Here is a 57,671-nt window from a genome sequence, read left to right as displayed (position 1 = left end):
TCCAGGCGATCGTCAAAAACCTCGACGCGCTTCATTTCGGCGACATTGCCGACGTAGATCATCACCGGCAGGGCGCGGTGAAACTGCGTCACTTCCAGCGCCAGATCGGTGCCGCCGGCCAGCAAGCGGGCTTGCGGGTAGGCATCGTAAAGGTCGGCCAGATCAGCAACGGTCAAGGGCACCAGGCAACGTTTGTCGCCACTGTTCAGCTCGCCGGTGGTGGTGGGCGCAATAGCTTTCAGACGGGCAATAGTCTCGGCTTCGCGGGCGTCGAACTGATCAGCCTGCTTGCCGCAGCAGGCCTGTTCGGCAGCGGCGAGAATCGGCCGATAGCCGGTGCAGCGACAGAGGTTGCCGGCCAGCGCTTCGTGGGCCTTGTGGGAGTCCGGCTGGTCACTGTTCTTTTGCAGGGCGAACAGCGACATGACGAAACCCGGCGTGCAGAAGCCGCATTGCGAACCGTGGCACTCGACCATGGCTTTCTGCACGCTGTGCAGCTGGCCCTGGTGCTTGAGGTCTTCGACGCTGATCAGCTGTTTGCCGTGCAGCGACGAAACGAAGGTCAGGCACGAGTTGAGGCTGCGATAGCGAATGTGCTCGCGGCCGCTGTCGTCGGTCTGCAATTCGCCGACGACCACGGTGCAGGCGCCACAGTCGCCGCTGGCGCAACCTTCTTTAGTGCCGGATTTGCCCAGGTGCTCGCGCAGATAATTGAGCACGGTCAGGTTCGGGTCCAGGGCGTGCTCGCTACGGAGTTCCTGGTTTAGTAAAAACTGGATCACGGAAGGCCTCGCAGACTCATTATTGTTGTTAACCGACTTGAGCTGAATTTAGTCATGTCTGACTTTTCGGTCAATGATTTTCTGACTTAAAGGTCAGGAAATTCAAATTTGCCGATTAACGACACCTCTATTCATTATTGACCCTCTCGGGATAGGTTGCCTTTTGCGTGTTTGTGCCGGGTTTGTTGCGTATTTCGTGCCAAATTCAGCCCCCTGGCCATTACAATCAGCGCCCTGCGCCATTACCCGGCAATGGGTTACACTGCGCCGCTTGTACCGATCGAAGAGTTTGGAAGGAAAACCATGACGTTCAAGGCGCCGGACAGCCTCGCCGAGCAAATAGCTCACCACCTCGCCGAACGTATCATTCGCGGGGATCTCAAGCCCGGAGAGCGCATTCAGGAACAAAAGGTCACGCTGGCCCTCAATGTCAGCCGCGGCTCGGTCCGCGAAGCCTTGCTGATCCTCGAACGCCGCCACCTGATTGCGATCCTGCCGCGGCGCGGTGCCCACGTCACCGAGCTCAGCGCGCACAAGGTGCAGAGCCTGTGCACGCTGATGAGTGAGTTGTACATCCTGCTCGGCAATGCCGTGGCCAATGGCTGGGCGGTTCAGGCCGATATGGCGCCGTTCCTGCAAATCCAGCAGCGCCTGATCGCCAGTTACGAGCGCCAGGACATTCAGACGTTTGTCGAAGACAGCTTCAATGTGATGCGTGCGGCGTACCCCTTCGCGAATAATCCGTACCTGGAAGAAACCGTCGAGAATCTGCAGCCGGCCATGAGCCGCGCGTATTACCTCGCACTGGAGCAACGCAAGGCTGAGATGAGCGAGTTCCTGGAGTTGTTCGAGCGCCTGCTGGCCGCGGTGCTGGCCCGTGATTTGCCGCAGATTCGCGTCGTGCTCTCGGCCTACGCCCAGCGCAGTTGCGATCTGGTGCTGTCTGCGTTGACGGTTGCCTGAGCATGCGGCTCAAGTGCATCAAACTGGCGGGGTTCAAATCCTTCGTCGACCCGACCACGGTGAACTTCCCCAGTAACATGGCGGCGGTGGTCGGGCCCAACGGTTGCGGCAAGTCGAATATCATCGACGCCGTGCGCTGGGTGATGGGCGAGAGCTCGGCAAAGAACCTGCGTGGCGAGTCGATGACCGACGTCATCTTCAATGGCTCCACCAGTCGCAAACCGGTGAGCCAGGCCAGCATTGAACTGGTGTTTGATAACTCCGATGGCACTCTGGTCGGGGAATTCGCGGCGTATGCGGAGATCTCCATTCGTCGCAAAGTGACCCGCGACAGCCAGAACAGTTATTTCCTCAACGGCAGCAAATGCCGGCGTCGTGATATCACCGATATCTTCCTCGGCACCGGCCTCGGCCCGCGCAGCTACTCGATCATCGAACAAGGCATGATCTCCAAGCTGATCGAGGCCAAGCCCGAAGACCTGCGCAACTTCATCGAAGAAGCGGCGGGGATTTCCAAGTACAAGGAGCGTCGGCGCGAGACCGAAAACCGTATCCGCCGCACCCATGAAAACCTCGCCCGCCTGACCGACCTGCGCGAAGAACTGGAGCGCCAGCTCGAGCGTCTGCATCGCCAGGCCCAGGCCGCCGAGAAGTATCAGGAATATAAAGGCGAAGAGCGTCAACTCAAGGCGCAGTTGTCGGCGTTGCGCTGGCAGGCCTTGAACGAGCAGGTGGGGCAGCGCGAGTCAATCATCGGCACCCAGGAAGTCAGCTTCGAAGCCCTGGTCGCCGAGCAGCGCAATGCCGATGCCAGCATCGAGCGGCTGCGTGATGGCCATCATGACCTCTCCGAACGCTTCAATCTGGTGCAAGGGCGCTTCTATTCGGTCGGTGGCGACATTGCCCGGGTCGAGCAGAGCATCCAGCACGGTCAGCAACGTTTGCGCCAGCTGCAAGACGACCTGCGCGAAGCCGAGCGTTCGCGACTGGAAACCGAATCCCATCTGGGCCTCGACCGCACCTTGCTGGCAACCCTCGGCGAAGAGCTGCAGATGCTCGAACCCGAGCAGGAAATCACCAGTGCCGCCGCCGAAGAGGCCGCCGCTGCGCTGGAAGAATCGGAAACCACCATGCATGGCTGGCAGGAGCAGTGGGACTCGTTCAACCTGCGCTCCGCCGAGCCACGGCGCCAGGCCGAGGTTCAGCAATCGCGGATCCAGCAGCTGGAAACCAGCATGGAACGCCTCGCCGATCGGCAACGCCGTTTGGCTGAAGAGCGTGCATTGCTGGCGGCCGATCCGGAAGACGCGGCAATCCTTGAACTTAACGAGCAGTTGGCCGTCAGCGAGATGACGCTGGAGGATCTGCAGGCCAGCGAGGAGGGGCAAGTCGAGCGCCTGGAGCAGTTGCGCCAGGAATTGCAGCACGCGACCCAGGCACAGCAACAGGCTCAAGGCGAATTGCAGCGCCTCAACGGCCGGTTGGCTTCCCTGGAAGCCTTGCAGCAAGCCGCGCTCGACCCGGGCACCGGCACCGCGCAATGGTTGCGTGAGCAGCAGCTGGCGGAACGGCCGCGACTGGCCCAGGGCCTGAAGGTGGACAGCGGCTGGGAACTGGCGGTGGAAACCGTGCTGGGCGCTGACCTGCAAGCGGTGTTGGTCGATGATTTCGCCGGTTTTGATTTGGCCGGTTTCCAGCAGGGCGACCTGCGGCTGTTGAGTCCTGGCAGCGACGGCATTCGCGTGTCGGGCAGCCTGCTCGACAAGGTCGAAGCCGAGATCGACCTGTCGCCCTGGCTGGGTCAGGTCAGGCCGGTGGAAACCCTTGAGCAGGCCTTGGCCTTGCGTGGCCAATTGGCGGTTGGGGGAAGCCTGATCAGCCGCGATGGTTATTGGCTTGGCCGGCACTTTCTACGGGTGCGACGCGCCAGCGAAGCCGAAAGCGGGGTGTTGGCAAGGGGCCAGGAAATCCAGCGTCTGGGCGATGAGCGCGATGAGCGTGAAGCGACCGTGGAAGCACTGGAGACCCAGCTGCAGAACCTGCGGGCACAGCAGCGCCAGCAAGAAAATGGCCGCGAGCATTTGCGCCGCTTGCTGCAGGACGAGGCGCGTCAGCAGGGCGAGTTGAAAGCCCGCTTGTCCGCCGGCAAGGCCAAGGCCGAACAACTGACCTTGCGCCGCACCCGTCTCGACGAAGAGTTGGCCGAGCTCGGCGAGCAGCGTGCCCTTGAACATGAACAGGTTGGCGAGGCACGTCTGCAATTGCAGGATGCGCTCGACAGCATGGCGGTCGATACCGAACAGCGCGAATTGTTGCTGGCCCAGCGTGACAGCTTGCGTGAACGCCTGGATCGGGTGCGCCAGGAAGCCCGCCAGCACAAGGACCACGCCCATCAACTGGCGGTCCGCCTGGGGTCGCTCAAGGCTCAGCATGATTCCACTCGCCAGGCGCTGGAGCGGCTCGAATTACAGTCCGAGCGCCTGACCGAAAAAAGCGAACAGCTCAGCCTCAATCTGGAGGAGGGTGAAGCGCCACTTGAAGAGCTGCGTCTGAAGCTCGAAGAGCTGCTCGACAAACGCATGACGGTCGACGAAGAACTCAGGACGGCGCAGATCGCCCTGGAGGATGCCGACCGCCAATTGCGCGAAGCCGAGAAACGCCGCAGCCAGGCGGAGCAGCAGTCGCAACTGATCCGCGGCCAGCTCGAACAGCAGCGCATGGAGTGGCAGGCATTGACCGTGCGGCGCAAGGCCCTCGAGGATCAGTTGCTCGAGGACGGCTACGACTTGCACGGTGTGCTTGCCACGCTGGATGCCCAGCTCAACGAAAAAGCCGCCGAAGAAGAACTCGAGCGGATTGCCGCGCGGATTCAGCGCCTGGGCGCGATCAACCTCGCGGCCATCGACGAGTACCAGCAACAATCCGAGCGTAAACGTTATCTGGATGCGCAGAATGACGATCTGGTCGAAGCCCTCGACACCCTGGAAAACGTGATTCGCAAGATCGATAAGGAAACCCGCAATCGCTTTAAAGATACCTTTGATCAGATCAATGGTGGTTTACAGGCACTATTTCCAAAAGTTTTCGGTGGTGGCAGCGCTTATTTGGAACTGACGGGCGAAGATCTACTCGATACAGGGGTGACGATCATGGCGCGTCCGCCCGGAAAGAAGAACAGCACCATCCATTTGCTCTCTGGTGGTGAGAAAGCTCTGACCGCGCTGGCCTTGGTATTTGCCATTTTCAAATTGAACCCGGCGCCATTCTGCATGCTCGACGAAGTTGACGCGCCGCTGGATGACGCTAACGTAGGACGCTATGCCCGGTTGGTGAAAGAAATGTCCCAGACAGTGCAGTTCATCTATATCACCCACAACAAGATCGCCATGGAAATGGCTGATCAGTTGATGGGGGTGACGATGCACGAGCCGGGTTGTTCCCGCCTTGTGGCAGTTGATGTCGAGGAGGCGATGGCAATGGTGGATGCTTAAGTCGGTGTGAGCAGGGCGATTTTCTATAAGGTGTAGGAGGTTTTTCTTCCGCGACTTGCTGGCCAATCGACATATTGGCTAAAGCCATTGCGACAGACGGTGTAAAGTTGTCTTGGGTCGTGCTAGTTTAATGTCAATTTTTCGTATGCGTGGGCAAAACGCCTGTCAGAACATAGAGTTGGCGCCACGTTTTAAAGGGGTTTGCAGCTTGCTCAACCCTTTTATCATCAGCATTTTTTATAGAGGCACGGGATTACATGGAAATCGGTCTGCGCGAGTGGCTGATAGTCATCGGCATTATAGTTATTGCCGGTATTCTTTTTGACGGCTGGCGCCGCATGCGCGGGGGCAAGGGCAAACTGAAGTTTCGCCTGGACCGCAGCCTGTCCAATTTGCCCGACGAGGACACCAGCGCCGAACTGCTGGGCCCGCCGCGGGTGCTGGACACCCATAAGGAGCCGCAACTGGACGAGCATGATCTGCCGTCGGTGAGCATGCCTGCCCGGGAGGGTCGTGATTCGGGCTCCAAGCGTGGCAAGCGTAGCGGTGAGCCGAATCAGGGTGACATGAACCTCAATCTGGACCTGGATGGCGGCCCGAGCTTCAGCAGCCGTGACGATGACTACCCGGACGAAACCCGCTCCTCCGGCGCAGCGCAGGAAAAAGAACAGCCGCAAGCGGAAGAAGTCCTGGTGATCAGCGTGATCTGCCGCGACGCCGGTGGCTTCAAAGGCCCGGCACTGTTGCAGAATATTCTGGAAAGCGGTCTGCGTTTTGGCGAGATGGACATTTTCCACCGTCACGAAAGCATGGCTGGCAATGGCGAAATCCTGTTCTCCATGGCCAACGCAGTCAAACCGGGTGTGTTCGATCTGGACGATATCGATCACTTCAGCACCCCGGCGGTGAGCTTCTTCCTTGGCTTGCCAGGCCCGCGTCATCCGAAACAGGCTTTCGACGTGATGGTTGCCGCTGCCCGCAAACTGTCGCAAGAACTCAATGGCGAACTCAAGGACGATCAGCGCAGCGTACTGACCGCCCAGACCATCGAGCACTACCGTCAGCGCATCGTCGAGTTCGAACGCCGCGCCTTGACCCAGAAGCGCTAAGGCCGAAGCAGGGGGCTTTTGGTTTGCTCCCTGGGCCACATATTTACAAGATTGAGCAGCCTCGGCTGCTCTTTTGCTTTATGAGAGAACACCCATGACCGCCGCCAAAAACCGCATTCTAGAGTTGCGCACCGAGCTGGATCAGCACAACTACCGCTACCACGTGCTCGATGAGCCGAGCATTCCCGACGTCGAATACGATCGGCTGTTCAATGAGCTCAAGGCGCTGGAGGCGGAACATCCAGAACTGGTGACCAGCGATTCACCGACTCAACGAGTCGGCAGTGCGGCGCTCTCGGCCTTTACTCAGGTGCGTCATGAAATACCGATGCTCAGCCTGGGCAACGCCTTCGACGAAAGCGCCATGCGCGAGTTCGATCGCCGGGTAAACGAAGGCCTCGACCTGCCGGCCGGCGATTTGTTTGGTGGTGGCGTGGCAGTGGAGTACAGCTGCGAGCCGAAGCTCGACGGCCTGGCGGTCAGCCTGCTGTATCAGGATGGCGTGCTGGTGCGCGGCGCCACTCGTGGTGACGGCACCACGGGCGAAGACATCAGCGTCAACGTGCGAACCGTGCGTAATATCCCGCTCAAGCTGCAGGGCAGCGGCTGGCCGGCGACCCTGGAAGTGCGCGGCGAAGTCTATATGTCCAAGGCCGGTTTCGAGCGGCTCAATGCCACGCAACTGGAAGTCGGTGGCAAGACCTTCGCCAACCCGCGCAACGCCGCTGCCGGTAGCCTGCGCCAGCTGGATTCGAAGATCACCGCCAGCCGTCCGCTGGAGTTCTGCTGCTACGGTCTGGGCCAGGTCTCGGCCGATATTGCCGACACCCATATCGGCAACCTGCAGCAGTTGAAGCAGTGGGGCATGCATGTCAGTCGTGAATTGAAACTGGCCAAGGGCATCGACGAGTGCCTGGACTACTACCGTGACATCGGTGAGCGGCGGAATGCGCTGCCCTATGAAATCGACGGAGTGGTGTTCAAGGTCAACAGCCTGGCCTCGCAGCGCGAACTCGGTTTCCGGGCGCGTGAACCACGCTGGGCGATCGCCCATAAGTTCCCGGCGATGGAAGAGCTCACCGAGCTGCTCGATGTGGAGTTCCAGGTCGGTCGCACCGGTGCAGTGACGCCGGTGGCGCGCTTGAAACCGGTCAAGGTTGCGGGCGTTACCGTCTCCAATGCGACGCTGCACAACATGGACGAGGTGGCTCGCCTGGGGCTGATGATCGGCGACACGGTGATCATCCGTCGTGCCGGGGATGTGATCCCGCAAGTGGTGCAAGTGGTCACCGAGCGTCGTCCGGACAACGCCCGGCCGGTGCAGATTCCCGAGAGCTGCCCGGTCTGCGGTTCGCATGTCGAGCGCACGCAATTGGTGAAGCGCAGCAAGGGTCGCGAGACCGTCAGCGAAGGCGCGGTCTATCGCTGCGTCGGCCGACTGGCCTGCGGCGCACAGCTCAAGCAGGCAATCATCCATTTCGTTTCGCGCCGCGCCATGGACATCGAAGGCCTGGGCGAGAAGAGCGTCGAGCAACTGGTGGATGAAGGTCTGGTGGGCTCGCCAGCGGATCTCTACACCCTGAGCTTCGAACAGATCGTCGACCTCGAAGGCTTTGCCGAGCTCTCCAGCAAAAACTTGCTGAGTGCCATCGCCGACAGCAAAAAGCCAAGCCTGGCGCGGTTTATCTACGCACTGGGGATTCCCGACGTCGGCGAGGAGACCGCCAAGGTGCTGGCGCGCTCACTGGCGTCGCTGGCGCGGGTTCAGCAGGCGTTGCCGGCAGTATTGACCTACTTGCCGGATGTTGGGCTGGAAGTCGCCTACGAGATCCACAGCTTCTTCCAGGATCAGCACAACGCCACGGTTATCGAACAGTTGCTGGCTCGCGGCCTGGAGATTCAGGATCAGGGCGAACTGGGTGCGGAGTTCGCAGCCAGTACGACCCTGGGTGGGCTGATCGACAAGCTGCATATTCCTTCAGTCGGGCCGGGCGGGGCGCAGAAACTGGCCGACAAGTTCGGCTCGTTGGAAGGCGTGATCAGCGCCGACTGGCTGGACCTGCGCCAGGCGCTTGCCGAGAAACAGGCCAAGGCCGTGCGTGAGTTCTTCGATAACCCCGAAAACGCTGAGCGGGCGTTGGCGATCGAGAAGCAGCTGCAAGACTTCGGCATGCATTGGCACAGCGAAAGGAAGGTCGTCGAAGGTCTGCCACTGGCTGGCCAGACCTGGGTACTGACCGGCTCGCTGGAACTGATGAGCCGCGACATCGCCAAGGACAAACTCGAAAGCCTGGGCGCCAAGGTGGCTGGCTCCGTGTCGGCCAAAACCCAATGCGTGGTCGCCGGGCCTGGAGCGGGTTCGAAACTGGCCAAGGCCAATGAGTTGGGGTTGAAGGTGCTGGATGAAGAGGCGTTTGTGGCGTTTTTGGGCAAGCACAACATTTCGGTGTGACGCATTTGTGGCGAGGGGGCTTGCCCCCGCTCGGCTGCGAAGCAGTCGTAAAACCGGTAGATGGGCTCTACCTGACACAATGCGGTTGCCGATTTTAGGACCGCTTCGCGCTCCAGCGGGGGCAAGCCCCCTCGCCACAGGTTCGGCGCTCGCCACATTGGGCTGCGCAGTTCCCTGAAAACCATGGAACCCTTGCCTCCCAATCATGATCTAGTCTTGGCAGGCCCCAGGGAGAGATCGCCATGTACCGCTTCTTTGAACAACTCAGCTCCCGCATCGCCGCGCCCTTCATGGGCGAAAGCTCGAGCAACAGCAAGGTCTGGCACTGTCGCTGTGGGCAGTCGTTGTTCTTTCGCAACAGCCAATGCCTGGCCTGTTCAGCGGCATTGGGTTATCAGCCGCAGCAGAGTCGCCTGTCCTCGCTGCAACCCGGCCCGCAGGTGGATACCTGGAGACTCGACGCCGATCCCGAGACCGGGGCATTTCGCCGCTGCGCCAACCTCGACTCCCCGGCCGCCTGCAACTGGCTGCTGCCGGCCAACGATCATGATGCGCTATGCATAGCCTGTAGTCTGAACCAGACCATTCCCGATCTATCGATTGCCGAGAATCCCGAGCGCTGGTGCAAGGTCGAAACGGCAAAGCGGCGGCTGGTCGCACAGTTGATCAGCCTGGGCCTGCAAGTGATCCCCAAAACCATGGACGAAGAAACCGGTCTGGCCTTCGATTTCATCGGTGTCGACCTCCAAGGCAAGCCGCCCACCACCGGTCATGCCAACGGCCTGGTCACCCTCGATATAAAAGAAGCCGACGACGTCCACCGCGAGCAGGTCCGGGTGCAAATGCACGAGCCGTATCGCACGCTGCTCGGACACTTGCGTCACGAAACAGGGCATTACTACTGGGATCGACTGATTGCCAGCAGCCATTGGCTGGAACCGTTCCGCGGTCTGTTCGGTGACGAGCGTGCCAGCTACACCGAGGCGCTGGAGCGGCATTACCAGCAAGGCGCGCCAGCCGACTGGCAGCAGGGCTACGTCAGCGCCTACGCCACCATGCATCCGTGGGAAGACTGGGCCGAGACCTGGGCTCACTACCTGCACATGATGGACGCGGTCGACACCGCGCTGGGCTTTGGCATGAGCGCGCGGGAAATGGACCTCGACTATCAGCCCTTTGCGCTCGATACCCTCTACGATCCACAGCATCCCGGTGGCGCGGCATTCCTGTCTTTCGTCAACGCCTGGATCGAACTGGCAGGGATGCTCAATGAGCTGTCACGCAGCATGGGCCAGGTCGATTTCTACCCCTTTGTCCTGCCGCCGCCTGTTATCGCCAAATTGCATTTCATTCATCTGGTCATCCAGCAAGAGGGTGGGCGGGCGGACGAGGTGGTGCAAGACCTGTAAAAATCAACAGATCGCAGCCTGCGGCAGCTCCTACGCCGACCGTGATTGGCCGAAAGATCTGCGCGATGCCCGCAATCACCGCGTTCGGCATAGATCTGCCGAATACACCCAATCCCCGTAGGAGCTGCCGCAGGCTGCGATCTTTTGATCTTGATGCTTGGCAATCCCCAGAACCGCCAAAAGATCGCAGGCTGCGGCAGCTCCTGCGGGGGGTTGCGTACACCCCAGAGCCCGTGATCTTCAAGAACATCGCAGGTCCTTGACCTTGTTCATATTTTTTTATCCGAACCGACGGTTGTAAGTTCTCGTCAGATCGGTACAATGGCGCGGCTCGCCACTGGCGAGCGTCGTTATGGTGACCCCTCCGGTCCCCCCGCAACGATCAGCCGTGAACCCGGTCAGGCCTGGAAGGGAGCAGCCGCAGCGGTGACATTGTGTGCCGGGGTGTGGCTGGTGGGGTTACCACCTTAACGACAAGCCTTCGTTCAGCAAGGCTCCTCTGCTCCACGCAGAACCCCTTTTTCCCCCTCTGTTTTCCCATCGGTCTTTTCTGATCGGTGGTTGCTCCTGTCCGACCCTTCTGATTTTTGCCTGCAGCGACTTGTTACGCCGGTGTCAGCGCACACTTGCGCAATGGCCAGCAGTGGAATGAAAAAAGAGGCGCAGTTATCGAAATCGATAAGTTCGCCTCTTTTTTTGTTGCCCGGCTCAAGGCTTGGACAAGGCCAGATCTACAGCTGCAATCAGCTTTCCCAGATCCTTTGGGGTGGCTTTGTGAATGACACCGAACAAATAAGCCCGCTGTTCGTCTTCGTCACCCAGATCGGCAAAAAAGACTTTCAGCTTTACCCCCAGCACATCGGCGAACAGGACCAGGGCTTCCACGCTGGGGGTATAGGTGCCGGTTTCGAAGCGGCTGATGGTTTTGGGGTCAAAACCGGTTTTCTCGCCTAGTTCAGCCTGAGTAAGCCCTGCCACCTTGCGGTAACGCCGGAGGGCTGGACCCAAACTTGAAATTTGCATCGCTCAATTCCCATTTAGAATCAAGAACTTAACGATAAATCTTGGCATTAGACAACGCCATGATTCATCACCTTGCTTTGCAAAATGTGATGTATTTCGTAGAATTGACGGTTAAGACAGGTATTCGGTGATCTGGTTTCAGAATGCGGGCTTTGTAAAGCCAGAGCGCATTGAGCTTCGTGGGTTCCACTGAATAAGCGGCCGGGCAGGGCGTATACGGTCGCGTTGATCGCTGCCGACCCAGCGTCCTGCAGTATTACCTGATGCCCTGTTTATTCTGGCTGATCTTCACCAGACCGAAGGCGAACTACCGCACAAAATGTTGCATGGCAGGCAATCGAGGCGTGTATCGCGATTGTCTTGTGCAGTCAGGGAAGAGTGCGAATCAGCCGGTGAGCTCCCAGGCCTGGAGCCCGGTCTATTAAATGCTGCCAATGGAGTTTTAACGTGAACCGGAGTGTGTCAGTCAGTGTTTATGAGGTTTGTGCAGGCTCGCCGCGGCTGGCGTCTTTTTCCTCTACTCATAGCCTCGCTGTCAGGCTGTGCACCTTGGTCGAGCGGTTAAACCGCTAGCGACAGTGAGCCTGACTCATGGATGAGCGATATCGCAGGGCTGTGGATGCAGCCGCCATTTTTTCCGAGACCGATCTGGCAGGGCGGATCACCCACGTCAATGATCAGTTCTGCCTGATTTCCGGCTACAGCCGCGAAGAGTTGTTGGGAGAGGACCATCGAATGCTCGGTTCGGGGCTGCATCCGCCGGGTTTTTTTACCGCGATGTGGCGGACCATTGCCCTGGGCAAGGTCTGGAAAGGCGAGGTGTGTAACCGCGCCAAGGACGGTACCCTGTATTGGGTCGACAGCACGGTGGTGCCGCTGCTCGACGAGGTGACCGGGCGGGTGCAAAGGTATGTGTCTATCCGCTTCGACGTCAGCGAAAAACGTCGGCTCCTGCATTCGCTGCAATGGCAGGTCGGCCATGATGTGCTGACCGGTCTGCCCAATCGCGCCTTTCTCTCCGAGCTGCTGGACCAGGCGCTGGAGTTTTCGCGGCAGGAGAATATCCCGCTGGCGGTGTGCATGCTCGACCTTGATGGCTTCAAGGCGGTCAATGACGGTTACGGTCATGCCAGCGGCGATTTGTTGTTGATCGACGTGGCGAAACGCCTGCGTACGATCGTTCGTGGCGAGGACGTAGTGGCACGGCTGGCGGGTGACGAGTTCGTGCTGATCTTGCGCTACGTGAGCGATGTTGCCGAATTGAGCGCCGCGTTGCACCGGGTACTGGGGGTGCTCTCCACGCCTTATTCGATACTTGGCACGGACATCAAGGTGTTCGCCAGCATCGGCGCGACACTCTTCCCCGCCGATAACGAAGATGCCGAAACCCTGTTGCGCCACGCCGACCAGGCCATGTACGTGGCCAAGCAAGGTGGGCGAAATCGTTTCCACTTGTTTGACGTCTCGCGTGACAAAGAGGTCAAGGTCACCCATCAGACCGTCGAGCAGGTGCGCCAGGCGCTGGCCAGGCGTGAGCTGTGCCTGCATTTTCAACCCAAGGTCAATATGCGGCAGGGTTGCGTCGTCGGCTTCGAGGCGCTGTTGCGCTGGCGACATCCGCAACACGGAATGATCCCGGCCCAGGACTTTCTGCCCTTGGTGGAGGAGACGGACCTGATCATCGACATTGGCGAATGGGTGATGGATCAAGTCATGGTGCAATTGCATCAATGGCAACAACAGGGCCAGCGCTGGCCGGTCAGTGTCAATATTGCTGCCCGGCACTTTCAGCGCGCGGATTTTGTCGAGCGGCTCAAGACCGTGCTGCAGCGGCATGCCCAGGTGCCTGCGCAGATGCTCGACCTGGAAATAATCGAGCCGGTCGCCATCGAGAATATCCAGCGTGTCAGTACTTGCCTGGAGGAGTGCCGGGCGTTGGGCGTGCGCTTCTCTCTCGGGGATTTTGGCACCGGGTACTCGTCGCTAAGCGACCTCAAGCGGCTGCGCACACAAAGCATCAAGATCGACCAGTCATTTATTCGCGACATCCTTAACGACAAAGATGATCTGGCGTTGACCACGGCCGTGATCGGCCTGGCCCGGGCTTTCGGTCGGGAGGTGATCGCCGAAGGCCTGGAAACCCTGGAACACGGTGAGTTACTGCTGCGCCTGGGTTGTGAAGTGGCCCAGGGCTATTTCATTGCCCGGCCGATGCCGGCCAGCGAAGTGCCAGGCTGGGTCGCGTCGTTCAAGGTACCGCCGCAATGGCAGGTAGCGGAGCACGCGCTTTGACGGTCACTGCTGGCGAGCGCCGGACGCGGCGTCCGGCGGTTGATCAGTGCCGGTGTAGAGCTTGATGATGGCATCGATTTCGCCGGACATTTTCATCTTCAGCAGGGTGCGCAGAATCAGTTGCACCGGCAGTTTCGGGTTGTTGCGCACGTAACAGCCAACGTAGTGCTCCTGCAGGACGGCGACACCGCGTAGCTGGTCGGCAGGTAAAAGCCTCTGATTGAACCAGTCCAGGTTCCATTGATTGGTCACTGCATAGCGATAGCGACCTGCTGTCAGTTTCTGCAAGACCTGCTCCTGGTTGCGGGCATTGTCGCGATGCAGTTGGCCGCTGTCGAACATCGGTTGCAGGGCTGGGTAGATGAAGCCGAGCACCGTCCCGATGTTTTGTGAAGGCAGGCTCGAGGGCACCACCTGCTCGGGCTGGTCTTGCCTGCTGACCAGCAGGTCGCGCTGAAACAGCAATGGAATGCTCCAGAGGTAGTCGCCTGACAGGTTGGGCAGCCAGGATTGCGCGACATAGCAACGCACATCGATCTCGCCACGTTCCATGGCACTTTGCACCCGGCCGCGGGCCAATACGTGGAACTCGGCAGGACGGCCGACCTGGGTCGCCAGGCTAAGCATCATGTCATGCAAAATACCCTGGGTCGGCTGGTTGCGTTCGATTTGCACCATGGGCATGGCCCAGCTATCGGTAACCGCGAAACGCAGGGGGGCTTGCGCGGCAAAACCGTTTGCGCTGACCAGCAGCAACGTGGCCCAGGCTAAACGCATAAACTCTCCTGCAAGACCACGACAAAGGGTCGACAAAATGCCACCCAAAGAGCAGCTTAGCCAGATTAGAAGAGCACACCGGATGCAATTTCGTCCTTGCTCCGCTAGCATTACCCGCTTCCGCTTCCCAGTTGCGACGGTTTTCGATGAGTTATCAGGTTCTTGCACGTAAATGGCGTCCGCGCTCGTTCCGCGAAATGGTCGGCCAGACCCATGTGCTCAAGGCTCTGATCAATGCCTTGGACAGCCAGCGGCTGCACCATGCCTATCTATTTACCGGTACCCGCGGGGTGGGCAAGACCACCATCGCACGGATCATTGCCAAATGCCTGAACTGTGAAACGGGTATCACTTCGACGCCGTGCGGCACCTGCTCGGTGTGCCGGGAAATCGACGAGGGGCGCTTTGTCGACCTGATCGAAATCGACGCCGCGAGCCGGACCAAGGTCGAGGACACTCGCGAGCTGCTGGACAACGTGCAGTACGCGCCGAGCCGTGGGCGCTTCAAGGTCTACCTGATCGACGAAGTGCACATGCTGTCCAGCCATTCGTTCAATGCGCTGCTCAAAACCCTTGAAGAGCCGCCGCCCTACGTCAAGTTCATCCTGGCCACCACCGACCCGCAGAAACTTCCGGCAACAATTCTCTCGCGATGCCTGCAGTTCTCTCTGAAAAACATGACTCCGGAGCGGGTGGTCGAACATTTGACCCATGTACTGGGCGTCGAGAACGTACCGTTCGAAGACGACGCATTGTGGTTGCTGGGCCGTGCTGCCGATGGTTCGATGCGCGATGCCATGAGCCTGACCGATCAGGCGATCGCTTTCGGTGAAGGCAAGGTCATGGCCGCCGATGTGCGGGCGATGCTCGGTACCCTGGATCATGGTCAGGTCTACGACGTCCTGCAGGCGTTGCTCGACGGCGATGCCCGGGCGCTGCTCGAAGCGGTGCGCCATCTGGCCGAGCAAGGGCCGGACTGGAATGGCGTGCTCTCGGAAATCCTCAATGTGCTGCACCGTGTCGCCATCGCCCAGGCCCTGCCTGAAGGCGTCGACAACGGCCAGGGCGACCGTGACCGGGTGCTGGCGCTGGCCCAGGCGTTGCCGGCCGAAGATGTGCAGTTCTATTACCAGATGGGCCTGATCGGCCGCCGCGATCTGCCGCTGGCGCCAGACCCTCGTGGTGGTTTTGAAATGGTCCTGTTACGGATGTTGGCATTCCGTCCGGCGGATAGCACGGAGGCGCCCAGGCAACCGCTAAAGCCAGTGGGGATCAGCCAGGCCACAGTTGATTCCGCACATTCCGTGGCTGCCGCGCCGGTGGTCGCTGCCAGTGTCGCTGCGGTAGTTGCTGCGCCGGTCGCTGCGGTTGTTGCACTGATCCCTGAACCTGTCGCACCGGTGGTGGTGCCGGAACCGGTCATCGCGCCGCCGGTGGTAGAACCTGTGGTGATTGCCGCCGAAATCGTGGATCTGCCGTGGAACGACCCGGTAGAACCGGTCATCGAGCAACAGCCGGCGGTCGAGCCGATGCTCGAGACCGCCGCCGAGCAGCCTGAATTGACCCCGATGCCCGGGGCGACGCCCGACAGCGCGGTGCCGGATGCCCCCGAGTGGGTGGCCGCGCCGGTGCCTGAACCCTCCGTAGCCGAGGTCGATGCGGCCATTCCGGGCATGGACCTGGACGACGAGCCGCCGCTGGATGAAGACTACATCGAGCCGGACATGGATTCGGCCTACAGCTATCTCGATGAACTGGCCAGCGAACACACCGCCGAGCCGGCTCCGGAGCCCGAACCCGCCCCGGCGCTGAAACCGGCTACCGGTCTGGCCCTGGAATGGCTGCAGCTGTTTCCGAAATTGCCGATTTCCGGCATGACCGGCAGCATCGCCGCCAACTGCACGCTGATCGCGGTCGATGGCGATCACTGGTTGCTGCACCTGGACCCGGCGCACAGCGCGCTGTTCAACGCGACCCAGCAGCGGCGCTTGAACGATGCGTTGAACCAATATCACCAGCGCACGTTGACGGTGAGCATCGAGCTGATCAAGCCTGAGCAGGAAACCCCGGCCCAGGCAGCGTCCCGACACCGTAACGAGCGTCAGCGCGAGGCCGAAGAGTCGATCCACAGTGATCCGTTCATCCAGCAAATGATGCAACAGTTCGGTGCGGTGGTCCGTAACGATACTATTGAACCTGTCGAGGCTCTGGTCACTCAGGGCTAATAACTGAAGGCGCCTGGCCTGACGGGCCGGGCGTTGTATTTTATCCAAGTACTTTTGAGGTGATTCCCATGATGAAAGGTGGCATGGCCGGCCTGATGAAGCAGGCACAGCAGATGCAGGAAAAAATGGCCAAGATGCAGGAAGAACTGGCCAACGCCGAAGTGACCGGCAAGTCCGGTGGCGACATGGTGACGGTGGTCATGACAGGTCGTCACGACATCAAGCGCGTCAGCATCGACCCAAGCATCGTTGAAGGCCTCAGCGAAGATGACAAGGAAATGCTCGAGGCTTTGTTCGCCGCCGCCGTCAACGACGCCGTGCGCAAGATCGAAGCCAACAGCCAGGACAAAATGTCTGGCATGACCGCCGGCATGCAATTGCCACCGGGCATGAAGCTGCCGTTCTAAGTCGCTTTGGCGAGTGGGATGTACAACAAAAATGCCAGGCATTGAGCCTGGCATTTTTGTTTTGGGCTGAAATCTACTGTGCCTGTCAGGCCCAATCGCGGGCAGGCCCACACAAGGTTAGCGTCTGAAACGTTACTTGTGTTCGACAGATAACCCGTAGGAGCTGCCGAAGGCTGCGATCCTTTGATCTTGATCTTGATCTTGATCTTGATCTTGATCTTGATCTTGATCTTGATCTTGTGGGATCGGCGGTGGGGCGATCCGACTTGCCCGCGATGACGGCCTGTCTCTCGCGGATGTACCTCGCCCCACTGTGGGAGATTCTACGGTTGAGGGGAAGCCCTCAACTGGCTTTCGGCTGGTATTCGCTCTGCCCCTTCAGCAGGGCGAATACGACCCGAGCAAGCTTGCGACCCAGTATCACCAGTGCCTGAGTGGTGCTGAACCTCGAGCTCTCTGTTCTTCGTAAAACCCTTTGCCGGCTTCCACCTCTATTACCCCAGCCGTCGTCAGGCCTCACCGGCTTTCGCTCTGTTGCTGGGCGCGCTGCGTTACCGGGGGCTGAGCTCCACCACACATGCCCGACTCCAGCTCCGCGCATTTCCCGTAACAGCTGCCGAGCCTGCAGGCTGCGCAGCAGTCGTAAAATCAGGCACTGCGGTATTCCAGACGAGCCGTGGAAGCAGGATTTGCGACTGCTGTGCAGCCGAACGCAGCCTCGCAGGCTCGGCAGCTGCTACGGGGGGACAGTGCTGACCCTGAAACTCCATAACTGAGCGGATTGCCCGGGATGAACGATGACCCGATCAACCTGCCGGAGCCACCTGCTCCAGCGCCTCATTCACCAGCAACTGGCTCAACTCGATCATCTGCTGAATCCCCAGTGCCACATTACAGCAGGAGCCTTCGACATCGAACGCCAGGTCACTGACCAAGACATTGGCGCTGGCGAGCGTCTCGCAGGCGTTGGCCAATAGCGTTTCGGTGCTGAGGCCAGGGACGACAGTGAAGATGTTGACCGGAACGACGTGGCCGAGTCTGGACTTGTCGAATGGGGGCTGCGGGTAGTGATCGCGAACTTGCTGCGCGACCTCGCAGAGTTTGCTGGAATCGGAGGGGGAAACGTTTTCGGTTTCAGGCGGATCGGGAGTGACTTTGATCATGGGTAATCCTCCAGTATTAAAAGGACTGCCACGCTCACTTCCACATGAGGGGGTGGCAGCTGTACGCAGGTGTGGAAGACCGGGACTGAAGGAACCCGGCGCACCCGAAGGTGCCCCGCGCACAGCCGCCATAACACAATGATGCAGGCGTAAAAAAACGCCAGCATGTGCATATAGGCGTTTGTGCGCCCTCAGTAAACAGTACGGACTTCCACATCCGGTCGCTGATTTTGCAGCGACCCGCAAAGATTAGCCGCCAGCCTGCACCAAAGCAACCCCGCATTCGCCCACGATTGATCGTTCCCGCGCTCTACGTGGGAATGTCGCCATGGACGCTCCGCGTCCTCTGTGACGCGGAGCGTCACGGAATGCATTCCTTTGCTGCGCGTGGGAACGATCTATAAGTACTTGCTCTAAGCAGTTCACGTTTGAATGCGGAGCAAATCGCACGCCAGGGTTTTCCGATCTTTCTGATAGATATTCGCGAAGTGTCCTACTTACTTTTGCCAGCCTTGAGTTAATTCTTTGAGTTGGCACTTTGCTCGACTCCAATTCACTCGTGAGTCGGTGCAATCCATCGTCATCAGAAACGTGCGCGCCCTCTCGTCTGGCCGCACTTAAATAGATAGGGAACTCAATGGCTGACGGATATTTCATTGTCGCAGATGACAAAATCACCTGTGGGGCAAAGTCCTGGATGGTGATACAAGGGTCATGATGTTTGGTTTTGCTCATGCTCGCGAAGGTGATCGGGTTTCGTGTGGCGAGGACGGAAAGATTTATCGTATCGTCGGTGGAGTTTCATACATCAACAGTCACGGAAGGCTGGTGGCCGGCACCCTTGATAGCTTCAGTAATTGTCCCTGTAAAGCCAAACTGATCCCCTCGATTTTCACGGCCAGTTATGAGTCGGACCAAAGCGCTGTACCGCAGGCCACCCGAACAGCCGCTCAACCGTCTACCCCAGTCGGAACCAGTAACCCGGTAAGCCCGCGTCAATCCAGTTTCGCCCCTTCGAGCCATCCAGCTGCAACGCTATTCAGCGGCGCAGAGGCCCAGGAACCTGGCTTCTATGTGGTGCCCAAAAGCATGACTCGTGAACAACTGGAAGCCACGCTTTTTCCCTCGCGTAACCTGACCGTGATGGGCAAGTTCTGGTCACTGAATCCTGATCCAGGCGACATAAAAGCCGGTTCGATGATCGTGCTCAGCGATCCGAACAACAGCTCCTGCACCTACCAGGAAGCGCAGCTGATGCAGGCCGCTCAACAAGTCAAAACGGCCCTCGATCCACTGACGCCGGAGGAAGCCGATTTCATGTTCCGCCACGCTGCCGAAATCGCCAGTTTTACCGGCCAGACCTCAACCTGGCTGGGCGTCAGTGCGGTGGTAATGGAAAAGCACCTGACCCGGCTGCGCGATACTCTGCAAGCCATGGAACGCCTGCATCAGGAAAGCTATCGCCAGCACGGCCACCTCAAATCGACGCAGTTCTTCGCCGAGCGCCAGCGCCTGCTCGTCCAACTGGATGCACACCTGCTGAACTCCACTCGCCTGCGTGGCCAGACAACCTTGGGCGACCACCCCAAGTTAAAAACGGCCCTCGGCATTTCCAGCCGTAGCCTGGTGCATCATTGGGACAAGGCCGGTGCACCGGGGCAGATACCGGGTTATGCCACCCATGTGAATGCCACCAGTCGTGCTGCCAAGTACATGCAGGCAGGGGGTTACATTGGTATTGGCATTGGCGGTGTTTCTTCGTTGCTGGCTATTCAGGAGGTTTGTAATACCGACTCTGGAGCCGCTTGCGAGAAGATCAAGTTTACTGAAGGGGGAAAATTTGCATTGTCAGCCATCGGTGGGCATAGAGGTGGGGAGTTGGCTTATTTGGCTAGCGGTCCTATTTGCCTGGCGCTTGGGGTTACCACAGGGATTGGGGGAGTTATCTGTGTTGCGACCGTGGTCGGGGCTGGCGCATGGGTAGGTACAGCTGCTGGTGGTATCGCTGGGGAGTTTCTAGGCGAGAAACTGTATGAGACCGAACAACGGTGATCGACACGTGGTCTCCTTGGGCTGCCATTTTGTTTGTTGGTGGGCCATTCCTATTGAGTGTTGTTACTTTTGCCTACAGTCTTTACTTAAGTCGCCATTTGGATGCCATGTTGGAAGCCTTGAAAAACAGTCGCCATATTGTTATTTGGGGTGCGGGCCTGCGGCATCAAGGTTGGTTTGGACGGCTCATGCTGGTCGCGAAGATCGGAGGGATGGTGATGTGGTCTGGACCGGGCATCCGGGCGGGTGAAATGGATCCTGACGATATCAAGAATTTCCCTCCTCACCTGAAGCAGCTTCTTAAAATCAAGATCGTAATATCGGGGGTTATTGTGGCCTGGGGAGCGATTGCATGTGTGCTGGTGAAATATAGGTAACTCAATAGGCGAATACCCAATCACACCTCGTTGATTGACGCTTTGGTCGCTGGTTCTGTGAGACCTCACCAATCAGGAATCGCCGCAATTACCTCTGCGAGCAACGGTTCAATCGGCATTTCTCCGCTGACCCTAAGGGAAGGTTGTGTCAGCTGCTTGAGCCACCGCTCATGCCGTGGTCGACTGCGGCCAGCTTGAACACCTGTTTCATAACTTTCGGCCCATGCGAGGAACGCTTGGTGATTCGCATGCATATCCCCTCCTGGAAGGATACGGTCACCATAACGCTGTGATTCGCGCAACTTCAGACGTTCCATCCGAAGCAGTGTCGGAGTGTCAATGAACACGACCAAATCAGTGCATTGAATCACTTCGTCTCCCCAGCCATCTAATGAGCCGGAAAGAACCCAGTAACCATGAGACAGGTTACGGTTGAGTAGGTGGACTCTCTCTGCGGGAGGTCGAGATCGCTCGAATGGTGGTTCTGTTGGGTACCAATAGTAATCATCGACATCAAAGTGAGGCACTTGAAGCTCTGCTGCCAGTGCAGCCCCCAGAGTACTCACTCCGGCACCAGATGCGCCGCTTATATAAATCCGTTTGCTCACTTCATAGGTCTCCCTTCCAGCGGGATATAGATAGGCGCTAAGAGATAGTGTGGGGCGGCTGCCAGTTATGTGGCAGTAATTGCGCAATATTACTGCGTGGACGCAGACGACGTTAGTGAATACTCGACGCCAGTTCAAAGAGCAGGATGTATATCAAAATCACGATCACCCTGATCAACAACCCGATAAAGGTCATCAGCGCGGCTCGAACAAGCGCACGAACCATTCGAGCCAGCGGCTGATACTTCGTCGTAGAAGTCGGCGCTGCGTTCCATCATGTAACCCGGATTGCCCGCCTGTTCACCGGCTCGCAGCAGACGCAATGCCACCGGCGTGATCAGCCCGTTGTGTCATTCCACCGTTCGCCGAAACCCAACGTGATGTGTCCAGTGTGCTGCGTCAGTACCGGCGCTTGCAGGGGCTGGCCGTTGACGCGTCCTTGTAGCATCCCCCAGATGTGGGGACTGCGGGAAACTGGGGGTTAGGCTCACCCACTCGGTTTTTGTTGTTGTTTCAAACTATTGAATTTAAAGAAAAATGTTTATGGCATGCGGATTGCTCCGTCCATTTCACTGATGAACGCGATGCGAGGCCCTCGGCCATGAAAGGGACTATCCCAACCCCCTGCTCCTCAACCGGATCGACCTGACTTGCTCATTGCTGGGGCTTGCGCCGGGGCGTGGTCGAGGACCACAACCCATCCTTGATGCAAGGCGGCGCGGCGGCTCCCGCAAAGGTCACGCTGCGTCCCGACAAGCGTCCACGGTCACTGGTTCTGCGAATCGCGGCGGGCGATTGCCTGACCATCACTTGCACAACCTGCTGGCCTGTCAGGCCAACCCGAACAAACCCGAACAAGTATTCGAGCGGGCATTCAAGGAGCAAGGCGTGAATAGAACAACCACACTCTGTATTGCAGTCTGCAGTGCGGCGTTGGTGGCCGGTCTGGGCGGATGGCTGCTGACCCGGCGCGACGCGCCGCTGGTCGAGGTCAGCCCGCAGGGTCAGCGTCTGGTTCGCGATGGCGTGTCCATCGAGTTCCAGATGAACCCGATCGATGGCCATGCCACGCTCATGGAAGGCAACTTTGCCGATGTGCGCTTCAAGGTCACCGAGAGCAAAACGGGTCAGCCTCTGTCAGGCATCGCGCCCGGAGCCTGGCTCGATCCGAGCCTGCTGGGGCTGAGCGACTCGGAACCGCAGAACAGCTGCAAATCGCGGGTCGCGATGTTTCTCAAAAACAATATCGGTGCGCGGCCGTTACTCGACCTGACCCGGTATTTCCTGCTGGTGCTGAACAAGGATGCCAGCCTGACGGTGATCGATCCCACGGTCTCGGTGGGCGGCACCACCAGCACCCTGAAACGGATCGACCTCAAGCAGCCGCCGATGGACTGGGTCCGCAGTGGCGACAACAAACGGGTCTTTGTCTCCATGCCGGCGGCGGGCGAGATTGCGGTGATCGACACCGAGAAATTCCAGGTGCTCGGCAACATCGCAGCCGGGGCCGAGCCGCTGCGGGTCGCCCTGCAACCGGACGAACGCCTGCTGTGGGTCGGCAATGACTCGCGCGATGCCGGCAGCAGCGGGGTGACGGTGATCGACAGCCATTCACTCAAACCCCTGGCGCATCTGGCGACCGGCGTCGGTCACCATGAGATCGCCTTCAGCAAGGATTCGCGGCATGCCTTCGTCAGCAACCGCGACAGCGGCACCCTGAGTGTCATCGACATCGCCACGCTGACCCTGCGCAAACAGATCAAGACCGGGCCGCATCCGTTGTCCGTAGCCTACTCGGCGCTGTCCGAAGCGGTGTATGTGGCCGATGGCAAGGACGGCAGCATTAGTGTGATCGATGCCCGTAGCCTGAAGCAACTCAAGGTCATCAAGGTCATCAAGGGCAACCAGGGCCTTGGCCCGATGCGCTTCAGCCGCGACGGGCGCTTTGGTTTTGTGCTCAATACCCTGGACAACCGCGCGCTGGTCATCGACGCGGCCAGCGACAGCTTGATCCATAGCCTGGAGGTCGCCGCCGAACCCTATCAGGTGACGTTCACCGCGGGGTACGCCTATATCCGCGGGCTGTCTTCGCCCAAGGTCACGATGGTCAACCTGGGTTCGCTGGGACAGAACCGCACCCCCATCATCCAGGGCTTCGAGGCGGGCCCGGCGGCGCCGCGCCAGGCTGGAGACCTGCCGCTGGCGCAGAGTTTGACCTCGGGTCGCGAGGACAACTCGGTATTTGTCGTCAACCCGGTGGACAACACCACCTACTTTTACGCCGAAGGCATGAACGCGCCGATGTCCGGTTACCCCAACCACGGGCACACCGCCCGCGCCGCCATGGTCATCGACCTCAGCTTGCGTGAAGTCGAGCCGGGGCTCTACAGCACCCGAGTGTTGCTGCCGGCAGCGGGGCGCTTCGACGTGGCATTTCTGATCAACCAACCACAGATCATTCACTGCTTCACCACCCAGGTCGAGCCCAATCCGACACTGGACCAAAGCCTCGCCATGCCACAGGTGGAGTTTCTGCTCGACAAGTTCAGCGTGCCCCAGGGCCATCCATATATGGCCCGCCTGCGCCTGGTGCAGCCGAAAAGCCTGGAGCCGCCCAGCGGTATCAAGGATGTCCGGCTGCGCTATTTCCTGGCGCCGTCTTCCATGCCGCTGGAAGTCGCGGCCCATGAGGTCGGCGACGGAATCCACGAAGCCCCATTGCAACTGGACACACCCGGAGCCTGGTACCTGCACGTGCGCTCGGCGTTCCTGGATGCGGAGTTCGGCACCAGCACCTACGCCAGCCTGCGGGTCGTTCCCGCGATCACCAACCCGTCTGCCCCATGAGGAATGTGATGATGAATCCAATGACCTCACGGCTCTTGCCCAGCTTCTGCACGCTGACCTTGATCCTCTCGACCGGCCTGGTCCAGGCCCATTCTGCCGAGGACCACAGCCAGCATGCAAGCCAGGCCAAGCCACTGATTGCGTCCCAGGGCACCGAAGTGAAATTCGTTGACGTGCCGCTGATCGATCAGAACGGCCGGCCAGTGCGCCTGCAGCAGGACCTGCTGAGTGACCGCATTGTGCTCATGGGTTTTATCTATACCAGCTGCACCACGGTCTGCCCGCTGGTGTCCTCGATCATGGGCAAGGTGCAGAAGCAATTGGGCGCACGGGCCGGGCGCGAAGTGCAACTGGTGTCCATCAGCATCGATCCGCAACGCGATGATCCGCAGCGCCTGCTCGACTACTCCCGCAAGTTCCAGGCCGGGCCGGGCTGGAGCTGGCTGACCGGGTCGCCGTCGGCCATCAAGGCGACCCTCAAGGGCCTGGGCAGCGGCGATGGCGACTTGAAGAATCATGCGCCGTTGATTCTGGTGGGCGATGGCAAGAGCAGCCACTGGACCCGCTTTTATGGCTTCACCGATCCGGCGGTGCTGCTCAAGGAGATCGACCGCCTCACCCCGCCACGGAGGTCGTCCGGACCTACCGCCATCGCTCAGGAGAGTCATCATGAAATTTATTGAGCTTATCGTTTTCGGCCTTTTCCTGGGGCTCCTGCTCCTGGCCTCGCTCGCGTGGGCCCATGAAGGACCCGACAGCAAGCCGGCACCGGCACCAGCAGTGGCCGCGCCGCCGGCAACCGGCACTCACGATGCGCTGACCTGGTTTACCGACCCGCCACTGGTGGATCAGAACGGCAAGCGTCTGCAATTGCCGAGACTGCCTATAGCCGTGCGTTGAAAGCAGGTGAATAGCATGTGGCTCGACACCCGCCGATGTTTGATCCTGCTGATGTGCCTGTGCCTGTGCCTGTCGGCCGTGGCGGTCGAATTGACGCCGCGCGCACTCGTCCGGGCCGTGACCGAAGGGCTCGACCCGGCAATGCCCCGGTTCGTGCTCTCGAGTGCCGACCAGATCAGTCTGGCGGCCTACAAACGGCAGGAAGACGACCACGATCCGGGCCTGGAAAACGACCGGCTGCGGCTCGGCACGCTGTTGCCGAGCAGCGGGCCGTTGGCGCGAGCCGGTCACACGGTGGCCGCGGTGTTGCGTGACAGCATCGAGCGGATCAACCAGGCCGGCGGTATCCATGGGCGGCAACTGCAGCTGAGCATTCTCGACCCGGGACCGGATCTGGCCAGCGCCGAGCAGGCGTTGCGCAAGTTGATCGACGAGGAGCAGGTGTTTGCCCTGGTGGCGCCGCTGGCGCCGGCCCTGGCCCCGCGCTTGCCCGCGCTGTTGGAGGCGGCCGGAGTGCCGGTGGTGGGCCCGCAGACCCTGCTCGAAGCGAGTAGTGCGCCCAGTCGACAGATTTTCGAACCTCTTCCGGGTCTGCGTGAACAGTTCAATGCCTTGGCCAACTACGCGAGCGATAGCCTGGCCCTGGCCTCGAGCCCGACCCTGATCGTCACTCCCGGCGACGGCTCGCTGGAGCTGCAGGCCCGCACTCTGCAGCAGTACCTCAAGGCGCAGGGTTGGCAGGATGTACGCCGCCAGGTGTATTCGGTGGACGCTCGCGCCGGCCTGATAGGTACGGCTGGGGATGTGAGTTCAGTGTTCTACATGGGCAGTGCCGAGCACTTCAGTGAACTGGCCGGCCGCCTGCACAGCGCCGGACTGACGCCTTACCTGTTCGCCTCTTCAGCCCAGGTGGCCGGGGATATCCAGCAGCTGCCGGGAGCATTTTCCAGACGACTGTTTCTGGCCTACCCCTTCATCCCCAGCGACTGGAGCGCACCCGGGCGTTCGGCATTGACCAGACTGCGCTTGCGCCAAGGCCTCGATGGTCAGCATGCGGTGATGCAGGTGAGTGCCTATTGCTCGGTGGCCCTGCTTGCCGAGGCGCTGAAAAGGGCTGGTCGGGATGTCAGCCGGGAGACGCTGATCGAGTCCCTGGAAAGCCTGCATGACTTTGACACCGGCCTGACCCCGAGGGTCAGCTTCGGGCCGGGAAAACGCATGGGGCTCAGCGGAGCCCACATTGTCACCGTCGACCTGGGGTTGCTGCAGTTCTATCCGGTAGCCCCTTATATTCCCCTCGAAACGACCCCCTAGGGGCAAGGGCGCATCATGAAACGCAACTGCCTGCTGTATTTAATGTATCTACTGTTTCGCAGGTGTACGCGATGAGTGAAGACGGTCCGCCCGTGGCGCGGGTCAATGGTACCCCCATCATCCAGGTGCGTCTGGAAGTGTGCGTAAGCCTATGGCACGCACTCCCCAGGTTCGGACATAGGACCTGAACAAGTTACAAGGAGACGGCCTTGTTGAACAAAGTACTGGTAGTCGAAGACGAGCAGATCCTGGCGCAGAACCTCGCAGCGTATCTCGAGGCTCAAAACCTGGAAGTCCGAGTCACCCATGACGGTGCCAAGGCCATAGCAATGGTTCAAGGCTTTGCACCCGATGTTGTCGTGCTCGATTTCCGTTTGCCGGATATGGACGGGTTTCAGGTGCTCGACGCTGTCCGCCAACACAGGGGCTGCCACTTCGTACTGATTACTGCGCACCCGACCAATGAGGTCTGCGAGCGCGCCATTGAGCTGGGTGTCAGCCATATCCTGTTCAAACCGTTCCCGTTGGCGGAACTGGCCCGCGCAGTCTGTGACCTGGTCGGCATGCGCCGCGAGCCTCGAGCGGGGGCACAAATATCGGAAGGGTTCGTCGAACGTCGTCAGAGCAGGAGTGAAAATTTCCCCCTGCAGTTGTACGACGGTAGCTGGGTCCTGGCCGATCGCCGACGAAGGTCGTCGCATTCACCTCCAGCCAACGACGAGCCACTGCTTACCGGGAAATAGTGGCGCGATAAGCGTTCAAGGCCCCCACCGATGACCTGCCGCGATCACTCCGGGCCTGGGTGGCTGCCCTCAGGGTTGGGGAAAAGGGGGCCGACACAGTGCTGCGCAGTGAGCTATAAACAATGCAAAGCCCGGGAAACTGCGCTATGCAAACACAAGAGCAGGACGCCTCGCTCGACCTGGAAACGACCAAAGAGCGGCCCGTAAATGGGCAAAAGCGTTTCAACCTGCTGCGCTGGTTTTCCTGGGTCAGCCTGATCGTTGTCGGCTCGGTGGTGCTGGGGCTGGGGGCGCTCTCCACGCGTTTTGTGATTGAGGAGAGTCTCCATCGCGATGCGCTGTTGACCGCCCAGTTCATCCAGACCATCGCTTCGACGGAGATGCGCCACGTCGTATTACCGGATGGGCTGAGCATGGGCGAACTGCTCGATCCGCGTCAGGACCTGGCTCGCCCTGACATCAGTCCGGGAGCGCGGGCCATTGCGCGCGGGGAGTTTCTCGACCATGTCGAGCAATTGCCAGACGTGTTGCTGGCTAACATCTATGCGCCTGACCGGACGATCATCTGGTCGACCAATCCACGGTTGATCGGCCAGCGGATCAGCGATAACGAAGACCTCGAGCAGGCCTTCAATCTCAAGACCCATATTTCCGCCAGCTACCACAACGTCGACGACGTCCGGGCGGAGCAGAAATTCACCGTCGTCCCGACGTTCTTTTTCATCGAGAACTACATCCCGCTGTTAGATCTCGGTGAAAACCAGGTCATGGCCATGGTCGAGGTCTACAAGGAACCCAGTGATCTGATCATCCGCGTGACGCGCGGGCTGATACTGGTCTGGGTGGCGACGCTGCTGGGGGGCGCGCTGATCTATTTCAGTCTGTATTGGCTGATGCGCCACGCCGCGGATCTGCTGGCCGCACAGCAGAAGCAACTGGTCACCAATGAAACCTTTGTCGCCCTTGGCGAGATGTCCTCGGCCGTCGCCCATAGCCTGCGCAATCCCCTGGCGTCCATTCGTTCCAGCGCCGAGCTGGCGCAGGAAATCGAAACCGGTGCGGCGCAGAAAAACATCACCGACATCATCAACCAGGTGGACCGCATGTCCCCCTGGGTTCGCGAGCTCCTGCAGTCCTTGCACCCGCTCAATGACGAGGCCATTGCGGTAAATCTGGTGGCCGCCGTACGTGACAGCCTCCAGGCCTTTGAACAACAGATTGCCCGTACTCGGGTTCAGGTGAATTTCGCACCCGGGCAGGTGCCTTCGGTGCTCAGCCAGGAGGTATTGCTCAGCCAGATTCTCAACAGCCTGATTGCTAATGCCCTGGAGGCCATGATCACAGGCGGGGTCCTGAACATCGAGATCGAGAACACTGCCAAGGGCCTGTGCCTGACCATCGCCGACACCGGCAATGGCATGAGTGCGCAACAGCAACGCATGGCCTTCAAACCGTTTTTTACCACCAAGCAGGGTGGTCTGGGGGTCGGTTTGATGCTGGTCAAACGCATCATGGAGCGCTTCGGCGGTTCGGTCACCCTCAACAGCCACGAGCTGCAGGGCACCTGCGTGAGCCTGCGATTCCAGCGGGTAAGCCAATAGCCATTGCTCATCAACTCACAGGCATTTATCCCGCACAAACCCGGGGTGGCGAGAAATCCAGCCTATGATCCAGTAGAGGCAAAATACTATTACGGCGGTTGACAGGGCCTCGACTAAAAGATTCGGACAAGCATCCAGGAAGTACCTCATGCAGATGCTGATGCTCAAGAAAATACCCACCCAACGTCAGTTCAACCTTTTGCACTGGTTCTCCCTGGCCAGCCTGTTTGTCATCACCATGGTCGCCATGGTGCTCGGTTATACCTCCACACGCCTGGTGGTCCGGGAGAGCGTCGAGCGCGACGGACTGCTGACGGCGCAATTCATCCGGGCCATCGGCGCAGCGGAACTGCGCCACGCCGACTTGCCGCCGACCCTGACCATGGGCGCAATTCTGGATATCCGCGATGCCAACGCCCTCGCGGGTTATGACCGCGATCACATCATCGCGGCGAGGGGGGAGTTTCTCGACCACGTCGAAAATTTGCCGGACATACTGATGGTCAATATCTATGCCCGGGATCGAACGATCATCTGGTCGACCAATCCGGCGTTGATCGGTGTACGCATCGAGGGCGACGAGGGTCTGGACCAATCGTTCGAATCCAAAACGCAGGTCTCCTCCGAGTATCACGAGGCCGATGACGCCCGTAAGGAGCAGAAGTTTCTCCACGAACCAAAGCACCTGTATATCGAAAACTACATCCCGCTGTTCGACGCCGCCGATGACCAGATCCTGGCCATGGTCGAGATCTACAAGGAACCTGAGGATTTGCTGTTGCGTATCCACCGCGGTTTCATACTGATCTGGGTGTCGACCATCCTCGGCGGTTGCCTGATCTATTTCGGACTGTTCTGGATCGTGCGACGGGCTGCGAAGATGTTGCAGTCACAACAGAAGCAACTGATCACCAGTGAAACCTTTGTCGCGTTGGGCGAAATGTCTTCGGCCGTGGCCCACAGCCTGCGCAACCCGCTGGCGACGATCCGATCCAGCGCCGAACTGGCCCAGGAAATCGCCAGGCAGCCTGCGCAGAAGAACATTGCCGACATCATCAGCCAGGTCGATCGCATGTCGCGCTGGGTTCGCGAACTGCTGGTCTCGCTGCAGCCTTTGAACACCGACAGCGAGGCCATCGACCTGGGCCCGACCATCGAGGAGGTGGTGCAAGCGTTCGACCAGCAAATCAAGCGCGCCAATGTCCGGGTCCATCTCTCTATCGCGTCGGTACCCCCTGTCATCAGCCAGTACATGCACTTGATCCAGATCTTCAATAGCCTGTTCGCCAACTCCCTGGAAGCCATGGCGGGTGGCGGAGTACTGACAATCGAAGTCGAGCCGGCGGTGGATGGGCGCGTGCGAATGACCCTGACGGACACTGGCAAAGGCATGACCCGGCAACAGGAACACATGGCGTTCAAACCGTTTTTCACCACCAAGCAAGGCGGCCTCGGCGTTGGCCTGATGCTGGTCAAACGTGTCATGGAGCGATTCAACGGTTCGGTCAACCTGACGAGCCGGGAACAGGAAGGAACCCAAATAAGCCTGATTTTCAACGTGGCGGGAGGGAACCATGGGACACAGCATACTGTTGGTTGAGGACGACCAGCTCCTTGCCGAAAATATTCAGAGCTTCCTGGAGCGCAGGGACTTCGAGGTCACTGTCTGCCATAGCGCCGAAGAGGCTCTGGAATGCTTGCAGACGTGTCAGCCTGATGTGGTGCTGACCGACAACTCGTTGCCCGGCATGAGTGGTCACGAATTGATTCAGCGCCTGCGGGGCAGCGTGCCGGATCTGAAAGTGATCATGATAACCGGCTACGGTAATGTCGAAGATGCGGTGACGGCGATGAAAGAGGGGGCCTTTCACTACCTGACCAAACCGGTGGCCCTGGCGGAACTCAAGCTATTGCTGGACAAGGCGCTGGCGGCCGATCGCCTGGAACGCACGCTGACCTTCTATCAGGAGCGTGAGGCGCAGAAGTCCGGGGTGCAGGCGTTGATCGGCGATTCTGCGGTGATGCAGGCAATGAAAAATACCATCGGCCAGTTGCTCGACGCCGAGCGGCGCATGGCCAGCGGCGACCTGCCACCGGTTTTGGTGGAAGGCGATACCGGCACCGGTAAAGAACTGGTGGCCCGTGCGCTGCATTTCGACGGGCCCCGCAGCAAAAGCCCGTTTATCGAGTTCAACTGTGCCTCGATCCCCTCCAATCTTCTGGAAGCCGAATTGTTCGGCCACGAAAAAGGTGCCTTCACCGACGCCAAGGAGCGCCGGATCGGCCTGGTCGAAGCCGCCGATGGCGGTACCCTGTTTCTCGATGAAATCGGTGAGATGGATCTGCTGCTGCAGGCCAAGCTGCTCAAACTGCTGGAAGATCGAACGATTCGCCGGATCGGCGCGGTCAAGGAGCGCAAGGTCGACCTGCGGATCATCAGCGCGACCAATTGCAACCTCGAGCAGAGGGTCCAGCAGGGCAAGTTTCGCCGCGATCTGTTTTTCCGTTTGCGCATCATTTCAATCAAGGTCCCGCGCCTGTGCGCCCGTGGCGAAGACGTGCTGACCCTGGCCCGGCATTTCCTGGCTCATCATGGCAAGCGCTATGGCAAGCCCAACCTGTATTTCAGCCCCGAGGCGCAAGCGCTGATGCGCGGTTACAGCTGGCCCGGCAATGTTCGCGAGCTGCGCAACATGCTCGAACAGACGGTGCTGCTGGCGTCTCACGACATGGTCGGGCCGAGCCAGTTGAATGTCTGTCTGAGCCTGGTCGATGAGCCGTTGGATCTGCCGATACCGCCACAGCACCAGTATCAACAGCAGCCTCAATCGCATCCCCAGCCCGAGTTTTACAGCCCCAGCGAGGACATGGGTTCCATGAACCTGCCGGAAGTCGAGCGCGACATGGTCCGCAAAATGCTCGACAAGACTGACTGGAATGTCACCAAGTCGGCACGCCTGCTGGGCTTGAGCCGGGACATGCTACGCTATCGGATTGAAAAGCTCGGGCTCGCCCGACCGGAAAAGCGTCAATGGTGACGCCTGCTGACGGGCAGGCGCGCTGGTATTTGACGGTTAGCCAAGGCGCGGGTATAAACCGCGTCTCGTTGTTTTGTCGGACCTTTGTGCCATGAGCTTCAGCCCCCTGATTCGCCAACTGATCGATGCCCTGCGCACTTTGCCGGGTGTGGGTCAGAAAACCGCCCAGCGCATGGCGCTGCAACTGCTCGAGCGCGATCGCAGTGGCGGTTCGCGGCTTGCCCTGGCGTTGAAACAGGCCATGGAAGGGGTCGGGCATTGTCGTTTGTGCCGCACGCTGACTGAAGACGATCTATGCCCGCAATGCGCCGACCCGCGTCGTGACGATACGATTCTGTGCGTGGTCGAAGGTCCTATGGACGTGTACGCCGTGGAGCAGACCGGTTTTCGCGGCCGCTACTTTGTGCTCAAGGGGCACCTGTCGCCGCTCGACGGCCTCGGCCCCGAAGCCATCGGCATCCCGCAACTGCTGGCGCGGATCGAAGAACAGGGCACCTTCACCGAGATCATCCTCGCCACCAACCCGACGGTGGAAGGCGAAGCCACGGCCCATTACATCGCCCAGTTGCTGAGCAACAAGGGCCTGATCACCTCGCGCATCGCCCATGGCGTACCCCTGGGTGGCGAGCTGGAACTGGTGGATGGCGGGACCCTGGCCCATTCGTTTGCCGGGCGTAAGCCAATCTCGCTTTAATCCTCCCCACGCGGTGGCTGCCGAAAAGATCGCAGCCTGCGGCAGCTCCTACGCTGACCGCATACACCTGCAATGTCGTGGCCTGCAATCCCCCGACGCTGGCCGCGTACACCTGCAATGTCGGGGGTGCCTGCAATTGCCCGACGCTGGCCGCGTACACCTGCAATGTCGTGGGTATCTGCAATCCCCTGTAGGAGCTGCCGCAGGCTGCGATCTTTTGATCTTGCTTTTGTGGGAGCGAGCCTGCTCGCGATATAGGTAGTCCGTACAGACGACGCCTTACTTATCGGTCAACGCAAACTGTGTCAGGCAGAAGGTCGGGATGCCCATGTCTTCCAGGCGCTGGGAGCCGCCCAGTTCCGGCAGGTCGATAATCGCCGCGGCTTCGAAAATCCGTGCGCCCATGCGCCGTACCAGATGGGCGGCGGCAATCAGCGTGCCGCCGGTGGCGATCAGGTCATCGAACATCAGCACCGAATCGCCTTCGCACAGGCTGTCGGCGTGGACTTCCAGGAAGGCTTCGCCGTATTCGGTCTGATAGCCCTCGCAAAGTACATCGGCCGGCAACTTGCCTTGCTTGCGGAACAGGATCAGCGGTTTGTTCAGCTGATAGGCGAGGATCGAGCCGATCAGGAAGCCCCGGGCATCCATGGCGCCGATGTGGGTGAAGTCGGCTTCGACATAACGATGGGCAAAGCTGTCCGCCACCAGGCGCAAGGCCTTCGGCGACTGGAACAGTGGCGTGATATCGCGAAAGATCACCCCTGGCTTGGGAAAGTCGATCACCGGGCGGATCAGCGATTTGATGTCGAAGGAGTCAAAGACCATCGTCGTGGTGTCCTGGCAGGCTGCAAACACGGCAGTATAAACCCGGCTGAGCCTGTTCGCTCAGCCGCGACTGGCCAGGTCAGCCTTCCAGCGAGCCACCGGCCAGGGCACAGAGCTGGATCGGATCGAGAATGTGCACTTCCTTGCCTTCAGCGGCGAGCAACTCGTTCTGCTGGAAGCGGGTGAACACCCGGGACACGGTTTCTACTGCCAGGCCCAGGTAGTTACCGATCTCGTTGCGCGACATGCTCAGGCGGAACTGGTTGGCCGAGAAGCCTCGGGCGCGGAAACGCGCCGACAGGTTGACCAGGAAGGTCGCGATGCGTTCATCGGCGGTTTTTTTCGAGAGCAGCAGCATCATTTGCTGGTCGTCGCGAATTTCGCGGCTCATCACGCGCATCAGCTGGCGGCGCAGTTGTGGCAGCTGCAGCGCCAGTTCGTCGAGGCGATCGAAGGGGATTTCACAGACCGAGGTGGTTTCCAGCGCCTGCGCCGACACCGGGTGTTTCTCGGTGTCCATGCCCGATAACCCGACCAGTTCGCTGGGCAGGTGGAAGCCAGTGATCTGCTCCTCGCCGCCGTCGCTCAGGCTGAAGGTCTTCAAGGCACCAGAGCGAACTGCAAAGACGGCATCGAACACATCACCCTGGCGGAATAGAAACTCGCCTTTTTTCAGTGGGCGACCACGTTTGACGATCTCGTCCAGCGCTTCCATGTCTTCCAGATTCAGAGAAAGTGGCAGGCAGAGGGGGGCCAGGCTGCAATCCTTGCAATGGGCCTGGTTATGAGCGCGCAGTTTAACTGGCTCGGACATTTCTTAAATCCTTGTGGGAAAACACACATAAGACGCAAGGGTACATTACCGGATGAGGTTCAGGCCAGCGCACACCATAATGGCGCACAGCCATAAAGTTTTAGGATTAGCGGCCGATGAATTGTAATTGGATCCATTTAAAGGAGCATGATCATGCAGGTCATGGGCGGTATTACCAACGGTAGCAATGGCTTGCAGCCGCTGATCGAACCAGCCAGGGAGAGTGCCGAGCCGCAAACGAGCACGTCGCCGGCCCCCGAGAAGGTCAAAACCGTAGAAGGCGTTACCGTAACTATTTCCGGGGCTGCCCTGCAAAAGGCTGCCGAGGCCAGAAAAACGGCCAATAGCGACATTGAAGAAAGCGGTCTGCCGGACACTGTCCAGCAGATCTTGAAAATGATCCGCCAGCTGAAACAGCAGATCGCCGAGAAGCTGGCGCAAATGCAGGCGGTCATGGCGGATAAAAGCCTTACCCCGGAGCAGGCTCAGGCCAGGGTGGGCAACGTGCAAGCGGCCCTCAGCGGTCTGAATGCGGGCCTGATGACGGCCAATGCGTCCTTGGCCAAGGCCATGAAGGAGTCGGGATTGAGTGCCGAAGCCGTGATGAAGGCGGGGTCGTTGGCGATGAGTTAGTCAGGGCTCGCTACCGGCGAGCCGGATCTCAAATCACTCGCGAAAAGCGCTGGCGATTCTGCTGTTGCAGGTAGGCATCGAAGACCATGCACACCGAGCGAACCAGCAGCCGTCCGGCCGGCAAGACCTCGAGCCGTTCATTGTCGAGCTCGATCAGGCCGTCCGCGGCCATGGCTTCCAGTTGCGGCCAGAGTTCGGCGAAGTAACCGCGAAAATCGATATTGAAAGCCAGGTCGATCTCGGCGAACTCCAGGCTGAAACTGCAAATCAGCCGCGCAATCACTTCCCGACGGACCCGGTCGTCCTGATTGCACAGCAGGCCGCGACTGGTGGCCAGGTGCGTGTCACCCAAGGCGCTCTGGTAGTGGTTCAGATCGCTGCTGTTCTGACAGTACAGGTCACCGATCTGGCTGATGGCCGAGACCCCAAGACCGATCAGATCGCAATGACCATAGGTGGTGTAGCCCTGAAAGTTGCGTTGCAGGGTCGAGTCTTCCTGGGCAATGGCCAGCTCGTCGTCAGGCAGGGCGAAGTGATCCATGCCGATGTAGCGATAACCTGCTGCGGTCAGTTGTTCTATGGTGCGCTGGAGCATTTCCAGCTTTTCGGCGGGCGTCGGCAACTCGTTGGCGTTGATCCGTCGTTGCGGCATGAAGCGCTCAGGCAGATGCGCGTAGTTGAACACCGAGAGCCGGTGCGGTTGCAGGCTGATGACTTCATCGATGGTGCGGGCGAAGCTCGAAGGCGTCTGCTTGGGCAGGCCGTAGATCAGGTCGATATTGATCGAGCGAAACTGCAGGGTGCGTGCGGCGTCGATCACGGCGCGGGTTTCTTCCAGGCTTTGCATGCGATTGACTGCCCGCTGGACCGTCGGGTCGAGGTCCTGCACGCCGATGCTGACGCGGTTGAAACCCAGTTCACGGAGCAGGCCCATGGTCGACCAGTCGGCTTCCCGTGGGTCGATCTCGATGCTGTAATCACCGGAGTCATCGTCCAGCAGATTGAAGTGCTTGCGCAATCGGGCCATCAACTGGCGAAGTTCGTCATGGCTGAGATAGGTCGGCGTGCCGCCGCCGAAGTGCAATTGCTCGACCTGCTGGGCGGGGTCGAGTTGGCTGGCGATCAACTGGATCTCCTGCTCGAGGCGTTGCAAATAGGGCAAGGCGCGCCCACGGTCCTTGGTGATGACTTTGTTGCAGGCGCAGTAATAGCAAATATTCGCGCAGAACGGCACATGCACATACAACGACAACGGCCGTTGGGCCTTGCGGCTGTCACGCAGCGCGTGGAGCAGGTCGAAAGTGCCAATCTGGCTGTCAAATTGCACAGCGGTCGGGTACGAGGTATAGCGCGGCCCCGCAAGGTCGTAACGGCGGATCAGATCTGTGTCCCAACGAATGGTGTCGAGCATGCGGACATTCCCCCGGATAGGCTGGCAGTGTCTGCGAGTCTAGGGGGTAGGGGGCAGGGGCATGTTGATTTGCATCAACGGTGGTCAGAGCTGCGGGCGAGATCCCGTAGCAGCTGGCGAAGCCTGCGTTCGAGGACATAGTCCTCGCAAATCCTGCGCACGCGGTTCGCCTGTAGAAACGAGGTGTCAGGATTTACGACTGCTGCGCAGCCGGACGCAGGCTTCGCCAGCTGCTACGAAATCGCGGTGATTGTCGACATTATCAATGCCCCATCATCCAATGCTGATGCGGCCCCGGCAGGGTCCAGATGCCGAACAGGATCACCAGCACCCCGCCGGTCATGCGCACGCTGCGTTTGCGCAGCAGGGCGGTGACCCGTTCGGCGGCCAGCCCGGTGGCCAGCAGCACCGGCCAGGTGCCGAGGCCGAACGCGAGCATCAGCAGCGCGCTGTCGATGGCATTGCCCTGGCTGGCGGACCAGAGCAGCGTGCTGTAGACCAGTCCGCACGGCAGCCAGCCCCAGAGCGCTCCCAGCAGCAACGCCCGGGGCAGGCTCGACACCGGCAGCAGGCGGTTGGCAAATGGCTGGATATGCCGCCACAGGCCGCGTCCGAGGCTTTCGATGCGGGTCAGGCCGCTCCACCAGCCGGCCAGGTACAGACCCATGACAATCAGCAGCACCCCGGCGAGCACCCGCATGAACATCGCCGCCGGGCTGTTGGCCACCGCCCAGCCGGCGAGGCCGATCAGCAGGCCAGCCGTGGCATAACTGAGAATCCGCCCCAGGTTGTACGCCAGCAGCAGGCGAAAGCGTCGGCTGCGCTGCTCCTTGGGAATCGCCAGCGTCAACGCGCCCATCAGGCCACCGCACATGCCCAGGCAATGACCGCCACCGAGCAGACCCAGGATCACCGCGGAAACCAGCAGCGGAGCCAGTTCAAACATGGGGAGGCGCCTGGTCTTTCGCTTGCTCCGGCTTGGCGCTCTGCGGCTCGGCACTGGCTTCATCGACGGCGGCCTGGTGATTCGGGTCCTGGTCGTCGAACAGAATGCTATGGGCCGGGCCGTCGAGGTCATCGTACTGACCGCTGTCGACCGCCCAGAAGAAGATAAAAATAGCGATGGCCACGATCAGCAGCGCGGCCGGGATCATCACGTAGAGAGCTGGCATCTGGACTCCATGCCCGCGCGGCTCAGGCCGGCAGCGGACGGTTTTCGGACGTGGCGCAGGCGTGCGGCGGACTCGGCATGCGAGTCAGGCGCAAAGCGTTGAGCACCACGGTCAACGAACTGATGGACATGCCGACCGCCGCCCAGATCGGCGTGATCCAGCCGAGGGCGGCGAATGGCAACATGAGGCCATTGTACAACCCGGCCCACAACAGGTTCTCGATGATTACCCGGCGGGTGCGTCGAGCCAGGCTGAACGCTTGCACCAGCGCCTCGAGACGGTTGGACAACAGCACCGCATCGGCACTGGTTTTCGCCAGGTCGGTGGCCGAGCCCATGGCCACGCTGATATCGGCAGCGGCCAGCACCGGCACATCGTTGACCCCGTCACCGAGCATCAGCACCTTGCGTCCTTCGAGGTGCAGCTGTTGCAGCACTTGCAGCTTGTCATCGGGACGCAGGCCGCCGCGGGCTTCATCGATGCCCAGTTCGGCAGCGACGCTGGCGACCATCGGCGAGCTATCGCCGGACAGTAGCAGCGTGCGCCAGCCGCGAGCCTTGCAGGCGGCCAGCAGGGCGGGAGCGTCGGCTCGCAGTCGGTCGTCGAGAACGAACCAGGCCAATGCACCTTGGCTGTCGCCGAGTAACAGCCATTGACCGGGCTCATCGGGCATTTTCGGTACCGGGCAGCCGCTGAGCTCACAGACAAACGCCGGGTGGCCGATACGCAGGCGCTGTTCACCGACCCGCCCTTCAAGGCCTAGCCCCGGTGTGCTGAGCACTTCTTCGGCGGCCAGTGGCGCGCGGCCAAATGCCCGGGCGATCGGATGTTCGGAGCGGTTTTCCAGCGCGGCGGCGAGGCCCAGGCATTGGTCACTGCCCAGCGCACCCAGCGGTCGGATCGAGCGCAGTGCCAGACGCCCTTCAGTGAGGGTCCCGGTCTTGTCGAAAATCACCGTGTCGATCTGATTCAGGCCCTCCAGCACATGGCCGCGAGTCAACAGCAGGCCGAGTTTGTGCAAGGTTCCGGTGGCGGCGGTCAGCGCAGTCGGCGTGGCCAGGGACAGCGCGCACGGGCAAGTAGCTACCAGCATCGCCAGGACGATCCAGAACGCCCGGGATGAATCCAGCTGCCACCACAATAGGCCGATGGCCGCCGCGGCGATCAGCGACAGCAACAAAAACCATTGCGCGGCGCGGTCGGCGATTTCCGCCAGCCGGGGTTTTTCGGCCTGGGCGCGATCCAGCAGACGAACGATGGCAGACAGCCGGGTGTTCTGACCCAAGGCCAGCACTTCGACGGTCAATGCACCTTCGACGTTCAGGGTGCCGGCGGTGACCGCGTCACCCAGGGTTCGCGGTTGTGGCAGGTATTCGCCGGTCAGCAGCGATTCATCGACGCTCGACTGGCCATCGAGAATCTTGCCGTCGGCCGGCAGAATCGCCCCGGGATGCACCAGCACCCGGTCGCCCAAGCGTAATTCGCGGAGCAGGATGCGCTCGCTCTGGCCGTCATCGCTCAAGCGCAGGCAGGACGCGGGCAATAAATTCACCAGCTGCGCGGTGGCTGCGGCGGTGCGCTCCCGGGCGCGGCGTTCCAGGTAACGACCGGCGAGCAAAAACAGGGCAAACATGCCGACCGCATCGAAATACAGCTCGCCGACCCCGGTGATCGCGGTCCAGATACCGGCGATATAGGCGCCGCCGATGGCCAGCGATACCGAAACGTCCATAGTCAGGTGGCGCGTGCGCAGGTCGCGCATGGCGCCCTTGAAGAATGGTGCGCAGCTGTAGAACACGATCGGGGTGGTGAGGAACAGCGCCACCCAGCGCAGGATGGTGTGCAGCTCGGGGCTCAGGTCGATATTGAATTCCGGCCAGGTGGCCATGGTCGCCATCATCGCCTGGAACCACAGCAGACCGGCGACCCCCAGTTGCCGCAGGGCCAGACGGTTTTCGCCGGCCAGCTGTTCGGCGGCGCGGTCGGCTTGATAGGGATGCGCGGCATAACCGATGTGCCGCAGTTCGCTGAGCACTTTGCTCAGCGGCAACTGGCTGTCGACCCAGCGCACATGCAAGCGATGGTTGGACAGGTTCAAGCGGGCTTCGGCCACTGCCGGCAAGCTGCGCAGGTGTTTCTCGATCAGCCAGCCGCAGGCGGCGCAGCTGATGCCTTCCATCAGCAGGGTGGTTTCGGCGAGATCGCCTTCGTGGCGGACAAAAGGCTGCTGGACATCGGCGCGGTCGTACAGCGCCAGCTCGTCCACCAGTTGCACCGGCAGCGCTTCGGGGTTGGCCGAAGCTTCGCTGCGATGGCTGTAATAACTTTCCAGACCCCCGGCGACAATCGCCTCGGCCACAGCCTGGCATCCCGGGCAGCAAAGCTCGCGGGTTTCGCCCAGAACGACGGCGGTAAACCGGCTGCCGGCAGGGACGGGCAGGGCGCAGTGGTAGCAGGGAGTTGGAGTGGTCATGGGGTATTCACTGGTACCGCTGAATCTGTGTCATCAGGTCGGGCTTCATCGCGAGCAGGCTCGCTCCCACATTTGATCGATGTCGTGCACAAAATTTGTGTACACCGCAGATCCACTGTGGGAGCGAGCCTGCTCGCGATGCGCGAAGCGCAGGCTTTTTATTTTTTCAGATCTTCCGCACCCTGCAGCGGCTCATCACCGAGCAGCAAATCCTTGTCGTGGCTGACCTGTTCTTCCTCGAACATACGCCAGGTCTGGCCATCCTGCACACCAAGCAATTCGACGAAACGCCGGCCTTCGACCTTGTCGGTCAACTGGCCGATATAGCGGCTCTGGTCGCTGTCACTCTGCGCCAGGGTGATCTTGCGATCCTTCTCTGGCTGGGTCGGCGAGATCAGGTTCAGTTCCAGGCTTTTCGGCTGGCTGTTGCCGTTCAGGCGCAACTCGACTTCGCCGGTCACTCCGTCCAGATGCATGCTGGCACGCAGTTGCAGGGTCTGGGCCAGCAGTTCACGGTCCAGCGAGCGGTTGATGCCTTTGCCGGCCTCGTAATAATTGTCGTTGACCAGGTTGTCCGGGTTGTTCACCGCGATGGTCACCATCGACAAGGTCAGGGTGATCGAACAGGCCAGGATGCCGATAATGATCCACGGCCAAAGATGCTTGTACCAAGGGCTTACGGCGTTTGCTGCGGGCATGGTGACTTCTCTCAACGAATTTGTGGGCCGATGAAACGGCTCTTGGCTTCAATGTGCACGTCCGGGTCATCGGCATCCTTGAGGGTGAATTTCACCTCGTTGGTGCTCGACGGCAGTTTTTCCGGCGCACTCGACAACTCGACCGGCATGCTGAAGATCTCCCCTGCAGCGACCTTGATCTCGCGCTTGCCTTGCAGCTTGAGGTCCGGCAGGCCAGAGGCTTCCAACAGGTAGGTGTGGTCGCGCTGGTCCTTGTTCATGACTTTCAGGCTGTAGACGTTCTCGATCCGGCCTTCGGCATTCTCACGATAAAGCACCCGGTCCTTGCTGACGTCGAATCCGACCAGCGAGCGCATGAAGAATGCGCCCATCAACAGGCCGATCATCGCCAGTAGTACCGCCGCATAACCGAGCAGGCGCGGGCGCAGTTTATTGGTTTTTTGCCCGGAAAGGTTGTGCTCGGTGGTGTAACTGATCAGTCCGCGCGGGTAGTTCATCTTGTCCATGATGCTGTCGCAGGCGTCGATGCACGCTGCGCAACCGATGCATTCGACCTGCAGGCCGTCGCGAATGTCGATGCCGGTCGGGCAGACCTGAACGCACATGGTGCAGTCGATGCAGTCGCCCAGGCCCATGGCCTTGTAGTCGGCGTCTTTCTTGCGCGGACCGCGAACTTCACCGCGACGCGGGTCGTAGGAGACGATCAGCGTGTCCTTGTCGAACATCACGCTCTGGAAACGCGCATAGGGACACATGTAGATGCACACCTGCTCGCGCAACCAGCCGGCGTTGCCGTAGGTGGCAAGGGTGAAGAAACCGACCCAGAAATACGACCAGCCGTCGGCCTGGCCGGTGAAGAAGTCGATGGTCAGTTCACGAATCGGCGAAAAGTACCCGACAAACGTCATGCCGGTGATAAAGCCGATCAACAGCCACATGCTGTGTTTGCTGAACTTGCGCAGGAACTTGTTGGCGCTCATCGGCGCCTTGTCGAGCTTGATGCGTTGGTTGCGGTCGCCTTCGGTGACCTTTTCGCACCACATGTAGATCCAGGTCCAGACGCTCTGCGGGCAGGTATAGCCGCACCAGACGCGCCCGGCATAGACCGTGATGAAGAACAGGCCGAAGGCGGCGACGATCAGAATGCCGGAGAGCAGGATGAAATCCTGCGGCCAGAAGGTCGCGCCAAAGATGAAGAATTTGCGCTCCGGCAGATTCCACCAGACGGCCTGATGGCCACCCCAGTTCAGCCAGACTGTACCGAAATACAGCAGAAACAGCCCGGCACCACCGATCATCCGCAGGTTGCGGTACAGGCCAGTGAAGGCGCGGGTGTAGATTTTTTCTCGAGAGGCGTAGAGATCGACCGTGTTATTCGAGTTTTTGGCAGGCGGGGTAACGTCGTGTACCGGAATCTGATTGCTCATCATTGCATCCCACGGCAGTGGAAAAATGCCCCGGTCAGTGCATGCCGACCGCGGTCAAAAAGGTATTGCAGTGGCGCAATGATACGCTTGTAGCTCTAGATCAAGGGTGCGACCTTTGGTCGCGTTGGGAGAAAAGCAGAGATGGTGTAGCAAATGTAACAATTCTTGATGTGAGTCAATTGACTTGTAAAGTATGGACGGTTTTGTCGAGAGAGGCGTTAAACGACCCACGGGTTGATCAGGCGAACACCGCTCGACTGGAAATCCGCCATATTCCGGGTAACCACCGTCAGTCCATGCACCAGTGCCGTCGCCGCTATCAGCGCATCGCACTCATTGCTGCGGTCCGGCACATGAAGGCGGGCACAACGTAATGCCACTGCACTATCGACCGCCAATATACGTCCGGCAAACGCGGGTATCACATGGTTGTCCAGCCATGAGCGCAACAGACCACCTTGGGCCGGATCGCGCCTTTCTACTCTCAGGATTCCGGTTTCCAACTCCAGCACAGTGATTGCTGACAGGAACAGACTGGGCGCGGCAACGCTGCGTGCCCAAGCCGTTACATTCTTGTCGGCCTGGGCTTTGCGCAATTCGGAAACGACATTGGTATCGAGTAGGAACATCAGGACAGGTCCACCGGCCGAGGAGTGATGACGGCGCGCTGGGTTTCGAAGTCGATTTCAGGCGCATCAGGCATGACCAGCATCTCGACAATGCTGGTGCTGATGCCGGTCAGTTTCTGGTACTCCTCCATGCTTAGCAGTACATGGGCAGGCTTGCCACGATCGGTGATGATAACCGGCCCCTGACGGGCGGCTTTTTTGGCACCGCTTGTGTCCTGGTTGAACTCACGGCTGGAAATGGTGGTGACGGTCATGGATGAGCACTCCTGAAGCACTTATGTAGATACGTTACTACCAAGCGCTGAGCCGAGCAATCGAAAATGTAGAAACGTATCTATAATTCCCTCGACGTTGCATTGGCTCGAAGCAAAACGGCCCCGCCAATCTTCATTGGCGGGGCCGTTTGTTGTTCAAGTGTTTGCCTTACTTGGCGTCCACTACCTTCTCATCGTGAGACAGGCTGTAGACGTAAGCGGCCAGCAGGTGAACCTTGTCGTTCCCTTGCAGTTGTTCCTGGGCAGGCATCTGGCCCTGGCGACCGTGGCGGATGGTCTGCTGCAGCTGAGCGAAGCTCGAACCGTAGATGAACCCCGCCGGGTGGGTCAGGTCAGGTGCGCCCATTGCCGGAGTGCCTTTGCCTTGCGGGCCGTGGCACGCTACGCAGTTGGCGGCAAACAGCTTCTGGCCGGCAACCGGATCGGCTTTGGCGCCTTCCGGCAGCTTGCGGCCGTCGAGGTTGGTCAGAACGAACGCGGAAACGTCCGCAACGCCTTGCTCGCCGATCACTTCGGACCAGGCTGGCATCACAGCGTGACGACCACCCATGATGGTGGTCTTGATCGCTTCCGGCTCACCGCCCCAGCGCCATTGGGCGTCGGTCAGGTTAGGGAAGCCATAGGCACCTTTGGCGTCGGAACCGTGGCAGACCGAGCAGTTGGAGGCGAACAGACGGCCACCCATCTTCAAGGCTTGCGGATCCTTGGCCACTTCTTCGATCGGCATGGAAGCGAACTTGGCGAAGATCGGACCGAACCTGGCGTCCGATTTAGCCATTTCCTTTTCCCACTCGTGCACGCCGGTCCAGCCGGTCTGGCCGTTGGCGAATGCAGTCTGCTTCTCGTTGTCGAGGTAGTTGTAACCCGGCAACAAGCCTTTCCAGTTACCCAGGCCCGGGTACAGCACCAGGTAGCCCAGGGCGAAGATGATGGTGCCGACGAACAGCATGAACCACCATTTCGGCAGTGGGTTGTCGTACTCCTCGATCCCGTCGAAGGAGTGGCCAACCGTTTCATCTGTCTGTTCGGCGCGCTGGCCCCTACGGGTCGACAGCAGCAGCCAGGTCAGGGCGAAGATGGTACCCAGACTGAGGACTGTGACGTACAGACTCCAGAACGTAGTCATTCTTTGTTACTCCTAGAAGCTTGCTCGACGTGCTTGATGGCTTCGGGATCATCCGCGAAAGGCAGCAAGGTCGCGTCTTCAAACTCGGATTTGCGCTTGGGGCTGAACACCCACAAGGCCAGACCGATAAAGGCCACCATTACGACAACGGTGCCCAGGCCACGAATCATCCCGATATCCATCTAAATCACCGTTTGCTTTTGATGATGGTGCCCAGGCCTTGTAGATAGGCCACCAGCGCGTCCATTTCGGTTTTGCCCTTCACGGCATCCTGTGCGCCGGCGATGTCTTCGTCGGTGTAAGGGGTGCCGAGCGTGCGCAAGACTTCCATTTTCTTCGCGGTGTCTTTGCCGTCGAGCTTGTTTTCCACGAGGAACGGGTAGGCCGGCATTTTCGATTCAGGCACGACGTTGCGCGGGTTGTACAAGTGCGCACGCTGCCAGTCATCGGAGTAACGACCGCCAACACGGGCCAGGTCCGGACCGGTACGCTTGGAACCCCACAGGAACGGGTGATCCCAGACGCTTTCACCGGCTACCGAGTAGTGGCCATAACGTTCGGTTTCGGCACGGAACGGACGGATCATCTGCGAGTGGCAGCCGACACAACCGTTGGCGATGTAAATGTCGCGGCCTTCCAGTTCAAGGGCGGTGCGCGGCTTCATGCCTTCGACCGGCTTGTTGGTGACGTCCTGGAAAAACAGCGGAACGATCTGGGTCAGGCCGCCGATGCTGACGGCGATGACCATGAAGAAGGCCAGCAGGCCAATATTCTTCTCGACTGCTTCATGCTTCATCAGTGAGCTCCAACTACAGCAATCTTGGCGGCGGCTTCGGCTTCAGCCGGGTTCGAGGCACGTACGGTACGCCATACGTTGTAGGCCATGAACAGCATGCCGCTGGCAAAGAACGCACCGCCCAGGGCGCGAACGATGAAACCAGGGTGGCTGGCTTGCAGCGCTTCGACGAAGGAGTAGGTGAGGGTGCCATCATCGTTGATCGCACGCCACATCAGACCCTGGGTAATGCCGTTGACCCACATCGAAGCGATGTAGAGCACGGTACCGATGGTTGCGAGCCAGAAGTGCGTGTTGATCAGGCCGATGCTGTGCATCTGCGTACGACCGTACAGTTTCGGGATCATGTGGTAGATGGCGCCGATCGAGATCATCGCTACCCAGCCCAAGGCACCGGCGTGTACGTGGCCGATGGTCCAGTCGGTGTAGTGCGACAGCGAGTTGACGGTCTTGATCGCCATCATCGGACCTTCGAAGGTCGACATGCCGTAGAACGCCAGGGAGACCACCAGGAACCGCAGGATCGGGTCGGTGCGCAGCTTATGCCAGGCGCCCGACAGGGTCATCATGCCGTTGATCATGCCGCCCCAGCTTGGCGCCAGCAGGATGATCGACATCGCCATGCCCAGCGACTGAGCCCAGTCCGGCAGCGCGGTGTAGTGCAGGTGGTGCGGACCGGCCCAGATATACAGGGTGATCAGCGCCCAGAAGTGCACGATCGACAGGCGATAGGAGTAGATCGGACGCTCGGCCTGTTTCGGCACGAAGTAGTACATCATCCCCAGGAAGCCGGTGGTCAGGAAGAAGCCCACGGCATTGTGGCCGTACCACCACTGGATCATCGCATCGGTCGCACCGGCGTAGGCCGAGTAGGACTTGAAGAAGCTGACCGGCAGCGACGCATGGTTGACGATGTGCAGCATGGCCGTCACGACGATGAAGGCACCGTAGAACCAGTTACCGACATAGATGTGCTTGGTCTTGCGCTTGGTGATGGTGCCGAAGAACACCACGCCGTAGGTCACCCAGACGATAGCCAGCAAAATAGCCAGTGGCCATTCCAGTTCCGCGTATTCCTTGGTGGTGGTGTAACCCAGCGGCAAGGTAACGATCGCGCCGACGATCACCGCTTGCCAACCCCAGAAGGTGAAGGCGGCGAGGCTGTCGGAAATCAGTCGCGTTTGGCAGGTTCGCTGCACGACGTAATAAGAAGTGGCAAACAGAGCACAACCACCGAAGGCAAAAATCACCAGGTTGGTGTGCAACGGGCGTAAGCGTCCAAAAGTCGTCCACGGCAGACCGAAGTTCAATTCCGGCCATACAAGCTGTGAGGCGATGAAGACACCAAGCCCCATGCCAAGGATCCCCCAGACCACCGTCATGATGGCGAACTGGCGGACTACCTTATAGTTATAAGCAGTCGGACTGATTGCTGTGCTCATTCTAAGGTTCCACGGTTTGGGTGTTTTATTAGGAGTAAAAAATCGGTCGCAAGTATGGAGAAAGCAGGGTGTCATTGCAACGCGCCATGACCTGGGTCAATTCTTTCCGACGCTGATTCTGCGGCCTTTCCATGCGCCGTGTAGGGACAAAAATGCCCTTGGACAAAATGTCGCAGTGGATGAAAAAGACGAAGGTTGCAGGGTGGATGTAACCGGGTGTGTTGAAACCAGGGGTCAGCTGGCAGACGGCAACCTGCACGGCAGCCGGTATAAACCGGCGTTTACGGCCTGTCATCGAGCGCAATCGTCGAACGCATCGGTCACAGTTGGCCTGGGACCGGCGCGCGCGAGTCCACCAACGGGAAAGCTTAGACTCGAATCTTGAGACTGGGAAGGCGGACTATCGGAGGGTGCGACACTTGGTCGCGTACAGGCAGGGAACTGCCGCATCCTGAGCGGATGCGGCAGCGAAGCAATTGACGGCTAGCGGTTTTTACTCAGAGCAAGTTCCTGTTCGTCGGTGGCACCTTGAGACAGGCTGTACACGTAGGCCGCAAGCAGTTGCACCTTGTCATTGCCGAGCAGCTCGGTTTGTGCTGGCATATGGCCTTGACGACCATGGCGGATGGTCTGTTGCAGCTGTGCCAGGCTGGTGCCATAAATGAAGCCGGCGGGTTGCGTCAGGTTCGGCGCGCCCATGGCCTGGACACCTTGCCCGGCAGGACCGTGGCACGCTACGCACATGGTGCTGAACGCTTGCTGTCCGGCGTGCAGATCGGCGCTGCTGTCGGCAGGCAGTGGCAGGCCGGCCAGTTCATGACGCACATAAGCCGCGACATTCTTCACGCCGTTCTCACCGAGCATTTCGCCCCAGGCCGGCATGGCCGCCATGCGTCCACCCATGATGGTCGCCTTGATGGTGTCGGTGTCGCCGCCCCAGCGCCAGTGGCTGTCGACGAGGTTCGGGAAGCCGAACGCGCCCTTGGCATCCGAGCCGTGACAGACCGCGCAATTGGAGGCAAACAGACGGCCGCCCATTTTTAGCGCTTGCGGGTCTTTAGCGACATCTTCCAGCGGCATGGCGGCGAATTTGGCGAAGATCGGCCCAAATTTGGCATCCGCCTTGTCCATTTCCTTTTCCCACTCATGGGCCCCCGTCCAACCATTTTCATAGCCTGGCAGGATGCCTTTCCAGTTGCCCAGGCCCGGATAAAGGACCAGATAACCCACGGCAAACACCAGGGTTGCGGCGAACAGCATGAACCACCACTGCGGCAACGGGTTGTCGTACTCCTCGATGCCGTCGAAGCTGTGGCCCATGGTCTGGTCGACGCTGCCCTTGGTTTCGCCCTTGCGTGTGCCGATCAGCAGCCAGGTCAGACCGATCAGGCTGCCGATGGTCAGTACGCAGATCCACGTACTCCAGAAGGTGGTCATGGCCGAATGCTCCTTGTTGCAGGTTGGGCTTCATCAGATTGAAGGGAGGCCGTGCCCGGTTCATCGGCAAACGGCAGCAGCCGCGCCTGGGCGAACTCCGGGTTGCGCTTGGCGTTGAACACCCAGAGCGACAGGCCGATGAATGCGATCATCACCACCAGCGTGCCAAGGCCGCGGATCATTCCACTATCGAGTTCAAAACCCATGGCTCACCTCTTGCTCTTGATCGCAGTGCCAAGCACTTGCAGATAAGCGACCAGTGCGTCCATTTCGGTCTTGCCCTTGAGCGTGTCATTGGCGCCGGCAATGTCGGCATCGGTGTACGGCACGCCCAGGGTACGCATCACCCGCAGCTTGGTTTCGGTGTGGCTGCTATCAACCGGTGCCGAGACCAGCCATGGGTAGCCCGGCATCTTCGATTCCGGCACAACGTTGCGCGGGTTGTACAAGTGCGCGCGGTGCCAGTCATCCGAGTAGCGGGCGCCGACCCGGGCCAGATCCGGACCGGTACGCTTGGAACCCCAGAGGAACGGGTGATCCCAGACGCTTTCCCCGGCGACCGAGTAATGCCCGTAGCGCTCGGTCTCGGCGCGGAACGGACGGATCATTTGCGAGTGGCATTGAACGCAGCCTTCGCGGATATAGATGTCGCGGCCTTCGAGTTGCAGTGCGGTGTAGGGCTTCATGCCTTCGACCGGCTTGTTGGTCACGTCCTGAAAGAACAGCGGGACGATCTGGGTCAGACCGCCGATGCTCACCGCCAGGACCATCAACAGCATCAGCAGGCCGACGTTTTTTTCGATTGTTTCGTGTTTCATGACGGACTCCTCAGGCGATCTGCGCCGCAGCGACGGCTTCGGCAGGCTGGGCTGCGCGAACAGTGCGCCAGGTGTTGTAGGCCATCAGCAACATGCCGCTGAAGAAGATCGCACCGCCCACCAGTCGCACGACAAAGCCTGGGTGGCTGGCCACCAGGGTTTCGACGAAGGAGTAGGTGAGGGTGCCGTCATCGTTGATCGCCCGCCACATGAGGCCCTGGGCGATGCCGTTGACCCACATCGAAGCGATGTAGAGTACGGTGCCGATGGTCGCGAGCCAGAAGTGCGCATTGATCAGGCCCAGGCTGTGCATGGCCGGGCGGCCGAAGATTTTCGGGATCATGTGATACAGCGCGCCGATCGAGATCATCGCCACCCAACCGAGAGCGCCGGCGTGTACGTGGCCAATGGTCCAGTCGGTGTAGTGGGAGAGGGCGTTGACCGTCTTGATGGCCATCATCGGCCCTTCGAAGGTCGACATGCCGTAGAACGCCAGGGAGACCACCAGGAACCGCAGGATCGGGTCGCTGCGCAACTTATGCCAGGCACCCGACAGGGTCATCATGCCGTTGATCATCCCGCCCCAGCTTGGGGCCAGCAGGATCAGCGACATCACCATGCCCAGCGACTGTGCCCAGTCCGGCAGCGCGGTGTAGTGCAGGTGGTGCGGGCCAGCCCAGATGTACAGGGTGATCAGTGCCCAGAAGTGCACGATCGACAAGCGATAGGAATACACCGGGCGCTCGGCCTGTTTCGGCACGAAGTAGTACATCATCCCGAGGAAGCCCGCGGTGAGGAAGAAGCCCACGGCGTTGTGGCCATACCACCACTGAACCATGGCATCGGTCGCACCGGCATACGCCGAGTAGGACTTGGTCAGGCTGACCGGCAGTTCCGCGTTGTTGACGATATGCAGGATCGCCACGGTGACGATGAACGCACCGAAGAACCAGTTACCGACATAGATGTGCTTGGTCTTGCGCTTGACCAGTGTGCCGAAGAACACCACGGCGTAGGCGACCCAGACGATGGTGATCAGGATATCGATCGGCCATTCCAGCTCGGCATACTCCTTGGAGCTGGTGTAACCCAGCGGCAGGGTGATGGCCGCCAACAGGATCACCAGTTGCCAGCCCCAGAAGCAGAACGCGGCGACTTTCGGCGCAAACAGTTGCGTCTGGCAAGTCCGTTGGACCGAGTAAAAGGACGCCGCAAACAGTGCGCATCCGCCGAAGGCGAAGATCACTGCGTTGGTGTGCAACGGGCGCAGGCGGCCGAAGCTGGTCCACGGCAAATTGAAGTTGAGTTCAGGCCAGACCAATTGAGCAGCGAGAAAAACCCCGAGCCCCATGCCGACGATGCCCCACACCACCGTCATAATGGCGAATTGGCGGACCACCTTGTAGTTATAGGCGGTACTGATAGAAGTGTTCATGGTTCCCCATCCACGGTTCAGCTGAAGTGAGAGCGACGGCGCACGGCAACGGCGCGCTCACTTCTTCTGGAGTTATAGGCAGACTAAAAGCGAGGCAAGCATGGACAAAGAGCACAAGGCCAGTATTGACGGGGATCAATGGCTGCGATGTGTGACGGAACACGGTTGGCTGTGGAACGCCGCGCAACCAGCGGCTGCGACAGCCGAGCCGCGCACGCTGATCCTCGCCCACGGAGCCGGTGCGCCGATGGACAGTGACTTCATGAACGACACGGCTGCACGCCTTGCCGGGCTTGGGGTCAACGTGTTGCGTTTCGAGTTTCCCTACATGGCGCAACGACGCCTGGACGGCGGCAGGCGCCCACCCAATCCGGCGCCGAAACTGCTGGAAAGCTGGCGCGAGGTCTACGCCCAGGTGCGGCGTCATGTCGCTGGACGCCTGGCCATCGGCGGCAAGTCCATGGGCGGGCGCATGGCCAGTTTACTGGCGGATGAATTGGCGGCGGATGCGCTGGTGTGTCTGGGGTATCCGTTTTATGCCGTGGGCAAACCGGAAAAACCGCGGGTGGCACATCTGGCCGAACTCAAGACCCCGACCTTGATCGTGCAGGGCGAACGCGATGCGTTGGGAAATCGCCAGGCGGTCGAAGGCTATGAGTTGGCGCCGAGTATCGAAGTGTATTGGCTGGTGGCGGCTGATCATGATTTGAAGCCGTTGAAGGCATCGGGTTTTACCCATGAACAACACTTGGAGTCCGCGGCCGACAAGGTGTGTGAATTTCTCCTGTGAGATGTCGCTGCCATTGCGGCCCTCATCGCGAGCAAGCTCGCTCCCACAGTTGATCGCATGCGTACACAAAATGTGTGAGCGACCGAGATTGAATGTGGGATCGAGCTTGCTCGCGAAGGGGACCTGACAGCCACCATCACAGCTCAAGGTCAAAAGATCGCAGGCGGCTGCGCCAGCTCCGCCGGTCTGATACACCCGTCAACTCCGCGCCGGGCGCCAATCCCACTGTAGGAGCTGCCGCAGGCTGCGATCTTTTGATCTTGGAGGATGCCCACAAAAAAACCGGAAGTTTAACGTTCCGGTTTTTTTGTATTGGCACCTGACCAACGTATTACCGGTTAAACCGCTCCACCAACGAATACTGCGTATTCGCCGTACGCGTAAGCTCCTCACTCAGCAGCGCCGAATGCTGGGCCTGTTCCGAAGTCTGATCGGCAAGCTGTGCAATGGTGCTGATATTGCGGCTGATTTCTTCGGCGACAGCGCTTTGTTCTTCGGTAGCAGCCGCGATCTGGGTGGTCATGTCGGTGATGTGGGCCACCGCTTCGCTGATCCCCACCAGGGCCTGGTCGGCCTCGAGTACCCGGGCGACACCTTCTTCGGCCTGGCGATGGCCGGCGTCCATGGTTTGCACGGCAGTGTTCGCGGTCTGTTGCAGCTTGGCGATCAGGCTGTGGATCTGCCCGGTGGACTCGCTGGTGCGTTGCGCCAGTTGCCGCACTTCATCGGCAACCACCGCAAAACCACGACCCATTTCCCCGGCACGGGCCGCTTCGATGGCCGCGTTCAACGCCAGCAGGTTGGTCTGGTCGGCGATGCCTTTGATCACATCGACCACGCCGCCGATTTCGTTGCTGTCCTTGGCCAATTGAGTCACGGTGGCGCCCGTTTCGCCGACCACCACCGACAGGCGCTGGATGGCCTCGCGGGTTTCGCCGGCAATGTCGCGACCGCGGCTGGTCAGGCGGTTAGCTTCCTGGGTGGCATCGGCAGTGCGCTGCACGTGGCTGGCGACTTCCTGGGTGGTGGCCGCCATCTGGTTGACAGCGGTCGCCACTTGCTCGGTCTCGACGCGCTGGCGCTCAAGCCCGGAAGAGCTCTTGTGCGCCAGGGCGTCGGATTGGCGCGCCTGGTCGTTCAGGTGCTCGGCAGTGTCTTGTAGCCGGGTCAGGCAGGTTCTCAGGCGGGCGTCCTGACTGAGGATCGACATCTCCAGGCGTGCCTGGTCACCGCGGCTGTCGGTGTACATCTGGGCGATCAACGGGTCCGAAGTGGTCTGTTCTGCCAGGCGCAGCAAGCGTTTGAGGCCGCGCTGCTGCCAGCTCAAGCCGAGCAGGCCCAATGGCACCGAAAGCCCCGCCGCGAGAGCAAAGCCCCAGTGCGAGTTGAACCAGATACCGATCAGGAAACTCAGCTGGCTGACCAGGATGAACGGCAACCAGTCTTGCAGCACTGGTAGCCATTTATCGCTCTGCGGGATAGCCGACTTGCCCTGGTTGATGCGTTGGTAGAGCGCTTCGGCGCGGCGGATCTGTTCGGCGCTGGGTTTGACCCGTACCGATTCATAACCGACCACCTGCTTGCCATCGAACACCGGTGTGACATAAGCATTGACCCAATAGTGGTCACCGCTTTTGCAGCGATTCTTCACAATGCCCATCCATGGCAAGCCTTGTTTCAGGGTACTCCACATGTGGGCGAACACTGCGGCCGGGACGTCAGGGTGACGTACCAGGTTATGCGGCGCCCGAACCAGCTCCTCGCGGGAAAAACCACTGATGTCAACGAATGCATCGTTGCAGTAGGTGATCACGCCTTTTGCGTCGGTAGTGGAAATCAACCGTTGCTGAGTGGGGAAGGTGCGTTCGCGCTGAGTAATGGGCTGGTTGTTACGCATGTTTTTATCAATCCGCAAGGCTTTGTCAGGTTGTCGGCAGTGAGAGGGTTTTATTAAGAATATATTTCAACAGTCGGCGCTGCGGATTCAATCGTCGTTTATCCCGCCAACATCGGATAAGTAAACAACCCGAAATGCAGCACATTCAAACCAAAGTGCGTGGCCACTGCCGCGCCCAGCCCACTAAAACGGTACGCCAGACCGTAACCCACCCCGGCAATGCTTGCCAGGAGCACCCATTGCCAACCGGCACCCAGGTGAGCCAGGCCGAACAGCAGCGAGGCGAGCAGCAAGGCGAGGTGCTCGCCATAGGGCAGGTGTTTGAAACGCTCGCTCAAGCCGCCTTGTATATAACCACGAAACAACGCTTCTTCGACCAGGGTCACCAGCAGCAAGTTGTTCAGCATCCAGAGTTGGGTCTGCTCGGGCCATTTTGGCGCCCACTGGATGATTCCCAGCAAGAGTCCACCGCCGAGGGCGGCCATGGCGGTTACGCTCAGGGCCAGCGTGCTGACGTACAGCGCATGAATCAGCGAACGTCGGCCGATGACCCATGGGCAGACCAGCAGCAGCCAGAAGCCTATCAGCGGTTTGTCGAGATTGAGGTACATCGAGAATGGCACGGCGTCCTCGGTGAAGCGTTCGGTGTCGATTAGCCGAGCGCTATAAAATCCCGGCAGCCAATGCAGGGCGAGGGCCAGGGCCAGGAGCACAAACACTGCGTGGCCGAGATAGCGGCCATACCAGTACTTTTGTTGCAGGACGGCTAAACCTGCGAATAGTAGCAGGATGATGGCGATGATCGCGTGGGCACCCAATTGTCCGTAGGTGAGTGCGAGGACGTAACCGGCAGTGAGGAATGTCAGGTACGGCCAGGGCAGTGCGAGCATGGGGTCATCCTTGTTAGGGGAGAGGGCTTGCCTCAATGCCCGTCCGTTAAGCGTATATGTGTTTGGAGGTTGCGATGATCGGGTGTGGGGAGGGCCGATCATCGCTTCGTTTGCTTGCGATACGCCGTGGTTGCTCTCGATCGTCACGGTTTAACGGGTTAATCGCGTTATCGTTCATCGCGAGCAGGCTCGCTCCCCCATTGGTTTTTTTTTGCTGGGAGATTGTGTGCGATATCTGTGTGTGGGTGGCGCTCAATTTTGTTGCATGGATTGTTGCGCGGGGCGCGCAAGTATATCGGGAGGGGATTTATCTACCCGCCGAAACTAAAACACCGCCCCAGAGGACGGTGTTTTGGTTATTACGCCTTATGACGCAATCAATTGCCGCAACACGTAGTGCAGGATCCCGCCAGCCTTGAAGTATTCCACCTCATTCAAGGTGTCGATCCGGCACAGCACTTCGATTTTTTCGCTGCTGCCATTTTCGCGGGTAATGACCAGCGTCAGGTTCATCCTTGGTGTCAGTTCGACCCCGGTCAAACCCTGAATGGCCAGGGTTTCCTTGCCGGTCAGGTTCAGGCTCTTGCGGTTCTGGTCGAGTTTGAATTGCAGCGCCAGCACGCCCATGCCCACCAGGTTGGAGCGGTGGATTCGCTCGAAGCTCTCGGCGATCACCGCTTTGACGCCCAGCAGGTTGGTGCCCTTGGCCGCCCAGTCGCGGCTTGAGCCGGTGCCGTATTCCTGGCCGGCGATCACCACCAGTGGCGTGCCGCTGGCTTGATAACGCATGGCGGCGTCGTAGATCGGCAGTTTTTCTCCAGTGGGAATGTAGATCGTGTTGCCGCCTTCTTCGCCGCCGAGCATTTCGTTGCGGATACGGATGTTGGCAAAGGTGCCGCGCATCATCACCTCATGGTTGCCACGGCGTGAGCCATAGGAGTTGAAGTCCCGCGGTTCCACGCCTTTTTCGCGCAGGTAGTGGCCGGCCGGGCTGTCGGCCTTGATGTTGCCGGCCGGGGAGATGTGGTCGGTGGTCACCGAGTCGCCGAGCAACGCCAGGATTCTTGCGCCCTTGATGTCGGTGATCACCGGCAAGGGGCCGGTGATGTTGTCGAAGAACGGTGGATGCTGGATGTAGGTGGAGTCTGGCTGCCAGACGTAGGTCGCGGCTTGCGGGACTTCGATCGCTTGCCACTGCTCATCGCCGGCAAAGACTTCGGCGTATTCCTTGTGGAACATTTTGGTACTGACCTGGGCCACCGCGTCGGCAACTTCCTGGCTGCTGGGCCAGATGTCGCGCAGGTACACTGGCTGGCCTTCGGTATCGGTGCCCAGCGGCTCGCTGCTGATATCGGTGCGCACGGTGCCGGCCAGGGCGTAGGCGACTACCAGTGGCGGCGACGCCAGCCAGTTGGTTTTCACCAGCGGATGCACCCGGCCCTCGAAGTTACGGTTGCCGGACAGTACCGAGGCAACGCTCAAATCCGAGTGTTGAATGGCTTTTTCGATCGGCTCCGACAAGGGACCGGAGTTGCCGATGCAGGTGGTGCAGCCATAACCGACCAGGGCAAACCCCAATTGATCGAGGTATCGGGTCAGGTCCGCGGCCTTGTAGTATTCGGTGACGACTTTGGAGCCGGGGGCCAGGGAAGTCTTGACCCAGGGTTTGCACCTGAGGCCTTTCTCCACGGCTTTTTTCGCCACCAGCCCGGCGGCCATCATGACGCTGGGGTTGGAGGTGTTGGTGCAGGAAGTGATGGCGGCAATCACCACCGCGCCGTTTTTCAGGCGGTAGGTCTGGCCTTCGTAGTGGTAATCCGCTTCGCCGACCAGATCGGCGCTGCCCACCGCGACGCCACCACCACCTTCGCTTTCCAGGCGACCTTCTTCTTTACTGGTGGGTTTGAACTGCAGGCCGAGGAAGTCGGTAAAGGCCTGGGCGACATTTGGCAGAGAAACCCGGTCCTGGGGGCGTTTCGGCCCGGCCAGGCTGGCTTCGACGCTGCCCATGTCGAGCGACAGGCTGTCGGTGAAGATCGGCTCCTTGCCGGGCAGACGCCAAAGGCCCTGCGCCTTGCTATAGGCCTCCACCAGTTTTACGGTTTCGGCTGGACGACCGGACAGGCGTAGGTACTCCAGGGTGATCTCGTCCACCGGGAAAAAGCCGCAGGTGGCGCCGTATTCCGGGGCCATGTTGGCGATGGTCGCGCGGTCCGCCAGCGGCAGGTCGGCGAGGCCGTCGCCGTAGAACTCGACGAATTTGCCGACCACGCCTTTCTTGCGCAGCATCTGGGTCACGGTCAGCACCAGGTCGGTGGCGGTGATGCCTTCCTTGAGCTTGCCGGTGAGTTTGAAACCGATCACTTCCGGGATCAGCATCGACACCGGTTGGCCGAGCATCGCTGCTTCCGCCTCGATGCCGCCGACGCCCCAACCGAGCACGCCGAGGCCGTTGATCATGGTGGTGTGGGAGTCGGTGCCGACCAAGGTGTCGGGGAAGGCGTAGGTGCGGCCGTCCTCGTCCTTGGTCCAGACTGTGCGACCGAGGTACTCGAGGTTGACCTGGTGGCAGATGCCGGTGCCCGGCGGCACCACGCTGAAGTTGTCGAATGCATTCTGACCCCAGCGCAGGAACGCATAACGTTCGCCATTGCGCTGCATTTCGATGTCGACGTTCTGTTCGAAGGCGCTGGAACTGGCGAACTTGTCGACCATTACCGAGTGGTCGATCACCAGGTCCACCGGCGACAGCGGGTTGATCCGTTGCGGATCGCCGCCGGCCTTGGCCATGGCGGCGCGCATGGCGGCCAGATCGACCACGGCGGGCACGCCGGTGAAGTCTTGCATCAGCACCCGCGCCGGGCGGTACTGGATTTCCCGGTCGGAGCGACGCTCCTTGAGCCAGGCGGCGATGGCCCTGAGGTCGGCACTGGTGACGGTTTTTTGGTCTTCCCAGCGCAGCAGGTTTTCCAGCAGGACTTTCAACGACATGGGCAACTGATCGAGGTCGCCAAGGGACTTGGCGGCCTCCGGGAGGCTGAAGTAGTGATAGGTCTTGTCGTCGACTTCTAATGTTTTAAGGGTTTTCAGGCTATCGAGGGACGGCATTGAATGACTCCTTTAAGTCCGCACGGCTACGGAGCTGACGGGACGCAGAGCACTAAACCTAGCTCTGTTTGGCGCTTGTGGCTAATAACCGGACTCTATGGGCAGGTCCGGGGTGACGAACTCGGCTATCATGCGCCGGTTTTCGTGACAGGCTTTGCTTCAGGGTAGGAGCGAGCTTGCTCGCGATGGACGTTAACGATAACGCGTGTTTTCTGAATACACGCGCCGCCCTTGAGTCCATCGCGAGCAAGTCTCGCTCCTACAGGATTAGGGCAAGCCTGAGCGTCGCGCAGTGGCTGAATTTCTCGCCAACTGCCCAGGAGTATTAATGAACACCCTCTTTATGCATTGCCGGCCGGGCTTCGAAGGCGAAGTCTGTTCCGAGATATCCGAACACGCGGCGCGGCTGAATGTCGCCGGTTATGCCAAGGCCAAGACCAGCAGCGCCTGCGCCGAGTTCGTCTGCACCGAAGACGACGGTGCCGAGCGGCTGATGCGCGGCCAGCGTTTCGCCGAGCTGATCTTCCCACGGCAATGGGCCCGCGGGATGTTTATCGACTTGCCGGAAACTGATCGCATCAGCGTGATCCTCGCGCAAATGGCGACGTTTCCAACCTGCGGCAGTCTGTGGCTGGAGGTGGTGGATACCAATGACGGTAAAGAGCTGTCGAATTTCTGCAAAAAATTCGAAGGCCCGCTGCGCAAGGCGCTGACCGGCGCCGGCAAGTTGGTGGAAGATGCCAGCAAGCCTCGGCTGCTGCTGACCTTTAAAAGCGGCCGCGAAGTGTTTCTCGGCCTGGCGGAAAGCCACAACTCGGCGATGTGGCCGATGGGCATTCCACGTCTGAAGTTCCCCCGCGATGCGCCAAGCCGTTCGACCCTGAAACTGGAAGAGGCCTGGCACCACTTTATCCCTCGCGATCAGTGGGACGAGCGCCTGCACAGCGACATGACCGGCGTCGACCTCGGTGCCGCACCCGGCGGCTGGACCTGGCAGTTGGTGAATCGCGGCATGCTGGTGACCGCCATCGACAACGGCCCGATGGCCGAGAGCCTGATGGACACCGGGCTGGTCCAGCATCTGATGGCTGACGGTTTTACCTTCAAGCCCAAGCAGCCGGTGGACTGGATGGTCTGCGACATCGTCGAGAAACCGGCACGCAATGCGGCGATGCTGGAGGAATGGATTGGCGAGGGGCATTGCCGCGAAGCCGTGGTCAACCTTAAGCTGCCGATGAAACAGCGTTACGCCGAAGTGAAGCGCTTGCTGGAACGCATCGCCGACGGGTTCAAGGAACGCGGCAT

The 57,671-nt window shown here is 60.0% G+C and carries 48 protein-coding genes, 1 other RNA gene and 5 pseudogenes (2 of these 54 cut by a window edge); 26 read left to right on the top strand and 28 right to left on the bottom strand.

Annotated elements, in window-relative coordinates:
- Positions 1-782, bottom strand: the 5' portion of a protein-coding gene (gene xdhA / locus F8N85_RS17605) for a xanthine dehydrogenase small subunit (protein ID WP_150804820.1). Its footprint begins 673 nt before the window's first position; the window shows 782 of its 1,455 coding nt (coding positions 1-782); the start codon lies at positions 780-782; its stop codon lies beyond the left edge, outside the window.
- A 303-nt stretch (positions 783-1,085) separates the two neighbouring features.
- On the opposite strand from xdhA, the gene F8N85_RS17600 reads away from it, so the two are divergent.
- The 6 genes from F8N85_RS17600 (at position 1,086) to ffs (ending at position 10,665) form a co-directional block, all read left to right on the top strand.
- Positions 1,086-1,745 (top strand): GntR family transcriptional regulator, encoded by a 660-nt coding sequence (locus F8N85_RS17600; RefSeq protein ID WP_150804819.1) that lies wholly within the window; start codon positions 1,086-1,088, stop codon positions 1,743-1,745.
- A 2-nt stretch (positions 1,746-1,747) separates the two neighbouring features.
- Positions 1,748-5,236: a chromosome segregation protein SMC gene (gene smc / locus F8N85_RS17595; protein ID WP_150804818.1), complete on the top strand. Its 3,489-nt coding sequence runs from the start codon at positions 1,748-1,750 to the stop codon at positions 5,234-5,236.
- A gap of 257 nt (positions 5,237-5,493) precedes the next feature.
- On the top strand, positions 5,494-6,345 hold the full coding sequence (gene zipA / locus F8N85_RS17590; RefSeq protein WP_150804817.1) for a cell division protein ZipA: 852 nt from the start codon (positions 5,494-5,496) through the stop codon (positions 6,343-6,345).
- Between the two features lie 94 nt (positions 6,346-6,439).
- Complete coding sequence (gene ligA / locus F8N85_RS17585; RefSeq protein WP_150804816.1) at positions 6,440-8,797, top strand: NAD-dependent DNA ligase LigA; 2,358 nt, start codon at positions 6,440-6,442, stop codon at positions 8,795-8,797.
- Between the two features lie 242 nt (positions 8,798-9,039).
- Complete coding sequence (locus F8N85_RS17580; RefSeq protein WP_150804815.1) at positions 9,040-10,206, top strand: putative zinc-binding metallopeptidase; 1,167 nt, start codon at positions 9,040-9,042, stop codon at positions 10,204-10,206.
- A gap of 362 nt (positions 10,207-10,568) precedes the next feature.
- Positions 10,569-10,665, top strand: an RNA gene (gene ffs, locus F8N85_RS17575) — signal recognition particle sRNA small type.
- Between the two features lie 249 nt (positions 10,666-10,914).
- Here ffs and F8N85_RS17570 read toward each other — a convergent pair.
- Entirely contained in the window at positions 10,915-11,229 is a 315-nt protein-coding gene (locus F8N85_RS17570; RefSeq protein ID WP_150804814.1) for a helix-turn-helix domain-containing protein, read from the bottom strand.
- Between the two features lie 591 nt (positions 11,230-11,820).
- Between F8N85_RS17570 and F8N85_RS17565 the strand changes: the two genes are divergently transcribed.
- Positions 11,821-13,521, top strand: coding sequence for a putative bifunctional diguanylate cyclase/phosphodiesterase (locus F8N85_RS17565; protein ID WP_150804813.1), 1,701 nt, complete (start codon positions 11,821-11,823; stop codon positions 13,519-13,521).
- Positions 13,522-13,524: 3 nt separating this feature from the next.
- On the opposite strand, the gene F8N85_RS17560 is transcribed toward F8N85_RS17565, so the two are convergent.
- Positions 13,525-14,298, bottom strand: coding sequence for a substrate-binding periplasmic protein (locus F8N85_RS17560; protein WP_150804812.1), 774 nt, complete (start codon positions 14,296-14,298; stop codon positions 13,525-13,527).
- A gap of 146 nt (positions 14,299-14,444) precedes the next feature.
- Between F8N85_RS17560 and dnaX the strand changes: the two genes are divergently transcribed.
- The gene (gene dnaX / locus F8N85_RS17555; protein ID WP_150804811.1) at positions 14,445-16,523 is read left to right on the top strand and encodes a DNA polymerase III subunit gamma/tau; all 2,079 of its coding nucleotides are present in this window, start codon (positions 14,445-14,447) and stop codon (positions 16,521-16,523) included.
- Between the two features lie 68 nt (positions 16,524-16,591).
- Entirely contained in the window at positions 16,592-16,930 is a 339-nt protein-coding gene (locus F8N85_RS17550) for a YbaB/EbfC family nucleoid-associated protein (RefSeq protein WP_150804810.1), read from the top strand.
- A 343-nt stretch (positions 16,931-17,273) separates the two neighbouring features.
- Here the strand turns inward: F8N85_RS17550 and F8N85_RS35020 are convergent.
- Positions 17,274-17,416 (bottom strand): annotated as a pseudogene (locus tag F8N85_RS35020) (IS110 family transposase); the annotation flags it as partial.
- On the opposite strand from F8N85_RS35020, the pseudogene F8N85_RS35015 reads away from it, so the two are divergent.
- A pseudogene (locus F8N85_RS35015) lies at positions 17,405-17,491 on the top strand (LysR family transcriptional regulator); the annotation flags it as partial. The pseudogenes F8N85_RS35020 and F8N85_RS35015 overlap by 12 nt on opposite strands.
- Positions 17,492-17,736: 245 nt before the next feature.
- On the opposite strand, the gene F8N85_RS17535 reads toward F8N85_RS35015, so the two are convergent.
- A complete protein-coding gene (locus F8N85_RS17535) occupies positions 17,737-18,093 on the bottom strand; it encodes a DUF6124 family protein (RefSeq protein ID WP_150804809.1) in 357 nt (118 codons plus the stop codon).
- Positions 18,094-19,236: 1,143 nt separating this feature from the next.
- On the opposite strand from F8N85_RS17535, the gene F8N85_RS17530 reads away from it, so the two are divergent.
- Together F8N85_RS17530 and F8N85_RS17525 are read left to right on the top strand one after the other, a co-directional pair.
- Positions 19,237-20,145: a hypothetical protein gene (locus F8N85_RS17530; protein WP_224795706.1), complete on the top strand. Its 909-nt coding sequence runs from the start codon at positions 19,237-19,239 to the stop codon at positions 20,143-20,145.
- The gene (locus tag F8N85_RS17525) at positions 20,142-20,522 is read left to right on the top strand and encodes a hypothetical protein (protein ID WP_150804807.1); all 381 of its coding nucleotides are present in this window, start codon (positions 20,142-20,144) and stop codon (positions 20,520-20,522) included. The genes F8N85_RS17530 and F8N85_RS17525 overlap by 4 nt, the downstream gene beginning before the upstream one ends.
- Before the next feature lie 65 nt (positions 20,523-20,587).
- Here F8N85_RS17525 and F8N85_RS17520 read toward each other — a convergent pair whose 3' ends face one another.
- Both F8N85_RS17520 and F8N85_RS17515 read right to left on the bottom strand, forming a co-directional pair.
- Entirely contained in the window at positions 20,588-21,130 is a 543-nt protein-coding gene (locus F8N85_RS17520; RefSeq protein WP_150804806.1) for an adenylate kinase, read from the bottom strand.
- 112 nt (positions 21,131-21,242) lie between these two features.
- Positions 21,243-21,477 (bottom strand): annotated as a pseudogene (locus tag F8N85_RS17515) (type II secretion system F family protein); the annotation flags it as partial.
- Between the two features lie 2 nt (positions 21,478-21,479).
- Between F8N85_RS17515 and F8N85_RS35805 the strand changes: the two are divergent.
- The 11 genes and pseudogenes from F8N85_RS35805 to recR all read left to right on the top strand — a co-directional run.
- Positions 21,480-21,575: pseudogene (locus F8N85_RS35805) on the top strand (lytic transglycosylase domain-containing protein); the annotation flags it as partial.
- Between the two features lie 216 nt (positions 21,576-21,791).
- A pseudogene (locus F8N85_RS35800) lies at positions 21,792-22,012 on the top strand (hypothetical protein); the annotation flags it as partial.
- Positions 22,013-22,018: 6 nt separating this feature from the next.
- A complete protein-coding gene (locus tag F8N85_RS17505) occupies positions 22,019-23,977 on the top strand; it encodes a YncE family protein (protein ID WP_150804857.1) in 1,959 nt (652 codons plus the stop codon).
- A gap of 11 nt (positions 23,978-23,988) precedes the next feature.
- Positions 23,989-24,660 carry an SCO family protein gene (locus tag F8N85_RS17500; protein ID WP_150804858.1) on the top strand — a complete coding sequence of 224 codons (672 nt, stop codon included), beginning with the start codon at positions 23,989-23,991 and terminating at the stop codon, positions 24,658-24,660.
- Positions 24,647-24,877, top strand: a complete 231-nt coding sequence (locus F8N85_RS35010) for a hypothetical protein (protein ID WP_224795705.1) — start codon at positions 24,647-24,649, stop codon at positions 24,875-24,877. Before F8N85_RS17500 ends, F8N85_RS35010 begins: the two co-directional genes overlap by 14 nt.
- 51 nt (positions 24,878-24,928) lie before the next feature.
- Positions 24,929-26,191: an ABC transporter substrate-binding protein gene (locus tag F8N85_RS17490; protein WP_412072500.1), complete on the top strand. Its 1,263-nt coding sequence runs from the start codon at positions 24,929-24,931 to the stop codon at positions 26,189-26,191.
- Between the two features lie 209 nt (positions 26,192-26,400).
- Positions 26,401-26,934 carry a response regulator gene (locus F8N85_RS17485; RefSeq protein ID WP_150804805.1) on the top strand — a complete coding sequence of 178 codons (534 nt, stop codon included), beginning with the start codon at positions 26,401-26,403 and terminating at the stop codon, positions 26,932-26,934.
- Positions 26,935-27,080: 146 nt separating this feature from the next.
- Positions 27,081-28,535: a sensor histidine kinase gene (locus F8N85_RS17480; RefSeq protein ID WP_150804804.1), complete on the top strand. Its 1,455-nt coding sequence runs from the start codon at positions 27,081-27,083 to the stop codon at positions 28,533-28,535.
- Positions 28,536-28,683: 148 nt separating this feature from the next.
- Positions 28,684-30,135 (top strand): ATP-binding protein, encoded by a 1,452-nt coding sequence (locus F8N85_RS17475; RefSeq protein WP_150804803.1) that lies wholly within the window; start codon positions 28,684-28,686, stop codon positions 30,133-30,135.
- Positions 30,110-31,573, top strand: coding sequence for a sigma-54-dependent transcriptional regulator (locus F8N85_RS17470; protein WP_150804802.1), 1,464 nt, complete (start codon positions 30,110-30,112; stop codon positions 31,571-31,573). The genes F8N85_RS17475 and F8N85_RS17470 overlap by 26 nt, the downstream gene beginning before the upstream one ends.
- Positions 31,574-31,664: 91 nt before the next feature.
- Complete coding sequence (gene recR / locus F8N85_RS17465) at positions 31,665-32,267, top strand: recombination mediator RecR (RefSeq protein WP_150804801.1); 603 nt, start codon at positions 31,665-31,667, stop codon at positions 32,265-32,267.
- Positions 32,268-32,546: 279 nt separating this feature from the next.
- On the opposite strand, the gene F8N85_RS17460 is transcribed toward recR, so the two are convergent.
- Together F8N85_RS17460 and fnr are read right to left on the bottom strand one after the other, a co-directional pair.
- Positions 32,547-33,095, bottom strand: coding sequence for an adenine phosphoribosyltransferase (locus tag F8N85_RS17460; RefSeq protein WP_150804800.1), 549 nt, complete (start codon positions 33,093-33,095; stop codon positions 32,547-32,549).
- A 79-nt stretch (positions 33,096-33,174) separates the two neighbouring features.
- A complete protein-coding gene (gene fnr / locus F8N85_RS17455) occupies positions 33,175-33,909 on the bottom strand; it encodes a fumarate/nitrate reduction transcriptional regulator Fnr (RefSeq protein WP_150804799.1) in 735 nt (244 codons plus the stop codon).
- Between the two features lie 153 nt (positions 33,910-34,062).
- On the opposite strand from fnr, the gene F8N85_RS17450 reads away from it, so the two are divergent.
- Positions 34,063-34,542 carry a hypothetical protein gene (locus F8N85_RS17450; RefSeq protein WP_150804798.1) on the top strand — a complete coding sequence of 160 codons (480 nt, stop codon included), beginning with the start codon at positions 34,063-34,065 and terminating at the stop codon, positions 34,540-34,542.
- A 28-nt stretch (positions 34,543-34,570) separates the two neighbouring features.
- On the opposite strand, the gene hemN is transcribed toward F8N85_RS17450, so the two are convergent.
- The 16 genes from hemN to ccoN (F8N85_RS17370) form a co-directional block, all read right to left on the bottom strand.
- Positions 34,571-35,953 (bottom strand): oxygen-independent coproporphyrinogen III oxidase, encoded by a 1,383-nt coding sequence (gene hemN, locus F8N85_RS17445; protein WP_150804797.1) that lies wholly within the window; start codon positions 35,951-35,953, stop codon positions 34,571-34,573.
- 262 nt (positions 35,954-36,215) lie between these two features.
- Positions 36,216-36,899, bottom strand: coding sequence for a sulfite exporter TauE/SafE family protein (locus tag F8N85_RS17440; protein WP_150804796.1), 684 nt, complete (start codon positions 36,897-36,899; stop codon positions 36,216-36,218).
- Positions 36,892-37,125 (bottom strand): cbb3-type cytochrome oxidase assembly protein CcoS, encoded by a 234-nt coding sequence (gene ccoS / locus F8N85_RS17435; RefSeq protein ID WP_150804795.1) that lies wholly within the window; start codon positions 37,123-37,125, stop codon positions 36,892-36,894. The genes F8N85_RS17440 and ccoS overlap by 8 nt, the downstream gene beginning before the upstream one ends.
- 22 nt (positions 37,126-37,147) lie before the next feature.
- Positions 37,148-39,598: a heavy metal translocating P-type ATPase gene (locus F8N85_RS17430; protein WP_150804794.1), complete on the bottom strand. Its 2,451-nt coding sequence runs from the start codon at positions 39,596-39,598 to the stop codon at positions 37,148-37,150.
- 158 nt (positions 39,599-39,756) lie between these two features.
- On the bottom strand, positions 39,757-40,296 hold the full coding sequence (locus F8N85_RS17425; RefSeq protein WP_150804793.1) for a FixH family protein: 540 nt from the start codon (positions 40,294-40,296) through the stop codon (positions 39,757-39,759).
- A gap of 11 nt (positions 40,297-40,307) precedes the next feature.
- The gene (ccoG, locus tag F8N85_RS17420; RefSeq protein ID WP_150804792.1) at positions 40,308-41,723 is read right to left on the bottom strand and encodes a cytochrome c oxidase accessory protein CcoG; all 1,416 of its coding nucleotides are present in this window, start codon (positions 41,721-41,723) and stop codon (positions 40,308-40,310) included.
- Positions 41,724-41,941: 218 nt separating this feature from the next.
- Positions 41,942-42,352 carry a type II toxin-antitoxin system VapC family toxin gene (locus tag F8N85_RS17415; protein ID WP_150804791.1) on the bottom strand — a complete coding sequence of 137 codons (411 nt, stop codon included), beginning with the start codon at positions 42,350-42,352 and terminating at the stop codon, positions 41,942-41,944.
- On the bottom strand, positions 42,352-42,606 hold the full coding sequence (locus tag F8N85_RS17410; protein ID WP_150804790.1) for a type II toxin-antitoxin system Phd/YefM family antitoxin: 255 nt from the start codon (positions 42,604-42,606) through the stop codon (positions 42,352-42,354). The genes F8N85_RS17415 and F8N85_RS17410 overlap by 1 nt, the downstream gene beginning before the upstream one ends.
- Before the next feature lie 169 nt (positions 42,607-42,775).
- On the bottom strand, positions 42,776-43,753 hold the full coding sequence (gene ccoP / locus F8N85_RS17405) for a cytochrome-c oxidase, cbb3-type subunit III (RefSeq protein ID WP_150804789.1): 978 nt from the start codon (positions 43,751-43,753) through the stop codon (positions 42,776-42,778).
- The gene (locus F8N85_RS17400) at positions 43,750-43,935 is read right to left on the bottom strand and encodes a CcoQ/FixQ family Cbb3-type cytochrome c oxidase assembly chaperone (protein WP_003175465.1); all 186 of its coding nucleotides are present in this window, start codon (positions 43,933-43,935) and stop codon (positions 43,750-43,752) included. Before F8N85_RS17400 ends, ccoP (F8N85_RS17405) begins: the two co-directional genes overlap by 4 nt.
- A 5-nt stretch (positions 43,936-43,940) precedes the next feature.
- The gene (ccoO, locus tag F8N85_RS17395) at positions 43,941-44,549 is read right to left on the bottom strand and encodes a cytochrome-c oxidase, cbb3-type subunit II (RefSeq protein WP_150643356.1); all 609 of its coding nucleotides are present in this window, start codon (positions 44,547-44,549) and stop codon (positions 43,941-43,943) included.
- On the bottom strand, positions 44,549-45,991 hold the full coding sequence (gene ccoN / locus F8N85_RS17390) for a cytochrome-c oxidase, cbb3-type subunit I (protein WP_150804788.1): 1,443 nt from the start codon (positions 45,989-45,991) through the stop codon (positions 44,549-44,551). Before ccoN (F8N85_RS17390) ends, ccoO (F8N85_RS17395) begins: the two co-directional genes overlap by 1 nt.
- A gap of 483 nt (positions 45,992-46,474) precedes the next feature.
- The gene (ccoP, locus tag F8N85_RS17385) at positions 46,475-47,428 is read right to left on the bottom strand and encodes a cytochrome-c oxidase, cbb3-type subunit III (protein ID WP_150804787.1); all 954 of its coding nucleotides are present in this window, start codon (positions 47,426-47,428) and stop codon (positions 46,475-46,477) included.
- Positions 47,425-47,634 (bottom strand): cbb3-type cytochrome oxidase subunit 3, encoded by a 210-nt coding sequence (locus F8N85_RS17380; protein ID WP_150643359.1) that lies wholly within the window; start codon positions 47,632-47,634, stop codon positions 47,425-47,427. Before F8N85_RS17380 ends, ccoP (F8N85_RS17385) begins: the two co-directional genes overlap by 4 nt.
- Positions 47,635-47,637: 3 nt before the next feature.
- Entirely contained in the window at positions 47,638-48,246 is a 609-nt protein-coding gene (ccoO, locus tag F8N85_RS17375; protein WP_150804786.1) for a cytochrome-c oxidase, cbb3-type subunit II, read from the bottom strand.
- A gap of 10 nt (positions 48,247-48,256) precedes the next feature.
- The gene (gene ccoN, locus F8N85_RS17370; RefSeq protein ID WP_150804785.1) at positions 48,257-49,681 is read right to left on the bottom strand and encodes a cytochrome-c oxidase, cbb3-type subunit I; all 1,425 of its coding nucleotides are present in this window, start codon (positions 49,679-49,681) and stop codon (positions 48,257-48,259) included.
- 100 nt (positions 49,682-49,781) lie between these two features.
- On the opposite strand from ccoN (F8N85_RS17370), the gene F8N85_RS17365 reads away from it, so the two are divergent.
- Positions 49,782-50,471, top strand: a complete 690-nt coding sequence (locus tag F8N85_RS17365) for an alpha/beta family hydrolase (protein ID WP_150804784.1) — start codon at positions 49,782-49,784, stop codon at positions 50,469-50,471.
- Positions 50,472-50,802: 331 nt separating this feature from the next.
- Here the strand turns inward: F8N85_RS17365 and F8N85_RS17360 are convergent, their stop codons facing one another.
- The 3 genes from F8N85_RS17360 to acnA form a co-directional block, all read right to left on the bottom strand.
- The gene (locus tag F8N85_RS17360; protein ID WP_150804783.1) at positions 50,803-52,368 is read right to left on the bottom strand and encodes a methyl-accepting chemotaxis protein; all 1,566 of its coding nucleotides are present in this window, start codon (positions 52,366-52,368) and stop codon (positions 50,803-50,805) included.
- A 98-nt stretch (positions 52,369-52,466) separates the two neighbouring features.
- Positions 52,467-53,258: a type II CAAX prenyl endopeptidase Rce1 family protein gene (locus tag F8N85_RS17355; protein WP_150804782.1), complete on the bottom strand. Its 792-nt coding sequence runs from the start codon at positions 53,256-53,258 to the stop codon at positions 52,467-52,469.
- Positions 53,259-53,624: 366 nt separating this feature from the next.
- Positions 53,625-56,366 carry an aconitate hydratase AcnA gene (gene acnA, locus F8N85_RS17350; protein ID WP_150804781.1) on the bottom strand — a complete coding sequence of 914 codons (2,742 nt, stop codon included), beginning with the start codon at positions 56,364-56,366 and terminating at the stop codon, positions 53,625-53,627.
- A 328-nt stretch (positions 56,367-56,694) separates the two neighbouring features.
- On the opposite strand from acnA, the gene rlmM reads away from it, so the two are divergent.
- Positions 56,695-57,671, top strand: partial view of a 23S rRNA (cytidine(2498)-2'-O)-methyltransferase RlmM gene (gene rlmM / locus F8N85_RS17345; protein WP_150804780.1) — the 5' portion only. 97 nt of this gene lie beyond the right edge of the window; only the first 977 of its 1,074 coding nucleotides appear in the window; it begins with the start codon at positions 56,695-56,697; its stop codon lies off the right edge, out of view.

This window comes from Pseudomonas fluorescens, assembly GCF_902497875.1.
GTDB lineage: Bacteria > Pseudomonadota > Gammaproteobacteria > Pseudomonadales > Pseudomonadaceae > Aquipseudomonas > Aquipseudomonas fluorescens_BR.
This window is presented reverse-complemented; position numbering and strand designations above follow the sequence as displayed.

Bases quoted from the DNA above. Each gene is read 5' to 3' on its own strand.
- F8N85_RS17580 (WP_150804815.1), top strand. From the start codon at position 9,040: ATGTACCGCTTCTTTGAACAACTCAGCTCCCGCATCGCCGCGCCCTTC.
- F8N85_RS17460 (WP_150804800.1), bottom strand. From the start codon at position 33,095: ATGGTCTTTGACTCCTTCGACATCAAATCGCTGATCCGCCCGGTGATC.
- ccoN (WP_150804785.1), bottom strand. From the start codon at position 49,681: ATGAACACTTCTATCAGTACCGCCTATAACTACAAGGTGGTCCGCCAA.
- dnaX (WP_150804811.1), top strand. From the start codon at position 14,445: ATGAGTTATCAGGTTCTTGCACGTAAATGGCGTCCGCGCTCGTTCCGC.
- F8N85_RS17380 (WP_150643359.1), bottom strand. From the start codon at position 47,634: ATGGGTTTTGAACTCGATAGTGGAATGATCCGCGGCCTTGGCACGCTG.
- ccoP (WP_150804787.1), bottom strand. From the start codon at position 47,428: ATGACCACCTTCTGGAGTACGTGGATCTGCGTACTGACCATCGGCAGC.
- F8N85_RS17360 (WP_150804783.1), bottom strand. From the start codon at position 52,368: ATGCGTAACAACCAGCCCATTACTCAGCGCGAACGCACCTTCCCCACT.
- F8N85_RS17490 (WP_412072500.1), top strand. From the start codon at position 24,929: ATGTGCCTGTGCCTGTGCCTGTCGGCCGTGGCGGTCGAATTGACGCCG.
- F8N85_RS17365 (WP_150804784.1), top strand. From the start codon at position 49,782: ATGGACAAAGAGCACAAGGCCAGTATTGACGGGGATCAATGGCTGCGA.
- F8N85_RS17425 (WP_150804793.1), bottom strand. From the start codon at position 40,296: ATGCCCGCAGCAAACGCCGTAAGCCCTTGGTACAAGCATCTTTGGCCG.
- F8N85_RS17560 (WP_150804812.1), bottom strand. From the start codon at position 14,298: ATGCGTTTAGCCTGGGCCACGTTGCTGCTGGTCAGCGCAAACGGTTTT.
- recR (WP_150804801.1), top strand. From the start codon at position 31,665: ATGAGCTTCAGCCCCCTGATTCGCCAACTGATCGATGCCCTGCGCACT.
- fnr (WP_150804799.1), bottom strand. From the start codon at position 33,909: ATGTCCGAGCCAGTTAAACTGCGCGCTCATAACCAGGCCCATTGCAAG.
- ccoP (WP_150804789.1), bottom strand. From the start codon at position 43,753: ATGACTACGTTCTGGAGTCTGTACGTCACAGTCCTCAGTCTGGGTACC.
- ccoS (WP_150804795.1), bottom strand. From the start codon at position 37,125: ATGCCAGCTCTCTACGTGATGATCCCGGCCGCGCTGCTGATCGTGGCC.
- F8N85_RS17440 (WP_150804796.1), bottom strand. From the start codon at position 36,899: ATGTTTGAACTGGCTCCGCTGCTGGTTTCCGCGGTGATCCTGGGTCTG.
- zipA (WP_150804817.1), top strand. From the start codon at position 5,494: ATGGAAATCGGTCTGCGCGAGTGGCTGATAGTCATCGGCATTATAGTT.
- F8N85_RS17415 (WP_150804791.1), bottom strand. From the start codon at position 42,352: ATGTTCCTACTCGATACCAATGTCGTTTCCGAATTGCGCAAAGCCCAG.
- F8N85_RS17530 (WP_224795706.1), top strand. From the start codon at position 19,237: ATGGGCAAGTTCTGGTCACTGAATCCTGATCCAGGCGACATAAAAGCC.
- F8N85_RS17500 (WP_150804858.1), top strand. From the start codon at position 23,989: ATGAATCCAATGACCTCACGGCTCTTGCCCAGCTTCTGCACGCTGACC.
- F8N85_RS17480 (WP_150804804.1), top strand. From the start codon at position 27,081: ATGCAAACACAAGAGCAGGACGCCTCGCTCGACCTGGAAACGACCAAA.
- ccoN (WP_150804788.1), bottom strand. From the start codon at position 45,991: ATGAGCACAGCAATCAGTCCGACTGCTTATAACTATAAGGTAGTCCGC.
- F8N85_RS17410 (WP_150804790.1), bottom strand. From the start codon at position 42,606: ATGACCGTCACCACCATTTCCAGCCGTGAGTTCAACCAGGACACAAGC.
- F8N85_RS17570 (WP_150804814.1), bottom strand. From the start codon at position 11,229: ATGCAAATTTCAAGTTTGGGTCCAGCCCTCCGGCGTTACCGCAAGGTG.
- hemN (WP_150804797.1), bottom strand. From the start codon at position 35,953: ATGCTCGACACCATTCGTTGGGACACAGATCTGATCCGCCGTTACGAC.
- ccoO (WP_150643356.1), bottom strand. From the start codon at position 44,549: ATGAAGCATGAAGCAGTCGAGAAGAATATTGGCCTGCTGGCCTTCTTC.
- F8N85_RS17600 (WP_150804819.1), top strand. From the start codon at position 1,086: ATGACGTTCAAGGCGCCGGACAGCCTCGCCGAGCAAATAGCTCACCAC.
- F8N85_RS17430 (WP_150804794.1), bottom strand. From the start codon at position 39,598: ATGACCACTCCAACTCCCTGCTACCACTGCGCCCTGCCCGTCCCTGCC.
- F8N85_RS35010 (WP_224795705.1), top strand. From the start codon at position 24,647: ATGAAATTTATTGAGCTTATCGTTTTCGGCCTTTTCCTGGGGCTCCTG.
- F8N85_RS17565 (WP_150804813.1), top strand. From the start codon at position 11,821: ATGGATGAGCGATATCGCAGGGCTGTGGATGCAGCCGCCATTTTTTCC.
- F8N85_RS17475 (WP_150804803.1), top strand. From the start codon at position 28,684: ATGCAGATGCTGATGCTCAAGAAAATACCCACCCAACGTCAGTTCAAC.
- acnA (WP_150804781.1), bottom strand. From the start codon at position 56,366: ATGCCGTCCCTCGATAGCCTGAAAACCCTTAAAACATTAGAAGTCGAC.
- F8N85_RS17470 (WP_150804802.1), top strand. From the start codon at position 30,110: ATGGGACACAGCATACTGTTGGTTGAGGACGACCAGCTCCTTGCCGAA.
- smc (WP_150804818.1), top strand. From the start codon at position 1,748: ATGCGGCTCAAGTGCATCAAACTGGCGGGGTTCAAATCCTTCGTCGAC.
- F8N85_RS17550 (WP_150804810.1), top strand. From the start codon at position 16,592: ATGATGAAAGGTGGCATGGCCGGCCTGATGAAGCAGGCACAGCAGATG.
- ccoO (WP_150804786.1), bottom strand. From the start codon at position 48,246: ATGAAACACGAAACAATCGAAAAAAACGTCGGCCTGCTGATGCTGTTG.
- F8N85_RS17355 (WP_150804782.1), bottom strand. From the start codon at position 53,258: ATGCTCGCACTGCCCTGGCCGTACCTGACATTCCTCACTGCCGGTTAC.
- F8N85_RS17400 (WP_003175465.1), bottom strand. From the start codon at position 43,935: ATGGATATCGGGATGATTCGTGGCCTGGGCACCGTTGTCGTAATGGTG.
- ligA (WP_150804816.1), top strand. From the start codon at position 6,440: ATGACCGCCGCCAAAAACCGCATTCTAGAGTTGCGCACCGAGCTGGAT.
- F8N85_RS17535 (WP_150804809.1), bottom strand. From the start codon at position 18,093: ATGATCAAAGTCACTCCCGATCCGCCTGAAACCGAAAACGTTTCCCCC.
- ccoG (WP_150804792.1), bottom strand. From the start codon at position 41,723: ATGAGCAATCAGATTCCGGTACACGACGTTACCCCGCCTGCCAAAAAC.
- F8N85_RS17450 (WP_150804798.1), top strand. From the start codon at position 34,063: ATGCAGGTCATGGGCGGTATTACCAACGGTAGCAATGGCTTGCAGCCG.